This window comes from Actinoallomurus acanthiterrae, from assembly GCF_054775715.1.
Window position 1 is genome coordinate 7,765,436 of sequence record NZ_BAAHCO010000001.1, and the last position, 57,245, is coordinate 7,822,680.

The 57,245-nt window shown below is 70.4% G+C and carries 47 protein-coding genes and 1 riboswitch (2 of these 48 running past the window's edge); of the genes, 18 read left to right on the forward strand and 29 right to left on the reverse strand.

Annotated elements, in window-relative coordinates:
- A protein-coding gene (locus ACYVF7_RS36625; RefSeq protein WP_460349737.1) for a glycosyl hydrolase 53 family protein crosses the window boundary here: on the reverse strand, positions 1-965 show its 5' portion. Its footprint begins 58 nt before the window's first position; the window shows 965 of its 1,023 coding nt (coding positions 1-965); the start codon lies at positions 963-965; its stop codon lies beyond the left edge, outside the window.
- A 10-nt stretch (positions 966-975) separates the two neighbouring features.
- Entirely contained in the window at positions 976-2,847 is a 1,872-nt protein-coding gene (locus ACYVF7_RS36630; RefSeq protein WP_460349739.1) for a rhamnogalacturonan lyase, read from the reverse strand.
- 177 nt (positions 2,848-3,024) lie between these two features.
- On the opposite strand from ACYVF7_RS36630, the gene ACYVF7_RS36635 reads away from it, so the two are divergent.
- Positions 3,025-5,373, forward strand: a complete 2,349-nt coding sequence (locus ACYVF7_RS36635; RefSeq protein ID WP_460349741.1) for an ATP-binding protein — start codon at positions 3,025-3,027, stop codon at positions 5,371-5,373.
- Here ACYVF7_RS36635 and ACYVF7_RS36640 read toward each other — a convergent pair.
- Genes ACYVF7_RS36640 through ACYVF7_RS36650 form a run of 3 tightly spaced genes read right to left on the reverse strand, consistent with a single transcriptional unit; the run spans position 5,370 to position 8,086 of the window.
- Entirely contained in the window at positions 5,370-6,290 is a 921-nt protein-coding gene (locus ACYVF7_RS36640) for a leucine-rich repeat domain-containing protein (RefSeq protein WP_460349743.1), read from the reverse strand. The two genes, ACYVF7_RS36635 and ACYVF7_RS36640, sit on opposite strands and share 4 nt — an antisense overlap.
- A gap of 53 nt (positions 6,291-6,343) precedes the next feature.
- Positions 6,344-6,997 (reverse strand): PhzF family phenazine biosynthesis protein, encoded by a 654-nt coding sequence (locus tag ACYVF7_RS36645; RefSeq protein WP_460349745.1) that lies wholly within the window; start codon positions 6,995-6,997, stop codon positions 6,344-6,346.
- Between the two features lie 24 nt (positions 6,998-7,021).
- Entirely contained in the window at positions 7,022-8,086 is a 1,065-nt protein-coding gene (locus ACYVF7_RS36650) for a hypothetical protein (protein ID WP_460349746.1), read from the reverse strand.
- A gap of 310 nt (positions 8,087-8,396) precedes the next feature.
- Between ACYVF7_RS36650 and ACYVF7_RS36655 the strand changes: the two genes are divergently transcribed.
- Both ACYVF7_RS36655 and tenA read left to right on the forward strand, forming a co-directional pair.
- Positions 8,397-8,843 carry a GNAT family N-acetyltransferase gene (locus ACYVF7_RS36655; protein ID WP_460349748.1) on the forward strand — a complete coding sequence of 149 codons (447 nt, stop codon included), beginning with the start codon at positions 8,397-8,399 and terminating at the stop codon, positions 8,841-8,843.
- A 101-nt stretch (positions 8,844-8,944) separates the two neighbouring features.
- A riboswitch (TPP riboswitch) is annotated at positions 8,945-9,043 on the forward strand.
- 53 nt (positions 9,044-9,096) lie between these two features.
- The gene (gene tenA, locus ACYVF7_RS36660; protein ID WP_460349750.1) at positions 9,097-9,777 is read left to right on the forward strand and encodes a thiaminase II; all 681 of its coding nucleotides are present in this window, start codon (positions 9,097-9,099) and stop codon (positions 9,775-9,777) included.
- Between the two features lie 14 nt (positions 9,778-9,791).
- Here tenA and ACYVF7_RS36665 read toward each other — a convergent pair whose 3' ends face one another.
- Positions 9,792-11,555, reverse strand: coding sequence for a LamG domain-containing protein (locus ACYVF7_RS36665; RefSeq protein ID WP_460358329.1), 1,764 nt, complete (start codon positions 11,553-11,555; stop codon positions 9,792-9,794).
- Between the two features lie 451 nt (positions 11,556-12,006).
- Between ACYVF7_RS36665 and ACYVF7_RS36670 the strand changes: the two genes are divergently transcribed.
- On the forward strand, positions 12,007-14,925 hold the full coding sequence (locus ACYVF7_RS36670; RefSeq protein ID WP_460349752.1) for a hypothetical protein: 2,919 nt from the start codon (positions 12,007-12,009) through the stop codon (positions 14,923-14,925).
- Positions 14,926-14,950: 25 nt separating this feature from the next.
- Entirely contained in the window at positions 14,951-16,066 is a 1,116-nt protein-coding gene (locus tag ACYVF7_RS36675; protein ID WP_460349754.1) for a GDSL-type esterase/lipase family protein, read from the forward strand.
- A 6-nt stretch (positions 16,067-16,072) separates the two neighbouring features.
- Here ACYVF7_RS36675 and ACYVF7_RS36680 read toward each other — a convergent pair whose 3' ends face one another.
- From ACYVF7_RS36680 to ACYVF7_RS36710, 7 genes are read right to left on the reverse strand one after another with little or no spacing between them, the layout of a single operon-like run.
- Entirely contained in the window at positions 16,073-17,320 is a 1,248-nt protein-coding gene (locus tag ACYVF7_RS36680; RefSeq protein ID WP_460349756.1) for an acyltransferase family protein, read from the reverse strand.
- 6 nt (positions 17,321-17,326) lie between these two features.
- Positions 17,327-18,502 carry a sialidase family protein gene (locus ACYVF7_RS36685; protein ID WP_460349758.1) on the reverse strand — a complete coding sequence of 392 codons (1,176 nt, stop codon included), beginning with the start codon at positions 18,500-18,502 and terminating at the stop codon, positions 17,327-17,329.
- A 5-nt stretch (positions 18,503-18,507) separates the two neighbouring features.
- The gene (locus tag ACYVF7_RS36690; RefSeq protein ID WP_460349760.1) at positions 18,508-19,902 is read right to left on the reverse strand and encodes an ATP-binding cassette domain-containing protein; all 1,395 of its coding nucleotides are present in this window, start codon (positions 19,900-19,902) and stop codon (positions 18,508-18,510) included.
- A 2-nt stretch (positions 19,903-19,904) separates the two neighbouring features.
- The gene (locus tag ACYVF7_RS36695) at positions 19,905-20,801 is read right to left on the reverse strand and encodes an ABC transporter permease (RefSeq protein ID WP_460349762.1); all 897 of its coding nucleotides are present in this window, start codon (positions 20,799-20,801) and stop codon (positions 19,905-19,907) included.
- Positions 20,798-22,735, reverse strand: a complete 1,938-nt coding sequence (locus tag ACYVF7_RS36700; RefSeq protein WP_460349764.1) for a glycosyltransferase — start codon at positions 22,733-22,735, stop codon at positions 20,798-20,800. The genes ACYVF7_RS36695 and ACYVF7_RS36700 overlap by 4 nt, the downstream gene beginning before the upstream one ends.
- Positions 22,732-23,868, reverse strand: a complete 1,137-nt coding sequence (glf, locus tag ACYVF7_RS36705; protein ID WP_460349766.1) for a UDP-galactopyranose mutase — start codon at positions 23,866-23,868, stop codon at positions 22,732-22,734. The genes ACYVF7_RS36700 and glf overlap by 4 nt, the downstream gene beginning before the upstream one ends.
- Positions 23,858-24,760, reverse strand: coding sequence for a glycosyltransferase (locus ACYVF7_RS36710; protein ID WP_460349768.1), 903 nt, complete (start codon positions 24,758-24,760; stop codon positions 23,858-23,860). The genes glf and ACYVF7_RS36710 overlap by 11 nt, the downstream gene beginning before the upstream one ends.
- Positions 24,761-24,915: 155 nt before the next feature.
- Here ACYVF7_RS36710 and ACYVF7_RS36715 point away from each other — a divergent pair, with 155 nt between their 5' ends.
- Positions 24,916-25,809, forward strand: coding sequence for a glycosyltransferase (locus ACYVF7_RS36715; RefSeq protein ID WP_460349770.1), 894 nt, complete (start codon positions 24,916-24,918; stop codon positions 25,807-25,809).
- A gap of 85 nt (positions 25,810-25,894) precedes the next feature.
- Here ACYVF7_RS36715 and ACYVF7_RS36720 read toward each other — a convergent pair whose 3' ends face one another.
- Positions 25,895-27,487: an LCP family protein gene (locus ACYVF7_RS36720; protein ID WP_460349772.1), complete on the reverse strand. Its 1,593-nt coding sequence runs from the start codon at positions 27,485-27,487 to the stop codon at positions 25,895-25,897.
- A 250-nt stretch (positions 27,488-27,737) separates the two neighbouring features.
- Here ACYVF7_RS36720 and fdhA point away from each other — a divergent pair, with 250 nt between their 5' ends.
- On the forward strand, positions 27,738-28,955 hold the full coding sequence (gene fdhA / locus ACYVF7_RS36725; RefSeq protein ID WP_460349774.1) for a formaldehyde dehydrogenase, glutathione-independent: 1,218 nt from the start codon (positions 27,738-27,740) through the stop codon (positions 28,953-28,955).
- Between the two features lie 12 nt (positions 28,956-28,967).
- Here fdhA and ACYVF7_RS36730 read toward each other — a convergent pair whose 3' ends face one another.
- The 3 genes from ACYVF7_RS36730 to ACYVF7_RS36740 all read right to left on the reverse strand — a co-directional run bounded on the left by ACYVF7_RS36730 (position 28,968) and on the right by ACYVF7_RS36740 (position 31,441).
- The gene (locus tag ACYVF7_RS36730; RefSeq protein WP_460349776.1) at positions 28,968-29,897 is read right to left on the reverse strand and encodes a hypothetical protein; all 930 of its coding nucleotides are present in this window, start codon (positions 29,895-29,897) and stop codon (positions 28,968-28,970) included.
- Between the two features lie 138 nt (positions 29,898-30,035).
- Positions 30,036-30,965 (reverse strand): aldo/keto reductase, encoded by a 930-nt coding sequence (locus ACYVF7_RS36735; RefSeq protein WP_460349778.1) that lies wholly within the window; start codon positions 30,963-30,965, stop codon positions 30,036-30,038.
- Between the two features lie 38 nt (positions 30,966-31,003).
- A complete protein-coding gene (locus ACYVF7_RS36740; protein ID WP_460349779.1) occupies positions 31,004-31,441 on the reverse strand; it encodes a lanthionine synthetase LanC family protein in 438 nt (145 codons plus the stop codon).
- Between the two features lie 89 nt (positions 31,442-31,530).
- Between ACYVF7_RS36740 and ACYVF7_RS36745 the strand changes: the two genes are divergently transcribed.
- Together ACYVF7_RS36745 and ACYVF7_RS36750 are read left to right on the forward strand one after the other, a co-directional pair.
- Positions 31,531-33,129 carry an adenylate/guanylate cyclase domain-containing protein gene (locus ACYVF7_RS36745; RefSeq protein ID WP_460349780.1) on the forward strand — a complete coding sequence of 533 codons (1,599 nt, stop codon included), beginning with the start codon at positions 31,531-31,533 and terminating at the stop codon, positions 33,127-33,129.
- A gap of 302 nt (positions 33,130-33,431) precedes the next feature.
- On the forward strand, positions 33,432-34,235 hold the full coding sequence (locus ACYVF7_RS36750) for an HAD-IIA family hydrolase (protein WP_460349782.1): 804 nt from the start codon (positions 33,432-33,434) through the stop codon (positions 34,233-34,235).
- Here ACYVF7_RS36750 and ACYVF7_RS36755 read toward each other — a convergent pair.
- From ACYVF7_RS36755 to ACYVF7_RS36765, 3 genes are read right to left on the reverse strand one after another with little or no spacing between them, the layout of a single operon-like run.
- Positions 34,151-35,194: an FAD:protein FMN transferase gene (locus tag ACYVF7_RS36755; RefSeq protein ID WP_460349784.1), complete on the reverse strand. Its 1,044-nt coding sequence runs from the start codon at positions 35,192-35,194 to the stop codon at positions 34,151-34,153. The two genes, ACYVF7_RS36750 and ACYVF7_RS36755, sit on opposite strands and share 85 nt — an antisense overlap.
- Entirely contained in the window at positions 35,191-35,679 is a 489-nt protein-coding gene (locus ACYVF7_RS36760) for an FMN-binding protein (RefSeq protein ID WP_460349786.1), read from the reverse strand. The genes ACYVF7_RS36755 and ACYVF7_RS36760 overlap by 4 nt, the downstream gene beginning before the upstream one ends.
- A 15-nt stretch (positions 35,680-35,694) precedes the next feature.
- Complete coding sequence (locus ACYVF7_RS36765; protein ID WP_460349788.1) at positions 35,695-37,065, reverse strand: ferredoxin reductase family protein; 1,371 nt, start codon at positions 37,063-37,065, stop codon at positions 35,695-35,697.
- 187 nt (positions 37,066-37,252) lie between these two features.
- Here ACYVF7_RS36765 and ACYVF7_RS36770 point away from each other — a divergent pair, with 187 nt between their 5' ends.
- Together ACYVF7_RS36770 and ACYVF7_RS36775 are read left to right on the forward strand one after the other, a co-directional pair.
- Positions 37,253-38,008, forward strand: a complete 756-nt coding sequence (locus tag ACYVF7_RS36770) for a response regulator transcription factor (RefSeq protein ID WP_460349790.1) — start codon at positions 37,253-37,255, stop codon at positions 38,006-38,008.
- Entirely contained in the window at positions 38,005-39,501 is a 1,497-nt protein-coding gene (locus tag ACYVF7_RS36775; protein WP_460349792.1) for a HAMP domain-containing sensor histidine kinase, read from the forward strand. Before ACYVF7_RS36770 ends, ACYVF7_RS36775 begins: the two co-directional genes overlap by 4 nt.
- 5 nt (positions 39,502-39,506) lie before the next feature.
- Here the strand turns inward: ACYVF7_RS36775 and ACYVF7_RS36780 are convergent, their stop codons facing one another.
- Together ACYVF7_RS36780 and ACYVF7_RS36785 are read right to left on the reverse strand one after the other, a co-directional pair.
- Entirely contained in the window at positions 39,507-40,364 is an 858-nt protein-coding gene (locus ACYVF7_RS36780; protein WP_460349794.1) for a universal stress protein, read from the reverse strand.
- A gap of 348 nt (positions 40,365-40,712) precedes the next feature.
- Positions 40,713-42,308: a sensor histidine kinase gene (locus ACYVF7_RS36785; RefSeq protein ID WP_460349796.1), complete on the reverse strand. Its 1,596-nt coding sequence runs from the start codon at positions 42,306-42,308 to the stop codon at positions 40,713-40,715.
- 556 nt (positions 42,309-42,864) lie between these two features.
- Here ACYVF7_RS36785 and ACYVF7_RS36790 point away from each other — a divergent pair.
- Genes ACYVF7_RS36790 through ACYVF7_RS36800 form a run of 3 tightly spaced genes read left to right on the forward strand, consistent with a single transcriptional unit; the run spans position 42,865 to position 44,062 of the window.
- On the forward strand, positions 42,865-43,293 hold the full coding sequence (locus ACYVF7_RS36790) for a pyridoxamine 5'-phosphate oxidase family protein (RefSeq protein WP_460349798.1): 429 nt from the start codon (positions 42,865-42,867) through the stop codon (positions 43,291-43,293).
- On the forward strand, positions 43,290-43,796 hold the full coding sequence (locus ACYVF7_RS36795) for a CBS domain-containing protein (protein WP_460349800.1): 507 nt from the start codon (positions 43,290-43,292) through the stop codon (positions 43,794-43,796). Before ACYVF7_RS36790 ends, ACYVF7_RS36795 begins: the two co-directional genes overlap by 4 nt.
- Positions 43,797-43,852: 56 nt before the next feature.
- On the forward strand, positions 43,853-44,062 hold the full coding sequence (locus ACYVF7_RS36800) for a hypothetical protein (RefSeq protein WP_460349802.1): 210 nt from the start codon (positions 43,853-43,855) through the stop codon (positions 44,060-44,062).
- A 39-nt stretch (positions 44,063-44,101) separates the two neighbouring features.
- Here ACYVF7_RS36800 and ACYVF7_RS36805 read toward each other — a convergent pair whose 3' ends face one another.
- Both ACYVF7_RS36805 and ACYVF7_RS36810 read right to left on the reverse strand, forming a co-directional pair.
- Positions 44,102-44,932, reverse strand: a complete 831-nt coding sequence (locus ACYVF7_RS36805) for a DUF1206 domain-containing protein (RefSeq protein WP_460349804.1) — start codon at positions 44,930-44,932, stop codon at positions 44,102-44,104.
- A gap of 127 nt (positions 44,933-45,059) precedes the next feature.
- Positions 45,060-46,043, reverse strand: coding sequence for an alpha/beta hydrolase (locus ACYVF7_RS36810; protein WP_460349806.1), 984 nt, complete (start codon positions 46,041-46,043; stop codon positions 45,060-45,062).
- A 364-nt stretch (positions 46,044-46,407) separates the two neighbouring features.
- On the opposite strand from ACYVF7_RS36810, the gene ACYVF7_RS36815 reads away from it, so the two are divergent.
- A complete protein-coding gene (locus ACYVF7_RS36815) occupies positions 46,408-47,673 on the forward strand; it encodes a lactate racemase domain-containing protein (protein ID WP_460349808.1) in 1,266 nt (421 codons plus the stop codon).
- Between the two features lie 40 nt (positions 47,674-47,713).
- Here ACYVF7_RS36815 and ACYVF7_RS36820 read toward each other — a convergent pair whose 3' ends face one another.
- Positions 47,714-48,085 carry a hypothetical protein gene (locus ACYVF7_RS36820; RefSeq protein WP_460349810.1) on the reverse strand — a complete coding sequence of 124 codons (372 nt, stop codon included), beginning with the start codon at positions 48,083-48,085 and terminating at the stop codon, positions 47,714-47,716.
- A 320-nt stretch (positions 48,086-48,405) separates the two neighbouring features.
- Between ACYVF7_RS36820 and ACYVF7_RS36825 the strand changes: the two genes are divergently transcribed.
- Positions 48,406-49,638: a cytochrome P450 family protein gene (locus ACYVF7_RS36825; RefSeq protein ID WP_460349811.1), complete on the forward strand. Its 1,233-nt coding sequence runs from the start codon at positions 48,406-48,408 to the stop codon at positions 49,636-49,638.
- A 63-nt stretch (positions 49,639-49,701) separates the two neighbouring features.
- On the opposite strand, the gene ACYVF7_RS36830 is transcribed toward ACYVF7_RS36825, so the two are convergent.
- From ACYVF7_RS36830 to ACYVF7_RS36840, 3 genes are all read right to left on the reverse strand, one after another.
- Entirely contained in the window at positions 49,702-50,391 is a 690-nt protein-coding gene (locus ACYVF7_RS36830; RefSeq protein WP_460349813.1) for a polysaccharide deacetylase family protein, read from the reverse strand.
- A gap of 41 nt (positions 50,392-50,432) precedes the next feature.
- Positions 50,433-51,119 carry a glycoside hydrolase family 11 protein gene (locus tag ACYVF7_RS36835; RefSeq protein WP_460349815.1) on the reverse strand — a complete coding sequence of 229 codons (687 nt, stop codon included), beginning with the start codon at positions 51,117-51,119 and terminating at the stop codon, positions 50,433-50,435.
- Positions 51,120-51,389: 270 nt separating this feature from the next.
- The gene (locus tag ACYVF7_RS36840; protein WP_460349817.1) at positions 51,390-52,259 is read right to left on the reverse strand and encodes a helix-turn-helix domain-containing protein; all 870 of its coding nucleotides are present in this window, start codon (positions 52,257-52,259) and stop codon (positions 51,390-51,392) included.
- A gap of 301 nt (positions 52,260-52,560) precedes the next feature.
- Between ACYVF7_RS36840 and ACYVF7_RS36845 the strand changes: the two genes are divergently transcribed.
- Both ACYVF7_RS36845 and ACYVF7_RS36850 read left to right on the forward strand, forming a co-directional pair.
- Positions 52,561-54,330 (forward strand): GH25 family lysozyme, encoded by a 1,770-nt coding sequence (locus ACYVF7_RS36845; RefSeq protein WP_460349819.1) that lies wholly within the window; start codon positions 52,561-52,563, stop codon positions 54,328-54,330.
- A 64-nt stretch (positions 54,331-54,394) separates the two neighbouring features.
- On the forward strand, positions 54,395-55,957 hold the full coding sequence (locus ACYVF7_RS36850) for an FG-GAP-like repeat-containing protein (protein WP_460349821.1): 1,563 nt from the start codon (positions 54,395-54,397) through the stop codon (positions 55,955-55,957).
- An 84-nt stretch (positions 55,958-56,041) separates the two neighbouring features.
- On the opposite strand, the gene ACYVF7_RS36855 is transcribed toward ACYVF7_RS36850, so the two are convergent.
- Positions 56,042-57,245, reverse strand: the 3' portion of a protein-coding gene (locus tag ACYVF7_RS36855; RefSeq protein ID WP_460349823.1) for a polysaccharide lyase 6 family protein. The gene runs 218 nt beyond the window's last position; 1,204 of the gene's 1,422 nt are visible here — the last part of the coding sequence; its start codon lies beyond the right edge, outside the window — the gene reads right to left on this strand; the stop codon is at positions 56,042-56,044.

The following is a 57,245-nucleotide window of genomic DNA, read 5'->3' on the forward strand; positions in this document are numbered from 1 at the left end:
GCCCCCGACGCGTAGGAGTTGAACGGGGAGTACACCTCGGGCTCCCAGTAGAACAGCCCCAGCCCGCCGAAGTTCTTCAGGCCGGTGATGAAGGTCTGCATGTCGGTGCGGGTCCGGTCCGGCCGGTCGTAGCGCCCGCCGAACTCCACCTGCATCACCGGCTTCCCGTACTTCGACTGGATCGCCGCCATGTTGGACAGGACGCCCGTGATGTTCGAGCCACTGGCATACGAGGACAGCGCCGTGATGTCCCATTTGCCGCCGTTGCTCTTGTAGGCGTCGAGGAAGCCGTAGACGCTGTTCAGGTTCTGCGGCTGGGCCAGGTGGACGAGGACCGGAGTGCTCGGGAAGACCTCTTTCACCATGTCGTACGCCGCGTTGAGCAGCCCCGTCATCTGCGCGGGTTTGCTGACACTGCCCACCGGATGACAGATGCCGCTGTTGGTCTCGTTGCCGATCTGCACCCAGCCGGGCGTCACGCCGCCTGCCTTGATGACGTTCATCGAGTGGTAGACGTAGTCGTACATGGCCTGCAGCATCTGGCTGTACGACATGGACGCCCAGGCGGCGGGCGGGTTCTGCACTCCGGCGGAGTTCCACGTGTCGCCGAAGTGAAAGTCGATGTCGACCGGCAGGCCGGCGCTCTTGCACCGCTTGGCCATGGCGGCGGTCTCATCGATCGAGCAGTGGCCGTTGCTCGGATCGCTCGACGGGTTGACCCAGGTCCGAAGCCGGATCGCGTTGATCCCGTACCCCTTCAGGATCGTGAGCAGATCGCGCTGGACGCCGCTGCTGTCGTAGAAGGTGTAGCCGTTCGCCTCCATCTGCGGCAGCCAGCTGACGTCGGCGCCCTTGACGAACGTCGCCGCCGACGCGGGCGTGGCCGGGAGCAGGGACGGCAGTGCCAGCGCGGCCGCGCCGGCGCCGGCCGCCTTGAGCGCGGTTCTTCGGCTGATGTGGTCCATGGGAGCTCCGTCAGGGGGTGTAGACGTTCGGGCGGGCGGGCTCGGCCATGCCGTTCCCGATGAAGAAGCTCGGGTGCGGCGGCTGGTTGTAGGCGGTGTTCTGCCAGGCGATGGCCGTGCGGTACTGCGTGTCGTGCATGAGCGTGACGATGCGCCGGTCGGTGACCGCCGTCGTCGTGTAGATCCGCAGGGCGGTGCTGTCGGTGGTCCGCCAGATGACCTCCTCGCGCCAGTCGCCGAGGATGTCGCCGGACAGGGCGGGAGTGGCCTTCGTGCTGTTGTTGGACGCCACGCCGGAACCGGTCAGCAGGCGCGTGTCGGAGCTCGTCCCGTACTTGTCGATGTGAGTGCCGTCGAGCAGTTCCCGTACGGGGTCGGCGTCCCACCAGACGAGGAAGTTGATCGAGGACGGCTTGCGGCCGATGACGTTGCCGTGGGTGTCGCGCAGGCCGTCGGCGTGGGACGACCAGGACTCGGCGCCGGGACTGCCCGCCCAGACGTCGTCGGAGACGCCGCGGCCGTTGTCCCCGTTCGGATCGGTCTTCCAGATGACCTGGCCGGTACGGGCGTCGGCGAACCAGGAGCTCGGCGCGGACGAGTTCTCGTCGACCTTGAACTCCTCCAGGCCGGGACGGCTCGGGTCGAGGTCGCCGACGTGCATCGCGTCGCCGTGGCCGTTCTTGGTGGTCCACAGGCCGGCGCCGTTGTCGTCGACGCACATCGCGCCGTAGACGATCTCGTCCTTGCCGTCACCGTCCACGTCGGCCACTGCCAGCTGGTGGTTCCCCTGGCCGTCGTAGCCCTTGCCGGAGTTGGTGGAGCTGTTGGTGTCGAAGGTCCAGCGGCGCGTGAACGCGCCGTTCCGCCAGTCCCAGGCGCTGATCACCGTACGGGTGTAGTAGCCGCGCGCCTCGATCAGGCTCGGCCGCTGCCCGTCGACGTACGCGGTGCCGGCCAGGAACCGGTCGACCCGGTTGCCGTAACCGTCGCCCCAACTGGAGACGTCGCCACGCGCGGGGACGTAGTCGACGGTCTGCATCGCCGCGCCGGTCTGCCCGTTGAACATCGTGAGGTACTCCGGGCCGGACAGGACGTACCCGCTGGAGTTGCGGTGGTCGGCGGAGGCGTTGCCGATGACCTTGCCGGTGCCGTCCTTGGTGCCGTCGGCGGTCTTCATGGCGATCTCGGCCTTGCCGTCGCCGTCGTAGTCGTACACCTGGAACTGCGTGTAGTGCGCGCCCGCCCGGATGTTGCGCCCGAGGTCGATCCGCCACAGCCGGGTGCCGTTCAGCCGGTACGCGTCCACGTACACGTCGCCGGTGTAGCCGGACTGGGAGTTGTCCTTCGAGTTGGACGGATCCCACTTGAGAATGATCTCGTACTGCCCGTCGCCGTCGAGGTCGCCGACGCTCGCGTCGTTGGCGCTGTAGGTGTAGGAGACCCCGTCGGGGGTCGTGCCCCCGGCGGGCGCCTGGATCGGCACGTCGAGGTAGCCGTTGCCGAACCGCAGCGACGACTCCGACGGCGACTGCTCGGAGCCGTGCACCACCGGCCGCACCGTGTACGACGCCGTGGCGTCCGCCCCGGCGTCGAAGTAGTTCGTCGAGGTCGTGATCGGGCTGGAGTTCACCTTCGTCGAGCCGCGGTAGAGGTTGAACGCCACCCCCGACGGATCGGTGCCGAGAAGCCGCCAGCTGACGAAGTTGCCGCTGCCGGACCGTACGCTGACCAGGCCGCGGTTCAGTTTCTCCACCTGACGCGCGGTCGCCGCGACCGCGTCGTGCCGGGGCAGCTGCACACCGCCCGCGATCGCCGTCCCGGCGGCGAGGGCGATCGCGACCGCTCCGGCCCGCCGCCCTGGGCGTTGTCTTGGACGTCCCATCGGGGTTCTCCTCTTCCAACCGACGAGGAAAGCGTTTTCCGGGCAATCGACGAAGCTAACCCCTCGGTCAGGTCGGACCAAGGGGCTTTCACCGCCCTTTCACGGGGGCGGAACACCTGGCCGGCGCACCGCGGCCCCGGCCGGTATGGCGGCGTAGTGTGAGGTATGGCCGCCGGAATGCGGAAGACCGGAAAGCTGCCATGCGACCTGACCAGCTTCGTTGGCCGTCCGCGCGAGATGTCAGAGGTCGTACGGAGGCTCTCCGCGACTCGCCTGGTGACGCTGACCGGGCCTGGTGGCGTGGGGAAGACACGGCTGGCCCTCCAGATCGCGGACGAGAAGCGGCGAGCGTTCGCGGACGGCACGTGGCTCATCGATCTCGCGCCGCTCCAGGACGGCGGCCTGCTGGCGCGATCGGTCGCGACGGCTCTTGGGCTGCGGGAGGACTCAACGCGGTCTCCGATGGCCGTGCTGGAGGAGCATCTCGAAGACAAGCACCTTTGTCTGGTGCTGGATAATTGCGAGCATCTACTTCGCGACTGCGCCATCCTGGCCAAGAAGCTGCTCACGGCGGCTCCGCGGCTGCGGATCCTGGCGACCAGCCGGCAGACTCTTAACATCAAGGGCGAGTTCGTCTTCCCGGTGCCTCCCTTGTCAGTGCCGGAGGCGAATCACGGCCTTACGGTTGGGCAAGCCCGCGAATACGAGGCGGTTCAACTCTTTGTTGAGCGGGCGGCGACTGCTGCGCCGTCTTTTACGCTTACGTCCGATAACTGCGCTACCGTGGCTCGCCTGTGTCAACAGCTCGACGGTATTCCACTGGCGATCGAGTTGGCCGCGGTGCGATTGCGGTCGCTGCCCGTCGAGCAGATCCTCACGCGGCTGGAGGATCGCTTTCAGCTACTGGCCGGCAAACGCCGCGCGGCGCTGCCGCGGCACCAGACCTTGCGAGCCGCCATCGACTGGAGCCATGAGCAGTGCTCGCGAGAAGAGCAGATCTTGTGGGCCCGACTGTCGGTGTTCGCCGGATCGTGCGACCTCGAGGCAGCTCAGGAAGTGTGCGCCGGCGGCGAGATCGCGGAGGAGGACGTGCTCGATCTGCTCGCCGAACTGCTGGACAAGTCGATCCTCACGCGAGAAGAGTCCGCGGGCGTAGTGCGATACCGGATGCTGGAGACGATCCGCCAGTATGGGCATATACGCTTGACGGAATCCGGGCAGCTGAAGGCCACGCGCCTATCATTCCGTGATTACTATACGAGAAAAAGTCGGCACTTGGAGCGCGAGTGGCTCGGCCGGCACCAGAAGGAATGGATCGAGTGGGTCGAGCCGGAGTGGGATAATCTACGGCTCGTGTTGCACTCTTGCATGAGTGATCCCGATGGGGCGCACGCCGGAATGGAAATCATCACCACACTATGGGAGTGCTGGACGTTCTTCGGGCGCATCGGCGAGGGTCGAGACTGGCTTGACCAGGCCCTCGATGTTGAGGATCGGCGCGACGCCGCAAGAGTCAAGGCACTGGCGGTGAACGCCCATCTCGCCGTCATGCAGGGCGACATGCCGGCCGCACGGCGAGCTCTCGACGAAGGCTACGCCGTCGCGCTCGATGACATTGATGCGCTCGCACATCTTTGGCTCGCGCAAGGCGTGGCCGCCGTCTCCGGGGGCGACCCACAAGAGGGGATCGCACTACTGGAAAAGGTCCTGGCCACTTATCGCGGCGACACTGGCGCGCACCCCAGAAACATCTTGCTGATCACGTTCATGTCCATGTTCTTCTTGGCGTTGGCCGACATATTCGCCGACGATCATCGCACCGCCTCTTACGGTGCCAGATGCCAGGAGCTGGCCGAGAGCGTCGGCGCCGAGTGGTCGATGAGCTGGGGGATGTGGATCAGCGGCCTCGAACAATGGCGGAGCGGAGACATGCCGAGCGGCACCGCGATGCTTCAAGAGAGCCTTCGCCGGCAACGAGCACTCGATGATCGATGGGGGTCGACGTGGAATATCGAGGCACTCGCCTGGACTGCGGCGGCTTCCGGACAACACGAACGCGCGGTTCGCCTTCTTGGGATCGCGCAGAGGCTTCTGAAGACGAGTGGCGTGTCCCTCTTGGAGATGCTGCCGTTCGCCCAGGCACATGAGCGGTGCGAAGCGCAACTGCGATACGCGCTCGGAGACGACGATTTCGCGGCGGGCCTCCGATGCGGCATGGAATTCGACTTCGACTGCGCTTTCGCCTACGCGGTCGGCGAGGACGTGGTGGAGGCGGCGCCGACGGATGCCCCGCCGCCGAATCCGCTGACAGCCAGGGAGTGGCAGGTCGCCCAGTTGATCGGCAACGGCATGAGCAACAAAGAGATCGCCGACGTTCTCGTCATCGCTCAACGAACCGCCGAAGGTCACGTCGAACATATCTTGACGAAGCTCGACTTGACCTCTCGCGTGGGTATCGTGGCGTGGGTGGCGGACCAGGAGCCGGGCCCCGCTGATCAGAGCGCGAAGGGCTCCGACACGCACTAGAGCAGAACGACGCAGCCGCGCGACCGCAGCCGTTCGATCCAGCCGGGGAACCGGTCGAGCTTGGTCCAGCGCAGATCGAGCTTCTCCAGCCGGGGCAGGTCACCGAGCCCGTCCGGCAACTCCCGCAGCCGGGTGGCCCGCAGGTCCAGATGCGTGAGCCGCGTCAGCCGTACGATCGCCGCGGGCAGCCGGGTCAGCGGATTGTTCCGCAGGTCGAGGAGGCGCAGATCGCTCATTGCTCCGACCGACTCGGGCAGCTCGGTGATCCGGTTGTCGCGCAGGTGCAGCTCCCGCAACCGTACGAGCCGTCCGATCGAGCCCGGCAATCCGGTCAGCCGGTTGTCCTGGAGACGCAGCTCGTGCAGCGCGGCCATCCGGCCGATCGCGTCCGGAAGCGCGGTGAGACGGTTCCCGGCGAGGCTGAGGTAGCCGAGTCGGTCGAGCCGCCCCAGCGAGGCGGGCACGGACGTGAGCTCGTTGTCGCCGAGGTAGAGGTAGTCGGTGAGCCCGGTCAGGTCGCCGATGCTCTCTGGGATCCGGCGGAGCCGGTTGTGCGCGAGGTCGAGCATCCGCAGCGCGGTGAGCCGGCCGATGGCCTCGGGGATCTCGGCGATGGCGTTCTCGGCCAGGTTGAGCGAACGCAGCCCGGTGAGGCGCCACAGTGTCTCGGGAACCGAGGACAGCAGGTTGCCTCCGACGCTCAGGTGCCGCAGCGACGTCACATCGCCGAGCTCGGGCGGAAGCGCGGCGAGACGGTTCTTGTAGAGCAGCAGGGTCTCCAGCCGCGGGAACCGCGCGAGGTCCGCCGGAAGGCTCGTCAGGGCGTTCCCGTCGAGGTCGATGCGGCGCAGGGCGGTGAGCCCGCCGATCGACGACGGGAACGCGGCCAGGCCCGCTCCCGCCGTCACCAGCGCCACGGGAATTCCGTCCTCGTACCGCAGGTGATCGTCCTGGAGCGGATGTCCCGGACTCAACGGACCGGTTCGGCGGGGCGGACGCGGCCGCCGACCTCGATCAGTCCGTCTGGCTTCGGAACGGTCGAGATCTGCGAGCCACGCCCCTGGGTGACGGTGAGGGCCCGGCCGAGGCGGGCCGTCAGCAGCAGCGCCGCCGCACCCGTCGCCTCGTCCTCGGTGATGCCGTCATCACGTCCGGGAAAGGCCCGCGCCCGCACCCGCCCGGCCGCCTCGTCCTGCCACGCCCATGCGTAGATCCACTCCCCCTGCGGCGGCACCGGCAGCGCGTCGACCTCGGCGGCCGAACCGTACCGCCGCAGCGTGCGCGGCGGCACCCACTCCGCCGGCGCCTCGATCCAGGCCCACGCACCGTCCCGGCGGGCCCGGACCCGTCCGGCCGGGGTGATCAGCGCGGGTACGCCGAGCAGCCAGGCGGTGCCGACGCACGGATGCCCCGCGAACGGCATCCGCAGCGTCGGCGTGTAGATGTCGATGACGCCGCGCTCGGGGTCGTCGACGAACACCGTCTCGCTGAACCCCAGCTCTCGCGCGAAGGCCTGACGCTCGGCCTCCGAGGGGACGCCGGCCCCGTCGCGGACGACCCCGAGCTCGTTGCCGTGCCGGCCGTCAGGCCCGCAGAACACACGCAGTACGTCGTACTCGATCACCCGCGCAGTGAACCACACAGCCCCTCAGGACTCCGTCGGCCTCTGGACACCGACACCCGATGGCCGGCCCGTCAGCGACGATCCCGGGGCAGGAGCGCCGGACCTGAGGCGGCGGAGTTCCGTCGTGATGACCCAGGCGACGAGCAGGTCGATGGCCAGGTCGGACAGCGCCGCGAACTGGTTGATCGTGAACTTGAAGAACTGCCCGGCGAGGATGTCGAGCAGCACGGTGGCGTTGAACACCCGGAAGGCCGTCACGCGACCGCGGCGCAGCCGCCCCAGGCCGTACGCGCCCAGAGCGGTCGACACGACCGCGCAACAGGCAACGGCCGCGACCGCGCCTGTCTCCCGTTCTCCGGCGCTCGTCACAATGAAGTCGTCGGCGATCACTCCGGTGAGGGTCAGGGCCCCCTGTGCGACGAGGTAGCCGACGGCGACGCGGAGAACGACGCGGTGAGTGACCAGCCGCCCGACGACGGAACGGGCGCGGGCGACCGCCGTACGTACCGGGCGCGGGGCGGCAGGCCGCCGGTCGGGCGCCACCGCGAGGAGGTCTGACAGCGCGGCCCGAGCCTCATCGTCCACCTCCTCGATCAAACGCACCGCCGCGCGGCGTTCCTGCGGCGTCAGTCCCGAGGTGATCCCGGCCAGGGCAGCGGAGGCGGCGTTGGCCGTACGCTCGCGCGGGGTGAGCGATGTCCGTCCGCCGACCCACTGCGTGAGGATGACGAGCGCGGCGAAGGTGAGGTAGATGAGCCCGGCGGCCGGGCGGTAGAAGTAGCCGGTCTTGTTGACCAGCTTGCCGATCTCGTCGATGAACAGGCCGAAGCCCACGCCGCCCACCACCGTGGCCCACATCCGCGCCGACCGGCCGAGGAAGGCCACGGCGATGACCACGCCCGCCGCCATCAGCAGGCCGCCCCACAGGGCGTGGGCGATGTGCAGGTTCCCGCTGCCGACCTTGGGATAGCCGGCCTGCGCCAGACAGGCGCGGGTGACGAGCACGGTGGCGATCCCGGAGAGGACGAACCCCCGCAGATACGACGCCGCGTTCGCCGCCCGGACGAGCCCGAATCGGTGAATCGACACTCCGGTCTGTTCCCTCCGCATGGCCCGGTGATCGGAAGCGTGGACGCGGCGCCTCCCGATCTCTCCTCGACGGTTCACGCTACGGGCGCACCGGCACCCGAGACACTGCCGCCAGCCCCCGATCCGCACGTACGGACAGCCCCAGGTCCGACGCCGGGCCGTCACTGGTCCTTCGCTGCTGCCGTGAAGTGGCCGTGTCCCGGAGGATCGCAGCTCCCTACGCTCGGGCATGTGGGCCTGTCCTCGCCGACCAGGCCGTACGTAGGGAGCGTCCGTCGACGTTCGGCTTGCTCGACCCGGCAGGAGACCGATGATCACCATCCGCAAACTCGTTCCGTCCGACAGGGCCGCCTGGGAAGACCTGTTCCGCGGATACATCGACTTCTACGAGCGCGTGGAACCCGCCGAGATGTACGAGCAGGCGTGGCGCGAGTTCCTGGCGGACACGCGCATGCACGCCCTCGGCGCGACGCTGGACGGCCGGCTCGTCGGCATCGTGCACTTCCTCGCTCACGCCAGCACGTCGATTCCCAACGCCGACGTCTGCTACCTGCAGGACCTGTTCACCGCGCCGGAGGCCCGGGGCATGGGCGTGGGACGCGCCCTGATCGCGGCCGTGACCGACTGGGCCAAGACCCACGACTGCGCCCGGGTGTACTGGCACACCCACGAGTCGAACGCGACGGCGCGGCGCCTGTACGACCAGGTGGCCGAGAACCGTGGCTTCATCCAGTACCGGATCGACCTCCCACGCTAGGTGCGCGCGCTCAACGGGCGCCGACCGTCCGTACGTGAGCGCCACCGACCCGCAGGGCGGTGGCGGCGGGTGGTCATGACCGGCCGGTTGTTGTTACGGTCGGCGGTGACGCGGGGTGCCCGGGGCGTATCCGGGCTGAGATCACACCCGTCGAACCTGATCTAGTTCGGACTAGCGAAGGGACGTCACCGGTGACTCCTGGTGTTGCTCGAACGTCCTCGTCGCGCCGTCCGGTGACCGCTGAGAGGACCCGATGTTCTGCGACGACGTGTGGAAGCGCTCGGCCCGCCTGATCCGCGCGATCCACGAGCACCCGTTCAACACCGCCCTCAGCGCCGGCACGCTCGACCGTGAACGGTTCGCGTTCTACATCGTGCAGGACGCCCGCTACCTAGAGGCGTTCTCCCGGGCGCTCGCGGTCGCGTCCGCCCGGGCCACCGACACCGAGGACGCCGTCTTCTTCGCCGAGAGCGCGCACGCAGCGCTGGCGGCGGAGCGTACGCTGCACGCCGGCTACATCGAGGAGTTCGGACTGACCGCCGACGACCTGGCGGGCATCGACACCTCCCCCACTTGCCTCGGCTATTCGTCGTTCCTCCAGGCGACGGCCCTCGCCGACCCGTATCCGGTGCTCGCGGCGGCCGTGCTGCCGTGCTTCTGGGTGTATCAGGACGTCGGCAAGGCCCTGCTCGAGAACACGGCGGGCGTCGAGGACCACCCCTACCGCGCCTGGATCGCGACCTACTCCGACCCGGCCTTCGCCGAATCGACCGAACGCGCCAAGGACATCACCGACCGCCTGGCGGCGACGACCGACGCGGCCACACGAGAGAGCATGACCCGCGCCTTCTTCCGCGCTACCGAGTACGAGTGGATGTTCTGGGACAGCGCCTGGCGCCGCGAAACCTGGCCCACCTCACAGTGGCTCACCTGATTCGCGCTCCCCGTTCAGGAACCCATCGCGTTGATCTCGTCGTCCGTGAGGACGCCTGTGAACGCCTGAACGTCATCGATCCCACCTGGCCAGAAGTCGGTTGCGGCGCCTTTGGCCTTCGCCGCGCCGATGTCGAATCGGCCGCCCGCGTTCCAGGGCACTGCGATGGAGGTCTGCGCCGCACGATCGCCGTCCACGTACAGACGGATCTTTTTCGCCGCCGGGTCGTAGACGCCCACGAGGTGATGCCACTGCCCGTCGACCATGGCCGGATTCACGCTGTACGTGTCGGTGGACGTCGCGCCATCGGTGTCGGCCGCCGAGATTCCGAACGACCAGTAGCCGGTACCGTCGACCACCCGATAGCCGAGCCGGAAAGCGCTTCGGCGGGAACCGTTCTGCGCCAGCGCGGTCGCATCCCCACTGGGAGTCTTGGCGAGCCGAACCCACGCCGCGACCGTGAAACCGCTGTCCGTCCGAAGAACCGGGCCGGTCGTCACGGCGTGTTCCTTCTTCGCGTCGTCGAGGTCGAGCGCACCGCCGATCTTTCCGTCGGCGGTCCAGGCGTCGGCAGAGTTGAGCGTGGCATCGTGGGCGCGTCCGCTGGAGTCCGTGACGGTGGTTCCGGAACCACCGTCGCCGGGCCAGTACCCCTCCCGTACGACCGGCCGGTTCGCCAGATCCGCGATGCCACCGGTCGAGCCCTCGATGCCGTCGGGCTCGGTTCCGAACACGACACGGTCGTAGATTCGGACGTCGTCGAGATCGCCGTGGAAGGGGTTGCGGAAAGCGCTCTTCTCCAGGACCCTCCCGATCTGCAAGGCCCCCGTCGCGTCCCACGGCGAGGTGACCGACGCCCGGCCGGACTGCGGAGCGCCGTCGACGTAGAAAGTCAACTGTCGGCTCGGCGCGTCGTAAGCCCCTGCGAGGTGCGTCCACCTGTTCAGCCGGGCGGGCGCGTCCGCGACCACAGGCACCTCGACCGCGCCGTCGGCATCGGCCGAGTGCCGGCTGAACACCCAGGTCTTGTACGACGGCGAGTAATAGATCTGGAACCCACTGGCCCTACTGCCCGCCTGGCTCACCGCCGTCGAATAGTGGGTGGCATCGGCCAGTCGTGCCCATACGGATACGGTGAAGCTCTTGTCCGTGTGCACCGCGGACGACGCCGTGGCCGCGTGGTCACCGTTGCCGTTCAGACGGAGCGCCTGATCGACCCGGCCGGAGACTCCCGGCGTACCGCCGACCAACGTCGCGGTGTTGTGGCCCGCAGAATCGACCAGATCCGTGCCACGTGCCTCGTCGAGTTTCCACCGACTCACCGGGCCTGCGGGTGAAGCGAGGCGGAATTCGAAGATTCCGGGGTTGAGGCTACGGTTGTTCGCCTGGTCGTAGCTGAATACGTACAAGCGGTAGCTGATGTCCTGCGTGAAGGGCACGGTAAGGGTCACCTTCGCCGTGCCGTCGGCGTCGGCCGTCACGGACGGCGCGCCTCCGGCTCCGGCCTCCGTCTCGTCGTTCCACGCGTATTGGTACCTGGTCACGCCGGTGGCGCCGTTCGGGGCGAATGTGAACGTCGCCGTTCGCCCGATCGCGTCGTTGCTCTCTCCTGAGTCGAGATCCTTCAGGTCGGACGTGACACTGGGTGCCGACTCCGGCACGGACATGTGTACGCCGCTCGGCCTCGCGGTCACCGCCGCGTCGGCGGTGACGCCGTTCGCGACCGACAGCAGTGACATTGCCAGGACGACTCCGAGCACGCCCGTTGCCATCTTCATCACGCGCGAGACCCCCTGAAATGGAATGTAAATAAAACGCAAAGACCCGGACGGAACCTAACACCGGCAAGATCACACGAATAGCCGGCGCGATGTTACGTAAATCACACTCGGCTTCTCGCTATTCACTGGGACAACCGATGATCTGCCGTTATCCGCGCAGCCACTCCACAAGAAGGCCGTACGCGACCGAGTGTGGCCACATCGAGAGTTGCCGAAGCGGAACATAAAGCCCTCTTCCGACTACGAAGAGCAACGGCTTGGGAAACGAATCGCACAGCCGATTCGACCGAAGGACGCCCGCTCTACAACCCGTCCGGATGCCGGCGGAGGACGTCGGCGTCGAGTGCCCCCACATGACCGCTTTGCCCCGATAAGATTTGCGCAACGACGCTCTGGGTGGAGGTCGGGTTGGGGGTCGCCCTCGCGGCGATGGACGGGGAGGGTACGCGTGGCCGGGCAGAAGACGCCGGACGACGATCCGAACACAGAGACTCCGGCCGACGACGAGTGGTCTTCTCCTCCCCCGCCTCCGACCTGGGGGCCGGATCCGGCTCAGCCGCCACTGCCGCCCTGGGCCATGCCCGCCCCGCCGTCGTACGGCGCCGCGCCACCGGGCCTGCCCGGTTCGCCGCCGTACGAGCCGCCGCCGGAGAGCACTCCAGCACCACCGCCCTACGGCGCGCAGCAGGAGACCGAGGGGCCGACGCCGCGCGACGCGACGTGGCAGGAGCCGCCGGAAACCCAGGAATGGGCGCCGCAGCCGCAGGCCGACCCGTGGCGGATCCCGCCGCAGCCGGTCTGGGACCCTGCGGTGGACCCCTCCCCTACCGAGCCTCACCCCCCGTACGGCCCGGGTGAGCAGGAGCCGCCGCGCTTCCCCGCGTACGACGCGGGCGGAGGGGACCGGCCGGCCGCCCTGGACCTGCCGCCGTCCGCGACGGTGCCGCGGTCCACCCCGCGGCCGCCCGCCGTACCCGGACGCGACCCGTGGACCTCGGGTGAGAACACGACGGTCCGGTTCGACGAGCCGTGGCGCACGGAGACGCCTCGCCGGGCGGGGAGCCGGGTGCGTCTGCGACCGATCCTCATCGGCGTCGCGGGCGTCGTGGTGGCCGGTCTGGTCACCGGCGGGGTCTACGTTCTCACCGGTGACGGGAAGAGCTCGCCGAAGATGCCGGCCGCCCAGCTGGCGGCTCGGCTGTTCGCCCCCGATCCGCAGGCCAGGGCCGATGGGCGGGACCAGGAACTGCTCGGGGTCGCGTCGGCGGGCTCGGTCGTGGTCGCCATCGGCGGAGAGGCCGACACGGCGGACTATCGGGCGGAGTTCCTCGTCTCCACCGACGACGGGCGTACGTTCCGGCTCGGCGGCCTGAAGACGGCCGACGGAGCGGAGCCCGCGTACGGCGACGTCCCGCGGGTGGTCGCCGGTTCGGGCGGTGCCTGGGTCGCTCTCGGAAGCTCGCACACCGGGACGGCGGTATGGACCAGCCGGGACGGGAGCGCCTGGGTCCGGCAGCCCGACGTGGCGGGTGCGGCGTTCGGCCGCGATCGGATCGCCCGGGTCGCGAAGACGGCGAGTGGGTTCGTCGCCATCGGCGACACCTCGCAGAAGGGCGACTACAGCGACGCGGTGCCCGTCGTCTGGCTGTCTTCGGACGGCCGGAACTGGGAGCGGCTCGGCAACGACCAGCTCGGGATGTCCCTGTCCGGAGGGCCGCTGACCCTGGTCGACGTGGCCACAGTGGGCGACACCGCGCTCGTCTACGGCTGGACGACCGACGGCAAGGGCCAGGTCGTCAAGGACGCCGTGTGGCGGTCCGCCGACGGTGGCCGGTCCTGGACGCCGGTCGACGTGCCACACCCGAAGGGCACGGCCGGTCCGGGCGTCGCCATCACGGCCACCCCGTCCGGTTTCGTCGCCGGTCGTAACGCCAGTGGCAAGTCGGAGCGGTACGGCGTGATGATGACGTCCGCCGACGGCAAGCAGTGGCAGACCGCCGGCGAGATCCACCTGCCCGGCTACGGCGGTCTCCAGCGGCTGGCCGGATCCGACCGTGGCGTGGCCGCCCTCATCGGCGGCGACAAGAAGGTGCTGCTGGCGCGCAGTGCGGACGGACGATCCTGGCAGAACGCCGGTGAGGTGCCGGCGCTGGCGAGCGTCGCGATCCAAGGCATGGCCGTGACCGCCGGCGCGACGATCGTCGCCGGGCGCGAGAACGACGACGCCCAGGACGCCGACGCGGTGCTCGCGGTACGCGATCCCGTAGGGCAGGAGATCGCCGTCGATCCCACCCGGATCGCCGGAGCGGTCCAACCCGACCAGGCGTTGACGTCGGTCGCGACCGGGTCGCGGCTCAGCGTCGTCACGGGCAGCACGAACGGTGACGCCGCGGTCTGGACGTCGGCCGACGGCAGGCGATGGAGCCGCGCCCAGGGGCAGGCGTTCGCCCGGCCGGGCCGGCAGCGTCTCATCAGTGTCGTCTCCGGGAACGCGGGCTGGCTCGCCGTCGGATTCGACGCGGCCCGTCCGCTCGTCGTCGCCTCCGACGACGGCACGACCTGGCGGGCCGCCGATAGCGGAGGCGCGTTCGCGGTGAAGGACGTCGACCATGTGGCCACGTACGCGGCGACGGTCGGCCCGGCGGGTTACGTGGTCGTCGGCGAATCCGGTCTCTCCGCGGCGACGTGGCACTCGTCGGATCTGAAGGCATGGGATCGCGGCGGCGGCGCGGACCTTCAGGGCGGTCAGAACGCCAATCGCTGGATGCGCGGCGTGGTCGGCGGTTCGTTCGGGTACGTCGCGGTCGGCGGCCTCAGCGATCCGTCGGTCAAGGACGCCCCGTCGGGCAGGCCGGCCGCCTGGACCTCGACCGACGGCAAGAAGTGGACGCTCCACCGGATACCGCTTCCCTCCGGCTCGCTCGAGGGGTGGTTCGACAAGGTCGCCGCCGTCGGCAACGTGATCGTCGCCGCGGGATCCGCCGCGACCACCTCCGGCCGTGTCGCCTTCGCGTTCGTGTCGGCCGACGGCGGGTCATCGTGGCAGGAGGTCCGGCTGCCGGCCGCCGGCCCGGCGGGTCCCGACTCGAGCGACCGGAACTCCCTCGTCACCGCCGCGACCGCCACCCCCCGGGGGTTCGTCGTCACCGGCGCCGTCGGGCGGCTGGGGCGCTCCGACGTCGTGCTGTGGACGTCGCGGGACGGGCGCTCGTGGACCGCGGAGACACCGCAGGGAACCGGTCTGTCCGGGCGGGGCGACCAGTGGCTCACCGGAATGACTCCGCTGGGCGCCGACCTCCTCGCCGTCGGGGTGAGCGCGGATCACCGCGGTGAGGAGCCGACGCTGTGGCGGAGGCCGTTGCCATGAGGCTCCCGGACGAGGTCGCACGGTCGTGAGCGGCCGGCTCCAGGCCGCCCTGGCGGCCGTGACGAGCGCATGCCTGCTCGTCACGGCCACGGCGTGCGTGGAGGCGAAGTCCCGGGCCACGACGGATCCCCGGCGTTCCGTCACGATGGCGCCGCCCAAGCCGCCGCTCCGGGTGATGTCGCTCGGGGACTCCATCACCGATGGCCTGCAGACGCTCGGCGGCTACCGCAGCGACCTGTGGCAGTACATGACGGCCGACGGGATGTCCGTCGACTTCGTCGGGTCGCGGTCGAACGGTCCCGCGCAACTGGGCGACCGCGCCGAGGAGGGCCACCCCGGGTGGCGGATCCACCAACTCGCCGTGCACGTACGAGCCTGGCTGCGGACCTACCGCCCCGACGTCGTGCTGCTGCACATCGGCACGAACGACGTGATCCAGCGCAGTGCGCTGCCGCAGGCTCCGGCACGGCTCGCCGCGCTGGTCGACCTCATCACGGGGACACTGCCGAACGCACAGGTGTACGTAGCGACGATCGTCCCGCTGGCCGATCCGGCGGGTGACGATCTGGCCCGGCGGTACAACGCGGCGATTCCGGGGATCGTCGCCGCGCGGGTCGCGCACGGCCGGCACGTCCATCTTGTCGACATGCACGCGGCGCTCACGAAGACCGACCTGTCCGTCGACGGTGTTCATCCGAGCGACGGCGGCTACTCGAAGATGGCGGCGCGCTGGTACACGGCGCTGACCGGTACTCCGATGACGCGGTGGGAGGCGGAGACCCCGGCGTACGCGACGATCGTCAATGGAGAACGGCTGTCGACGTCGCGGGCGTCGGGCAACGGCAAGGCCGGCTATCTCGCCGCGCCGGGGAGCTATCTGGAGTTCGCCCTTCCGCTGCCGAGCGGTGGCCGGTACCGGATGTACGTACGCGCCGCCGACGGCATGAGCACCCCATGCGACCAGGCCCTCTCGGTCAACGGCCGGCCCCAGGGGCGGTTGGTCTACCGCCCGTACGGCTGGGACCAGTGGACCATCACCGCCGTCGACGTGTCGCTGAACGCCGGCCGCAACACGGTGCGGTTCAGCCGGCAGACGTGCAGCGCCGAGATCGACGCGATCGATCTGGCGCCCGTTCGATGACGCCGCTCAGGAGGACGTGAGCTCGGCGCCGTCCGCCGGAGGCCGCTCCGTCGGCGCCGGCTCGCCGTCGGGGTCGCGGCGCGTGCCGTCCGTTTCGGGAAGGCCGCCCCGCCGGATCTGCGCCAGCGCCGTCTTCAGCCGACGACGGAGCACGCGCTGCGCGGGCACTTCGACGAGGCGGTGGATCAGGTACGCAGACACGAGCGCGACGGCGATGAGCACGCCGAGCACGGCCCAGCGGCTCATGTGCGGGTAGAGCCGCGGCACGAGGGTCCGCGAGACCGTCTGGTGGACCAGGTACAGCGGGTAGGTCAGCATCCCCAGGAGCGTGAGACCGCGCCAGCGCAGCCACGCGAGCCGATGCGTGGCGACGAGCGCCATGATCACGAAGACCAGGGTGACGCCGGCCGGGATGACGTACTCCGAGACCCCGGGCACGATGAAGTCGGGGAAGTTGTACTTGACGTCGTAGTAGCAGCCGAGCGCCCAACTGGCCGCGATGAGCAGCCAGACGATGAGGTTTCCGCCGAACCGGTAGATGAGGAAGAACCCCATTCCGGCGACGAAGAACGGCGCGTACCGCCAGAGGAGCACGACCTTGAGGAATCCGAAGTCGGCCTCCATGGCGAACACGCTGAGCAGGAGCCAGCCGGTCATGAACGCGACGCACCGGCTGTAGGTGATGCCGCGCCAGACGAAGAGCGCGATGAGCGCGTAGAAGTGCAGTTCCACATAGAGGGTCCAGTAGACGACCTCCATGCGCTGTGACCCGATGCCTTCCTGCAGCATCGTCAGGTTGGGCAGGAACCGCCTGATCGGCCCGTCGGTACCCGGGCCGAAGGGAACGTAGGAGTGGAACGCGAGGTATGCGGCGAGCGAGAGCACGACGCTCACCCAGTAGGCCGGGAACAGCCGCACGACGCGGGACACGGCGAAATCACCGACGCGGCGGTCCCACGCGCTCATCAGGATGACGAACCCGCTGATCAGGAAGAACAGCTCGACTCCGAGGAAGCCGAACCGCGTCACCTGGCCGAGACCGGGGAAGATCGTGCGGGCGTTACCGCCGGGCCATTCCGGCGCGGGCACACCCGTGAAATGGTGCAGCATCACGGCGGCGGCGGCTACGAAACGCAGCAGGTCGAGCTCGCGGAGCCGCCCTGCCGGCCGTTTCCGCTCATGGCTCGCCGGGACCTCGGCGCCGTTCGCGGAGGACGTCGTTTCGTTCTTCGAGGAGCCGTTCGTCGATGGCATGGCGAGTCACCCGGTGGCTGCGGTGGCGAAGTAAGGGACGCAGAGTTTCCCGGCCTTGTCCGTGGCGATCTCCAGCACCGAGGTGCCCGTGGTCGCCGGGAGCAGCGCGGAGCTGTAGTTGGGGCAGTACTCGTTCTTCGCGTCGGGAACGGCGACCGGGGCCGTCACCGCACGCCAGGTGCCGGTGCCGCCCTTCGCGCCGACGAAGAGCGTGCGGCCGTTGCCGGGCGCTGCCTTTCCGCTCGCGTCGACCAGCATCTGCCCGACCAGGAGCAGCGACCCGTCCGGGCGGGCGGCGATCGTCGGGGCGTGCGCGAAGTGCCGGCCGCCGACCGCCGGGCGGGTGCCGAGGGCGGTCGCCTCGCCCCAGCTCCATCCGTTCGCCGACGTACGGAGCCGCACCTCGCACTTGTGGGAGCCGCAGAGCTCGTAGCTCATCGCGTAGTGGCCGTTCGGCAGGCGGCGTACGACGGGCATGCCGGGACGCTCGGCCTTGGCGGCGAGGGAGACGGTGTTCGTCGGGGCGCTCCACTTCCGGCCGTCGGAGGAGCGGGCGCGGACGATCTTCTGGCTGTGCCGGGAGTCGGTCTCGTCGGAGTAGAACGCGACGAGCCTGCCGTCCGAGGAGACGGTGAGCTCGGGCTCCCACAGGCCGCCCGTGTTCTTGGCCTTGGCGATCGTGGACAGGTACGACCAGGTCCGGCCGTGGTCGAGGCTGCGCCACAGCCGGATGGTCATGCGGCGGTCCGGCTTGACGTTCTTGCCGAAGGCGGCGGCCCACAGGAGGGTGCCGGCCGGGTTGGCGCCGACCTTCTTCGGCAGCTCGTACAGCGTGCCGCAACAGGTGCCCTTGCCGCCGGAGCCGGAGGGGTCGGCGACGGAGCCGATCTGGCGGAACGTCTTCCCCGCGTCGTCGCTCTCGTACACCGACCCGATTCCGGCGTTGCCGGAGAACGTGACGACGCTCGCGATGACGCGGCCGTTGGCGGATCCGCTGTGCGCGAGGCGGACGACGCGCGGGTACAGGCCGGTGCCGTTGCGCAGCGGCGTGACAGTGAGGGCGTTGCCCGCTCCGACGGCCCGCTGCTCACCGGAGCGGGTGGCGGCCACCGCCGCGCCCGCGCCGCCGAGGAGCAGCGCGCCGGCCACCGCGTACACCGGGATCCGTCGCCTCTTGTCCATGGGGGTCATTGCTCCGTTATCCGTACGATGACCTGCTCGTTGTCGCGCGTGTATCCCTCGAAGCGGAACCGCAGGCCGGTCTCCTCGACGTACTCGGTCCAGGCGCGGTACTCGTGCTCGCGCCAGCCGGGATAGCCGAAGAACTCGTCGAAGACGATGACGCTGCCAGGCCGCAGGCGGGGGCCGGCGTGGCGCAGGACGGTTCGTGTCGAGGAGTACAGGTCGGCGTCGACGTGGAGGAAGGCGACCGGTTCGGGGTGCTCGTCGAGGAAGCCGGGGAGCGTGTCCTCGAACAGCCCGACGACGAGTTCGGCCCCGAGCACCTCCGGCGGCTCGTCGACCGCGAAGGTGCCCGCCGGAAAGCCCTCCCGCCAGTCCTCGGGGAGTCCCTGGAAGGAGTCGAAGCCGAAGACGTTCTTGCCGTCACGGGCGGCGGTGATGGTCCGCAGCGTACGGCCGGAGAAGACGCCGAACTCCAGCGCCATGCCCTCCCGGCCCTCGGCGAGGGACAGGGCGTGCTCGAGCGTCGCCTGCGGGTCGGCGAAGGCCGGGGCGTCGGGCATGATCTCGTCGATCAGCTCGGCGGTCTCGGCGGCCGCGGCCTTCTCCTCCTTGAGCGTGGCGGCGGCGAGCTTCGCCTCCTCGCGGGCCCGCTGGCGACGGGCGGCGTCGAGCGGGCCGTCCGGCGGGGCGAGGAAGTCGACGGCGTCTGTGATGTCGCCCTCGAACGCCACCCGGCCCTCCCGCAGCACGACGCCCCGCCCGCTGACCTTCTCCAGAGTGCCCATGTCGTGGGAGACGATGACGAGCGTGCGTCCCTCGTCGTGGAGCTCCTCGATACGCTCCAGGCACTTCTTCTGGAAGGGTGGATCACCGACGGACAGGACCTCATCGACGAGGAAGATGTCCGGTTCGGTGTGCACGGCGACGGAGAAGCCGAGCCGCATGAACATGCCGGAGGAATAGAACTTCACCTGGGTGTCGAGAAACTTCTCGATCTCGGAGAACGCGACGATCGCGTCGTACTTCGCCTCGGTCTCCGCCTTGCTCATGCCGAGGATCGCGGCGTTGAGGAAGATGTTCTCCCTGCCGGTCAGGTCGGGGTGCAGACCGGCGCCGACCTCGATCAGACCGGCGACCCGGCCGCGTACGCCCACCGACCCGCCGTCGGGCTGCATCACGCCGGAGATGAGCTTGAGGAGCGTGCTCTTACCCGAGCCGTTGAGACCCATGAGGGCCAGCGACTCGCCCTGCTCGACGGTGAGGGACACCTCGTCGAGCGCCGTGAACCGCTCGGACAGGCTCTGGCGCCGCGCGGCCCGTACGGTCATCTCCTTGATCGAGTGCGCGTGGCGCAAGGTGAAGCGCTTGGTCACGCCGTCGACGACGATCGATTCCATCTCTAGAGCTCCTGGGCGAACCGCCGCTGCAGGCGGAAGAAGACCATCTGCGCCAGCCCCAGCAGCACGACGGCGGCCAGCAGGCTTCCCAGGCCCCGTACGGTCAGGTGGTCGGGGAAGGCGTGCCGGCCGTCGGGGAACGTCGGGGTGCCGTCGGGCAGGTGGGCCTGGCGGGGGTTGGCGGGCCACCAGAACGCTCGCTGGAACAGCAACGTGGCCGTTCCGAGCGGGTTGGCGAGGTAGATCTGCAGGCCGAGGCCGGTCCCGGTCGACTCCTGCACCGTCGTCCACGGGTAGATCATCGGGACGGTCCACGGGATGACGATGTTGAGGATGTCGACGACCTGGCCGAAGTCGCGGAAGAACACGTTGATCCCGGCGAACAATAGGCCGAACGCCAGGCCGAGCACGGCGACGATCGCGAAGCCGAGCGCCATCGACCCGAACCCGAGCGCGGACGGCGTCCAGCCGCCGAGCAGCGCGCCGCCCCACAGGATGGCAAGGCCGGGCAGCATGTGCACCATCGACACGAGCGCCGACGAGGCGGGGAACATCTCGCGCGGCAGATAGATCTTCTGGACGAGCGGTGCGTTCCCGATGACGGACCAGGTGCTGGTGATCAGCGTCTCGGTGAAGAAGCTGATCACCACCATCCCGGAGAACAGGAACACCGGGTAACCGGGGATCGCCTTGCTCATCTTCAGGAAGATGCCGACGACGAAGAAGTAGACCGCGAAGTTGACGGCGGGGCGGACGTACGACCAGCCCAGCCCGAGCAGGGATCCCTGGTAGCGGCTCCGCAACTCCCGGCGGACCAGGAGACGGAGCAGGTAGCGCCGCCGGGCGACCTCGAGCAAACCGCCACCGCGGCCCGGGGCGGTCAGCGGGGGTGCCGTCATCGCTCCCCCGGCCGTTCCGCCGCCTCGAACGTCTCGCGCCAGCGCTCGGGCGAGGCGAGCTCGGGAATGGCCGCGCGGTAGCGGCGGCTCAGCTCCGGCCACTCGTACGCGAGACGTGCGTGCAGCGCCGTGGCGCGCTGAAGCAACGCGCGGAACCGCGCCGGATCCCGCTGGTACCAGGCGGCCTTGGTGCCGTCGGCCGAGGTCACGAGTGCGCTGTCGAATCGCGACAGCAGCCACCAGGTCTGGTCGACGTGCGGCACGGTGACCTCGGGATGCCGCTGCGGGAAGGAGTCGACCGGCCGGACGTGCCTGAGCACGCCGCTGAGGGCGGTCTTGACCATCGCCTTCCGCCCCTCCGGAGCGACCGGCTCGCGCCCGCGCTTGGGCGGCCTGCGCCGCTTGACCGTCGGGAACTCGTCGATGTCGGGCTTGGCCAGCGCGTCGGGGAACTCGGCGCGCAGGGCCCGCAGCTCGGCCAGCTTCGTCGTCATCGACTCGTGCAGGTGCTCCGGGCCGAGCAGCACGTCCTCGATGGCGCGGAGCATCAGCTCGACGGTGGAGTACTGCATCGCCAGGGCGTGCTTGGTCGTGATGAACAGGCTCTCCTTGAGCATGTTGCCGCCGCGCTTGTAGGGCGAGTACATGAGCGCGGTGATGACGCGGTTCCGCTCGGTGAAGTAGGCCTGCCAGTCGAGCGTGTCGTCCTTGGAATGCCACGGCACGTGCCAGACCGCCGCCCCCGGGAGCGACACCGTGGGGAACCCCGCCTTCTGGGCGCGGATGCCGTATTCGATGTCGTCCCACTTGATGAAGAACGGCAGCGACAGGCCGACCTTGCGGACCACGTCGACCGGGATGAGGCACATCCACCAGGCGTTGTAGTCGACGTCGACTCTCCGGTGCAGCCAGGGAGTGCGGCGTAGCGGGTGCTCGGCCAGGTCGTGTCCCAGGAAGGTGTGCGCGGCGGGGGTCATCCACCAGCGGTAGCGGGCGATCGTCTCACCGAAGACGTGCAGCACCGACCGGTGGAAGATGTCCAGCATGTGGCCGCCGACGATCGTCGGGGTGCGGGCGAGGTCGGCGAAGGTCGCGGCGCGCAGGATGCCCTCCGGCTCGACGGTCACGTCGTCGTCGAGGAGCAGCACGTAGTCACTGCGCCCGGCGTCGAGGGTCTCGCTCATCGCCCGGGAGAACCCGCCGGAGCCGCCGATGTTGCCCTGGTCGATGAGGCGGAGCCGGGCGCCCAGCGACTTCGCGGCGGCCGGGAAGTCCGGGTGGTCCTCGACCCGGTCGGTGCCCTGGTCGACGACGAAGATCTCGTCCACGACCTCGAGCACGTCGCTCGCCTCGCCCATCGCGGCGAGTTGCTCGACGCAGAACTTCGGCCGGTTGAACGTGGTGATGCCGATGCTGACGCTGCCCTGCGGCCGGTCGACGTCGGCGCACCAGTCCGCGCCGTCCAGCACGGCGTCGCGGTCGCCGCCGACGACGTCGAACCAGTACCACCCGCCGTCGATGAAGGGCTCCAGCGGCAGGTCGATCTCGCGGACGACGGTGGTGCGGGTGTCCACGTCGAGTTGGGTGACGCGCTGGGTGAGGCCCTTGCCGGTGGAGCGGTGGACGCTGACGATGGCGTCGCCGCGCAGCCGCAGCCGCAGTGTGATGCGGTCGACCATGCTCCAGCGTCGCCAGTAGCTCGCCGGAAAGGCGTTGAAATAGGTGCAGAAGGACACGCGCCGCCCGGCGGGCACGACCATGCCTCGCCGCCCGGTGATCCTGGCCTCGGTCCCGGTCCGTGTGGTGGACCGCCGCGTGGCGGGGCCGTCCGCCTCGGTCCTGCCCCGGCCCCACACGACCGGCGCGTCGACGTACAGCCCGACCACGTCCGGATCGCGTTGGACGGGCAGCACGACGCGCTGCAGCACCCTCATTCCGTGCCTCCGGTGAAGTGCGGCCGAAGCCGGTTGTCGTACATGGTCAGCGCGGAGGCGATGGCCATGTGCATGTCCAGGTACTTGTACGTGCCGAGGCGGCCGCCGAACAGCACGCCCTTCTCCGCGCGGGCCAGTTCGCGGTACCGGTTCAGCCGCGCGCGGTCGGCGGGCGTGTCGATCGGGTAGTACGGCTCGTCGCCGGGTCCGGCGAAGCGAGAGTACTCACGCATGATCACGGTTTTGTCACCCGGGTAGTCCCGTTCGGGGTGGAAATGCCGGAATTCGTGGACGCGCGTGTACGGGACGTCCTCGTCGGCGTAGTTCATCACCGGGGTGCCCTGGAAGTCGCCGGTCGGCAGTACCTCCAGCTCGAAGTCCAGCGTGCGCCAGCCGAGTTCGCCCTCGCGGTGGCCGAAGTAGCGGTCGAGGGGGCCGGTGTAGACGACCGGGACGTTGCCGGCGGCGTCGAGGTCGAAGAAGTCCGTGCCGAGCCGGACCTCGATCCTCGGATGGTCGGCCATGCGCTCCAGCCAGGCCGTGTAGCCGTCCGCTGGCAGGCCCTCGTACCGGTCGGCGAAGTAGCGGTTGTCGAAGGTGTAACGCACCGGGAGCCGGGTGATGATCTCCGCGGGCAGCTCCCGTGGGTCGGTCTGCCACTGCTTGGCGGTGTAGCCCCGGATGAACGCCTCGTACAGCGGCCGCCCGATGAGGGAGATCGCCTTCTCTTCGAGGTTCGCCGGGTCGGTGATCTCGGCGGCCTGCCCGGCGATCAGGGCGCGGGCCTCGTCGGGGGACATGGCGCGGCCGAAGTACTCGCAGATCGTGGCCAGGTTGATCGGCATCGGGTAGACGCGGCCCTTGAAGATCGTGAAGACCCGGTGCCGGTAGTCGGTGAAGGCGGTGAACCGGTTGACGTACTCCCAGACGCGCTCGTTGGACGTGTGGAAGAGGTGCGCGCCGTACCGGTGGACCTCGATGCCGGTGGCCGGCTCGATCTTGCTGTAGGCGTTCCCGCCGACGTGGTCACGGCGCTCGACGATCAGCACCCGCAGGCCGAGGTCACGGGCGCAGCGCTCGGCGACGGTCAGCCCGAACAGCCCGGCGCCCGCGACGACCAGGTCAGCGTTCACTCGTCTCCTCCACGGGCGACGTCGGCCTCGCCACCGGCGACGTCGGCTCCTCCACGGGCGGCCGCCGTTCGCCGCGCGGGGCGACGAAGCGCCGGTACAGGGGGCGGCGGATCCAGGACGGCGTCAGCCGGTACCCGCCGCGGACGCTCACGTTGCGCAGGTACTGCGCGGGGGTGGTGAAGCCGCTGCGCAGCAACTCGCGCTGCAGGCGCAGTTCCGCGCGCAGCAGCACCAAGCCGCCGCGGCGTTCGTACGCGCCCTCGCCGACGCGGTAGTACACGAGCGGCTCGGGAAGGTTGACGACCGTGGCCCCGCTGGCGATCATGCGGGCGAACAGCCAGTAGTCCTCCATGAGCGGCATGTCGCCGTAGCCGCCCGCGGCCAGGACGGCGGTGCGCCGGTAGACGATCGTCGGGTGGTTGAACGGGTCGTGGAGCCGCGCGTACCGGGCGATGTGGTCCTGGTCGGAGACCGGCGTCCGGCTTCCCACGATGTCGTCGCGGCCCGTCCCGAACTCCAGCATTCCCGCGCCGACCAGGTCGGCCCCCCGTTCGATCACCGGTAGCTGGACCGCGAACCGGTGCGGCATCGCGATGTCGTCGGCGTCCATGCGAGCGACGACGTCGTACCGGCTGGCCGCCAGCCCGGCGTCGAGGGCCAGGCCCAGGCCGCCGTTGTGCTCCAGCGGCAGGAACGTCACGGGTACCGGGCTCTCCTTCGTGAGTTCGGCCAGGCAGTCCGCGAGGTCGGCCGAGACCGGCCCGTCCTGGACGAGGATCACCTGGTCGGGGCGGCGTGTCTGGGCGTCGACCGCGCTGCGGAACGCCTCTCGCACGTGGTCCGCCCGGTCCCCGCCGTAGACGGTGAGGAGGAGCGCGAAGGGTTCGGCCATGCGTCCGTCCTGTTCGCCACCCCCGTGGCTTCGCCCCAGCGCCCCCCGGTACGGAGGGGATGAGGCCAGCGGGGCGGAATGCATCTTATGCTGCCTTTGCGAACTTCATCCGCGCGTCTTACTCCTACTAACCCGGCGATAACGTGAGGTGTCAGGTGAAAGACGCCCAAATCGCCGCCGTGGTTGTCACGTACGACCGGCGGGATCTGCTGACCGAGGCGCTGACCGCCCTCGCGGGGCAGACCAGGCCGCCGGACACGGTCGTGGTCGTCGACAACGCCTCCACCGACGGCACCTCGCAGCTGGTACGCGAGCGCTTCCCCGCCGTCCGACTGCTGGAGCTTCCCCGCAACACCGGCGGAGCGGGCGGGTTCGCCGCGGGCATCGCCCGCGCCCTGGACCTCGGCCCGGACGCGCTCTGGCTGCTGGACGACGACACGGTGCCCGAGCCCGGCGCGCTGGCCGCCCTGCTGGCGGCTCGCGACCGGGGGCGGGACGGCGCCGGGCGGCCGCCCGCGCTCGTCGCGAGCCGCGTCGTGTGGACCGACGGCCGCGACCATCCGATGAACACCCCCCGGTCCAGGCCGTCGGCCGTCCCCGGGTGCGCCCGGATCCGGTCCGCGTCGTTCGTGTCGGTGCTGGTCGACGCCGACGCCGTACGGGAGCGGGGCCTGCCCATCGCCGACTACTTCCTGTGGAACGACGACTTCGAGTTCACGCTGCGGCTGCTGCGCGGGCGCACCGGCCTGCTGTGCGGGGACAGCGTCGCCGTGCACAAAACGGCCTCCCCCGGCTTCGACCCGGGCCGGCGGTTCTTCTACGAGGTCCGCAACAAGGTGTGGCTGTTCACCCGCAGCCGCTGCCTCGGCCCCGGCGAACGCCTGCTCTACGCCGGGGCGACGGCGCGCCGCTGGGCCCGTACGCTCGCGGGCTCGGCCGACCGGGCGGACCTGGCCCGCGCGCTGGGCCGGGGACTGTGGGCGGGCGTCCGCTCCGGTCCCCGGCCCAACGACGCCGTGCTCACCGACCGGGCTTCTGAGCCGTTTTGACCTCGCTGCTCACCTACCGGGCTTCTGAGCCGTGTTGACCGCGCCGCTCACTGACAGAGCTTCTGAGCCGTGTTGATCGTGCTGCTCACTTGCAGGGATTCTGGGCCGCGTTGATCTCGCCGTTGACCTTGGGGATGTCCGGGTTCTTCACCTGGACGCCCTCCGGGCCGACGGCCAGGGAGACGGTGCCCGGCGCGACGGTGTTGTCGGCGGCGATGACGACGCCCGGGACGGCGACCGCGAGCGCGTCGGCGAAGCGTTCCGCCCCGGGCCCGTACAGGATCCTGGTCTGCGGCTGCGCCGGGCCCTTCGCCGCCGTCACCTGGAAGCCCTGGGCCTTCAGGTCCTTCACGGCGCTCTTCGGCGCGTTGACCGCGCTGACCTTGACGTCCTGCGGCTTCGGCGCCGCCGGCATGGACGGCTCCGGCTTGGGTGCGGGCAGGCCGTCGTCCTTGCGGATCGCGTCGAACAGCGGACCGGCCTGGGCCATGTCCCACTGCACGCGGTTGGGATCCTTCGGGTAGGTCTGCGTCGGGACGGTGACGAACCGCACGGTGCCCGCGCTGATGCCCTTGAGGCTCGTGGCGAGCTTCTTCATCGCGGACACGCTGAACTCGTCGTCCGTGGAAATCGACTTGGTGGCGGCGTTCAGGAACTTGTACGCCCGGGTCGGGTCGGTCAGCATGTCCTGGCTCGTGGCCTTCTTCACCACCGAGGCCATGAACTTCTGCTGCCGCTGGATCCGCTCGAGGTCGGAGCCGTCGCCGAGGCCGTAGCGCGTACGGACGTACCCCAGCGCGTCGTTGCCCTTGACGACCTGGCGGCCCGCCTTCAGGGAGAGGTTCGCGCGTGGGTCGTTGACCGCCTGCGGCACGCAGATCTCCACCCCGCCGAGCGCATCGACGACCCGCTTGAACCCGGCGAAGTCGATCTTCACGTAGTGGTCGATGTGGATGTCGGTGTCCGCCTCGATCATCTTCCAGGTGCAGGTCGCCCCGGCGTAGGCGAAGGCGGCGTTGAGCATGCCGAAGAACGCGGGGACCGTCCCGCCGCGCTTCTTCTTGCAGTCGGGGACGTGGACCATCGAGTCGCGGGGGAAGCTGACCGCCACCGCGCGGTCCCGGTTCGGCGACAGGTGCAGCAGGATCGTCGTGTCCGAGCGCTCCCCGCTGATGTCGGGCGACCAGTACTCGTGGTTCTCCCCGTCCCGGGAGTCCGAGCCGAGCAGCAGGATGTTCATCGACTTGTTCAGCTTCGGCGGGCGGTTGGTGCCCAGTTGCCGCTGGTCGACGTGCTCCTTGTGGATGTTGCCCTGCAGCTTCTCGTACAGCCCGAAGGCCGTGCCGCCGGCCAGGACGAGCGCCACCGCGACGCCGGCGGCGACCCAGCGCACGACGCGCCGCCCGCGGCGGCGCCCGGCCCCGGGCGCGGGCCCGCCCTCACCACCGGAGTCGCCGGGCCCGTCCGGGCGGCCGGTCGCGTCGGACTCGCCGGCTCCGTCGGGAGCGTTCGCCCCGTCCGAGCCGCCGGTCTCTCCGGCCTTCTCCGTGCTCGTCGCCTCGTCGCCCGGCTCTTCCTTCTGGCCCGCGGTCTGCGTGTCGTCCGCCGGGTCTTCGGCGTCCGGCGCCTTCGGGGACGCGTTCTCCGGCGTCACGTCGTCAGCGTCGTTGTCGGCCATTCCACCTCATCGATCGGTCGCGCGGGCGTGCCGCGCGGGTCTCTGCCCCTTAGACGCACGCCGAAGTGCATCGGATGACAATCACGGCATTTGACGCGCAAAGTAAAGAACCAACCCACGTTAGCGCTCTACCTGGACGTTTACCGCGAATCGCCACAGGCGTAGACTTTGATCACAAGGCGCCGCAGGGGGACGGTGTCTTGCCGCGCCCCGGCGCCAAGCGAGGACATCCGCTTGGGGGGGATCAGTCGTGGCGGATACCAATCGAGGCGTCGTCTACGTCGAACCCGGCAGGGTATCGGTCGAGGACCTGCCTTATCCGACGCTCGTCCTGGAAGAACAGAACAACCGCAGGCTCCAGCACGGAGCCATCCTCAAGGTGCTGGCCACCAACATCTGCGGCTCCGACCAGCACATGGTGCGCGGACGCACCACCGCTCCCGCCGGTCTCACCCTCGGCCACGAGATCACCGGCGAAGTGATCGAGACCGGCGAGGACGTCGAGTTCGTCAAGGTGGGCGACATCGTCAGTGTCCCGTTCAACATCGCCTGCGGCCGCTGCCGCAACTGCAAGGAGGGTCATACCGGCGTCTGCGAGAACGTCAACCCCGCCCGGGCCGGCGCGGCGTACGGCTACGTCGACATGGGCGGCTGGCACGGCGGACAGGCGAGGTACGTCGTCGTCCCGTACGCCGACTGGAACCTGCTGAAGATCCCGGCGGACCGGGACACCGTGATGGCCAAGCTGCTCGACCTGGCCATGCTGTCGGACATCTTCCCCACCGGCTACCACGGCGCGTACACCGCGGGCGTCACCACCGGATCGACGGTGTACGTCGCGGGCGCCGGCCCCGTAGGGCTGGCCTGCGCCACGGCGTGCCACCTCCTGGGCGCCGCCGTCGTGATCGTCGGTGACATGAACAAGGACCGGCTCGCGCAGGCGAGCAGCTTCGGCTGCGAGATCGTCGACCTGTCGGCTCACGGCAACCTCGCCGAGGAGATCGAGCACGTCCTCGGCCGGCCCGAGGTCGACGCCGCGGTCGACTGCGTGGGCTTCGAGGCGCGGGGCCACGGACCGGAGGGCTCGACCAGCGAGCAGCCCGCCACGGTCCTGAACTCCCTGATGGACGCCACCCGTGCCGCCGGCCGGATCGGCATCCCGGGCCTGTACGTCACCGGCGACCCGGGGGCCGCCGACACGAAGGCCAAGGAGGGCACGCTCGGCATCCGCATCGGTCTCGGCTGGGCCAAGTCGCACGTCTTCACGACCGGGCAGTGCCCGGTCATGCGCTACAACCGGCAGCTGATGATGGCGATCCTGCACGACCGCGTCCAGATCGCGCGCAACGTCAACGCCCTCGTCATCCCGCTGGACCAGGCGCCGCACGGCTACGAGGAGTTCGACAGGGGCGCCGCCCACAAGTACGTCCTCGACCCGCACGGCGAGCTGGCGGGCGCGCGGTTCTAAAGGCGACGCGCGCTAGGCGCGCTCGCGCGCGGGTGAGGCCAGCGCGGCGCCGGAACGTTCTTCCACGGCCTCGTGCCGGGGGAACAGCACCAGCGCCGCGCCGGCCAGGACGAACGCGCCGATCCGCAGTGCGAGCAGCAGCCGGTCGGACGGCCACGGCTCCTTGTAGAGCACCGTGCCCAGGATCACCAACTGGGTCTTGGCGGTCACGGTGAGCACGGACACGACGATCGACATGCGGCAGCGCTGCAGGCCGATCTGCAGCTGGGCCAGGCCGAGCGCCGCCATCCCGACCGCGACGTACGGGTACGGCGTGCCGTAGGCCGCCGTCGCGAGCCCGTGCGCGTTGTAGATGGCGGCGACGCCCTTGAGCGCGAGCTCGGAGACGCCGAGGCTGACGCCGCACCCGATGCCGTACGCGACGCCGGCCAGGGGCCGGGCGTGCCGGCCGAACGTCCGGATGTCACCGCCGACCAGCACCGCCACGCCCACCAGGATGCCCGGGATCACCACGGCGAACAGGGTCACCGGTCCCGCGACCGCGCTGGTCATCACCTCGCGGCGGCCGTTGGACGCGCCGACCAGCGCGGTCGCCAGACCGAACAGGCCGACGCACGCCCACTCCCGGCCGGCGAGCCGCTCGCCGAAGAAGACGCCTGCGTAGAAGAGCACGAAGATGAGACTGGCGGCGAAGATCGGCTGGGCGAGGCTCAGCGGGAGCATCGTCAGCGCCTTGACCTGGGTGGTCACGCCGGCCAGCACGATCACCAGGCCGGACAGCCACAGCCAGTTGGTGTAGGTGTACCGGATCAGGCTGAACGGGCGGGTGCCGCGAAGCTCGGGCATGCGGTTCGCGGCGACCCGGAAGACGATGAAGCCCAGGTAGTAGATGAGGGTCGCCATCAGCGCCAGGATCGCACCTCTGATGTCGGATCCGCCCATGCACCGAGCCTCTCGTCCCGTCGTCCCGCTACGTGATCATCGCTCCAAGTGCCACGAGGGTCGCGGATAGCGATCATCGAGTCAAGTCATGTTCGCGGATATACGGGGATTTCGCACAGTGTTTCGATGATTACCGGATTAGTTCCACGGCAGGGCGGCGCGGCGGTCCCAGTACTCCCCCGGCGGCGTCGCCAGTGCGCCCAGCTCCTCCTCGCTCAGCACGACGGTCGTGGCCGCGAGATTGGACGTCAGCTGACCCGCGCTCGCCGCGCCGCTCAGCACCGTGTCCGCCCAGGGCTGCGCGAGCACGGCCGCCAGCGCCACCGCGTCCGGGCCGACGCCGTGCCGCTCCGCCGCCTTCCGCACCGCCGGAGGCGGGTCCACCGCCAGCCGGCCGTTGGCCAGTCCCTCCTTCACGAGGACCTGAGCGCCCCGCTCGTGGGCCTCGGCGAGCGCGCCGCCCGCCGAGGGCTCCAGGACGTTCCACGTCGACTGCACCACCGTGAACAACGGCCGCCCGTCCACCTCCACGTCGAGCGCGCGCCGTACCGTCTCGGCCTGGGCCGGCCCGGACGTGGAGAAGCCGACGCGCACGCCCTCGGCCGCCAGGTCGGCGAGGGCCCGCAGCAGCCCGGCGTCGGCGAACAGCGGGCCGTCCGCCATCAGGGAGTGGACCTGGTAGACCGCCAGACGGTCGCCGAGCAGCCTCCGCGTCTGCGCCAGCTGATCCCGGAACCTCGGCAGGGAGTGCTCCTTGACCTCGTGCACGTCCGCGTCCATGCGCCAGTCGCCGACGTAGGCGTATCCCCACTTGCTGGAGACGGTGACGTCACGGTGCCCGCGCTCGTCCAGCCAGCCGGCCAGGAACTCCTCGGCGAGGCCGTACGACCGGGCCGCGTCGACCCAGCGGATCCCCGCCGCGTACGCCGCGTCGAGGACCCGCCAGGCGGCCTCCCGCATCGCCTCGACGGTCCGGTCGGCGGGCAGCGCCCCGTCACGACCCAGGTTGATGTACGCCGGCCGCCCGAGAGCGGCCAGGCCCAGTCCCAGCCTCGCGATGACAGTCATCTCCCCACCGTGTCACGGAGGGCCCGCGGCATGGCGCCTCAGGCGACCAGCAGCGCCTCGTCCCAGCCGACGGCGGACCGGTCCTCCGCGTAGGCGTCCAGCGCGAGCGCGACGCCCCCGGAGCCTTCGAGGAAGCCCGGGCTGTCGGCGCCCGCGGTGAACCGCAGCCCGAAGGGGAGCTCGTCGTCGAATCGCGCCGTGATGACGTCCACGATCTCGTCTCGCGCGCCGGTCAGCCTCTCGTCGTCGATGTGCCGGTTGAGCAACCCCAGGAGGTGAAGAAGGCCGCTCCAGCCGTGGCACAGCGCGGTGTCACCGACGTTCCACCGGTCGCGGGGCGACGCCAGGAAGACCAGCACGGACGCGCGAGCGAGGTCGTGCCAGTCGTCCCGGCCCAGGGCCAGCGCGGCCAGCTGGACGGCTCTGGAGACCCCGGGCACGCCGTAGCACCACGACGGGCGCGGTCGCGCTCCCATGTCACGTACGGTTCCCTGACCTGCCCGTTCGGGTGATTCACCCGGATCCGTCACACTGGTTCTCCACGGACGCGCGGAGGGGGTGGGCGGTGACCGCCGGAACATCGGCGAAAGGGCTCCGCGGCTGGCTCGACGGGCCGCCCGGTGCCTCACGCGCCGTGCTGGTACGCCGGTCGCGGTGGCTGCTCATCGTCGCGGTCGGCGGCGCGAATCTCGCCGGCGCGCTGTTCGTCCTGATGTTCTCGACGTTCGTGATGCCGGATCCGCCGGGCATCGCCGACCCCTCCCACGTCCGGCTGGTCAACCTGATCGTCTTCTGCGCCTATCTGGGGCTCGGCGCGCCGATCGGCGTGGTGTGGGGGATGTGGCTGTTCCGTCCGGTGCGCACCCTCGCCGGCCACCAGCACGACCCGAGCGACAAGGAGCGCCGTGCCGTGCTGCGCGGGCCGCTGCGGCTCATGGCGATGCAGGGCACGCTGTGGGGCCTGGGCGCCGTGGGCTGGGCCGTCATCGACGTGTCCTACTCCGAGCTGCTCGCCCTGAAGGTCAGCATGATCACGGCGCTCGGCGGGATCACCACCTGCGCGATCGTCTACCTGCTCGCCGAGCGCCTGCTGCGGGCCATCGCGGCGATCGTGATGGCCTCCGGCCCGGCGGCGTACGACGACTGGTTCGGCATCACGCCGCGGACCATGCTCGCGTGGGCGCTCGGCAGCGCGGTGCCGCTCCTCGGTCTCATCTCGGCCGCGGTGGCCGCCCTGGTCGTCGACGGCATGTCCCTCACCCAGCTGGCCGTCACCATCCTGGCGCTGGGCGGCGTCGCCCTGTACGTGGGATTCCAGGTGACCTACATCGCCGCCCGGGCGATCGCCGACCCCGTCCGTTCCGTACGGGAGGGGCTGGCGCGGATCGAGCGCGGCGACCTCCAGGCGTCGGTCCCGGTCTACGACGCGAGCGAACTCGGCCGGCTGCAGGCCGGGTTCAACACCATGGCGACGGGGCTGCGGGAGAACGAGCGGCTGCGTGACCTGTTCGGCCTGCACGTCGGGGAGGACGTCGCCCGCCACGCCCTGGAACACGGGGTCGTCCTGGGCGGCGAGACCTGTGAGGCCGCGGTCGTCTTCGTCGACCTGAAGGGCTCGACCACCCTCGCCGCGACCCGGCCGCCCGGCGAGGTCGTCGCCCTGCTCAACGCGTACTTCGGGATCGTCGTCGACGTCGTCTCCCGCCACGGCGGCCTGATCAACAAGTTCCAGGGCGACGCGGCCCTGGCCATCTTCGGCGCGCCCGAGCCGCTCGACGACCCGGCAGGCCAGGCGCTCGCCGCCGCGCGGGAGCTGACCCGGCGGCTGCAGGAGGAGCTATCCGAGCTGATCGCCGGGATCGGCGTGTCGGCCGGCCAGGTCGTCGCCGGGCACATCGGCGCGGAACAGCGCCTCGAGTACACGGTGATCGGCGACCCGGTCAACGAGGCCGCCCGCCTCAGCGACCTCGCCAAGACGAGCCCCGACCGGCTGCTCGCGTCGGGCACGGTCGTCTCCGGCGCAGACCAGGCGGAGGCGGCACACTGGCGACTCGGCAGCGCCGTGACACTGCGCGGCCGTACGGCGCGGACGCAACTGGCCGCGCCGTTCCGGCGTCCGCCGCCGACCGGCCTCGACCGAGTGATCAACCGCCTCCGCCGATGACCGCACCCGGTGCGATCCGGTGACCAGGGAGGAATCGACCGCCTCCCCGCGACCACGGCGCCGGTGGGATCCGGTCACGACCGCTTTCCCGCGACCACGGCGCCGGTGCGGTCCGGTCACGACCGCCTTCCCGCGACCACGGCGCCGGTGCGGTCCGGTCACGACCGCCTTCCCGCGAGGACGGCGCGGGGTGCGGTCCGGCCATGATCGGCCCGTCCGGTCACCCGGGCGATGTCGGCGGCTCACACGCCGGGCGCATCCCGGCTGCATAAAGGTCACGGCAATGAGGGATATTTGGTCGCATGAGCGAGCGTAAGCCGATCGATTGCTGGTTGACCGATATGGACGGGGTACTGGTCCACGAGGGCCAGCCCGTGCCGGGGGCCGAGGAGTTCCTGGGCCGACTGAAACGGGCCGGCAAGCCGTTCCTGGTGCTGACCAACAACTCGATCTACACGCCGAGGGACCTGCACGTCCGGCTGCGGGCGGCCGGACTCGACGTACCGGTCGAGTCCATCTACACGTCCGCGCTGGCCACCGCGCAGTTCCTCGACGATCAGCGCCCGCACGGCTCGGCGTACGTCCTGGGCGAGGCGGGCCTGACGACCGCCCTGCACGAGATCGGGTACATCCTCACCGACCTCGACCCCGACTACGTCGTCCTGGGCGAGACCCGGACGTACAGCTTCACCGCGATCACGCGCGCCATCCGCCTGGTCAACAACGGGGCGCGGTTCATCGCCACCAACCCCGACCCGATCGGCCCGTCCACCGAGGGCGCGCTGCCGGCCACCGGCTCGGTCGCCGCGCTGATCACCAAGGCCACCGGGGTCGAGCCCTACTTCGTCGGCAAGCCGAACCCGCTGATGATGCGGAACGCCCTCAACACCGTCGGCGGGCACAGCGAGAGCACCGCGATGATCGGTGATCGCATGGACACCGACGTGGTCTCCGGCATGGAGGCGGGCCTGTACACGATCCTCGTGCTGACGGGCGTGACCACCGAGAAGGAGATCGAGCGCTACCCGTTCCGTCCCCAGCGGGTGGCCGCGTCCATCGCCGAGCTGGTGGACATGGTCGACCTGCCGGACCTGACCGACGGCTGACCCCGGCCTGCGGACCCGGCCGAGTACCGCGCCGGGTCGCTGGACCCGGTCGAAGGCTGAACCGAGCCCCTGGACCCGGCCAAGGATCCAGACGAACCGCTGGACCCGGTCGAAGGCTGACCCGGACCGCCGGACTCGACCGAGGACCGAGTCGGACCGCCGGACGCGGCCGAGGAGCGCGCCGGGCGGGCGGGTCCGGTCGAAGACCGAGCCGGGCCGTCGGCGCGCAGGCCCGCTGTGGTCCAGGTCCGCCCGTCGAGGCCGATCGCGTACGCCTCGTACCCCGGGAGGCCCTCGATCCAGTCGCGGGCGGCCTCCCCCATGACGAACGCCGCCGTCGCGTAGGCGTCGGCGAGCGTGAGGCTCGGCCCGACCACGGTGACGGAGGCGAGGCCGCTCGCCGCAGGCCGGCCGGTACGCGGGTCGAGGATGTGCGCTCCGCGCTCGGCGGTGCCCGAGGTCGCCACGGCCATGTCGCGTCCGGCGATGACCGTGGCCACCCCTCCGGGGCGCAGCGGGTCGGCGATGCCCACCCGCCAGGGGCGGCCCGGCTCAGGGCCGCCGGCCAGCCGGATGTCGCCGCCCCCGTTGATGTGGTGGTTGAGGGATCCGGCGGCGCGGAGGAGGCCGTCGGCGCGTTCGATCGCCCAGCCCTTGACGACGCCGGACGGGTCGAGGGTGCCGCCGGGGTAGGCGCTGAAGCAGCCGCCGGTCTCCTCGGTGAGCCGCTCGCACAGGGCGAGGATCTCCCCCACTTCGGGGGCGCAGTCGCCGGCCGTGACCTCGCCGCGCGCCAGGCGGCTGATGTCGCTGTCCGGCCGGTACGTCGAGAAGGTCGCGTCGACCCGGTGCAGCCCGCGGACGGCCTCCCCTAGGGCGCCGTCCTCGGGATACGGCTCCCGCAGGTCGAAGGAGAAGACGGTCCCCATGCAGTGCTCGACGTGCTTGCGCGCCGTCATTTGCCCGCCTTGTCGAGGGCGCTCTGCAGGGACCGAATGTAGCCGTCGCTGGTGACGGTCGCCCCGGAGACCGTGTCGATCTTCGCGTTCTGGGCGGCCAGGGTCTCCTGCTTCAGCTGCGGGACGGCGAAGCTGTTGATCTCCTGGTCACGGGGGTTGCCGTCCGGCACCTGGACGGTCTCGACCTTGGTGATCTTGCCGCTCGTGAGCGTGACGCGCACCTGGACCGGTCCCCAGCGGGTGTCGATGGTGTCGCCCGTCACGGTGCGCGTCGCGGAGCCGCTGCTCTTCCCGGAGCCCGAGCCGACGCCGGAGCTCTGGCTGGAACTCGCGCTCGGCGCCGGGGCGGCCGTGTCGCCGCCGGTGCTCGTGCCCGTACCGGTTCCCGCGGCGGTGCCGCTGCTGGACGCCGGGTGCGTCTTGAAGCTCAGCAGGAGGACCAGCCCGGCGGCGGTGCCGACGATGGCGAGGATCGCCCTCTTCATCAGGTGCTCTCTCTTCTAGAACTCGAAGGACTCGTGGTGAATGTGGCGGCGCGGCACGCCCGCCTGGCGGAGGGACGCCTTGGCGGCGTTCACCATGCCGTCGGGCCCGCAGAGGTAGACGTCGTGGCTGGTCAGGTCCGGGAGGATCCGCGTCAGGACCGCCGGGGACAGCGGGTCGCCGCCGAGGTCCCGGCGCGAGCCGACCAGGTAGTGCAGTGCCGCACCCCGGATCTCCGCGACCCGGCGGAGCTCCTCCTGGAAGACCACGTCGGACCAGTCGGTCGCCCGGTACACGAGCGTCAGGTCGCCGGGAGCCGCCGGAAGGGTCTCGAACAGCGCGCGGATCGGGGTGATGCCGACCCCGCCGGCCAGCAGCAGCACCTTGCGCCGCCGGCGGCGACCGGCGGTGAAGGCCCCGTACGGGCCCTCGGCGAAGACCCGGGTGCCGGGCCGCAGCCGTGACAGCGCGCCGCTGTGCTCCCCGAAGGTCTTGACCGTGATGCGGAGCATGTCCGACCGTGGCGGCGCCGACAGCGAGTACGGGTTGGAAGCCCACCCCAGGTCACGGGTAAGGAACCGCCAGCGGAAGAACTGGCCCGCCTCGGCGCGGAGCTCGTCCAGGTGCCGTCCGCGGACCCACACCGAGACGACGCCGGGCGCCTCCCGGTACACGCCCTCGACGCGCATCCGGTAGCGGAGCGCCGCCCGCACCGGCGTCACGAACCGGTACCAGACCAGCAGGGCGCCGACGACGATGTACAGCCCCGCCCACAGGACGCGGGCGGTCAGGTCGGTCATGAAGTCCGCGCCGGTCGCGAACTGGTGGGCGAACGCCAGCGCGATCGCCAGATAGGTGTAGAAGTGCAGGTAGTACCAGGTCTCGTAGCGCATGCGGCGGCGTGCGGCGCGGGCGGACACGATGCCGACGCCGACGAAGAGGAGGCCGGCGACGGTCGCCATCAGCACGTCCGGATAGCTCACCAGCAGCGTCCCCGTCTGGTGGACCACGTCGGTGTGCGCGGTGACCGCGTACCCCCAGATGATCAGCAGCGCGTGCGCCACGACGAGCCCGACCATGTACCGGCCGCCCATCGCGTGCCATCGGGCGAGCCGGTCCGTGCCGACGCCGCGTTCGAGCGCCGGGATCCGCGCCATCAGTGCCACCAGGACGACGGCGGCGAAACCCGCGAGCAGGCCGGTGATGCGTCCCGCGTTGGTCAGCCAGTCCCCGAAGCCGGTGACGGCCGGGGTGTCGTGCCACCAGAGGGCGAGCACCGCGATCGCTCCGAGGGCGATCGGGGTCAGCACGTGCGCGGGCCGGGCACGCACCGGTTGCCGGTGTGTCCGCGGCCGACGGACGGCGGCCCGTTCGTCCAAGGTCGTCACGTTTGTCCCCCCGTATGCTTTAGGTCGTTCCGATCCCCTACTTTGGGTCCGTAACCTGAAGGTTCCTTCTGAACGGCTTGTGCGTCCCTGCTTAGACCGCGCTGACCTGCACGGATACAAGCGTTCAGAGGCCATTCTCAGGAACTTCTCACCCAGCTCAGAGATGCGGCGAGCAGCGTAGGTGGCGATGAACGACCCTCGATCCCCCGATTCCCCGGCGGCCCGGCATCCCCTCATGACCCGCCCGGACGGCTCGTCCGTACGCGTGCTGGTCGTTGACGACGAGGCGAGCCTCGCGGAGGTCCTCGCCAGCGTTCTGCGCTTCGAGGGGTGGGAGGTGATGACCGCGGGCGGCGGTGCCGAGGCGGTCAAGGCGGGCCGGGAGTTCCGGCCCGACGCCGTCCTCCTCGACGTGATGCTCCCGGACTTCGACGGCCTGGAGGTGCTCCGCAGGCTGCGGGCGGACAACCCCGACGTGTGCGTGCTCTTCCTGACCGCGCGGGACGCCGTCGAGGACCGCATCGCCGGGATCACCGCAGGCGGCGACGACTACGTCACCAAGCCGTTCAGCCTGGAGGAGGTGCTGGCCCGGCTGCGCGGCCTGCTCCGGCGCTCCGGGCGGGCCCGCGCCCAGAGCGGCGAGGTCCTCGCCGTCGGCGATCTCACGATGGACGAGGAGGCCCGGGAGGTGCACCGGGACGGCGAGCTGATCGAGCTGACGGCCACCGAGTTCGAGCTGCTGCGCTACTTCATGCGCCACCCCCGCCGGGTGCTGTCCAAGCCGCAGATCCTCGACCGGGTCTGGAACTACGACTTCGGCGGGCAGGCGCACGTGGTCGAGCTCTACGTCAGCTACCTGCGCAAGAAGATCGACGCCGGGCGCGAGCCCATGATCCACACTGTCCGCGGCGTCGGTTACGCGCTGCGCCCGCCCGCCTCATGACCTGGCACCGCGCCCTCCGCAGACGGCTCCGCGTCCGTACGCTGCGCGGCAGGCTGATCGTCGGATCGCTCCTGCTGTTCACCCTCGCCTGCGGCATCGTCGGCGTCGCCACGACCGTCTCCCTGCAGCGCTTCTTCATCGGCCGGCTCGACCAGCAGCTCTACGACGCCAAGAACCGGTACGCCATCGGCCTCGAGCACGCCGTGGAGCGCGACGACTTCGACAAGGTCAACGGCCAGTCCGTCGGCACGTTCGGCGCCCGCCTGGCCGGCGGCCGGATCACGCAGTGCGGCGTCGTCCGGGACGTGCGGGACCCCCGCGGTCAGCTCGACCTGTCCGCGGCGGACCGGACGCGGCTGGCGGCGCTGCCCGCCGACGGCCGGGCGCGGACCGTCCGGCTCGAGGCCCTCGGCAAGTACCGGATCATGGCGAACCCGGGCGAGGACGGTGACGTCCTGATCACCGGGCTCCCCATGCACGGCGTCGACGAGGCGGTCGCCCGGCTCGAGATGGTCGAGGTCGCGGTGTTCGGCGTCGTCCTCGTCGCCGCCGGTGCCGCCGGCGCCATCCTGGTCGGGCTCGCCCTGCGCCCGCTGCGCCGCGTCGCCGCGACCGCCATGCACGTCTCCGAGTTGCCTCTGGCCAGCGGAGAGGTCGTGCTGCCCGCCCGGGTGCCGGACACCGACCCCGCCTCCGAGGTCGGTCAGGTCGGCACCGCGTTCAACCACATGCTCGAGCACGTCGAGTCGGCGCTCGCGCAGCGGCACGCGAGCGAGGACCGGCTGCGCCGGTTCATCGCCGACGCCAGCCACGAGCTGCGCACTCCCCTCGCCGGCATCCGCAGCCACGCCGAGCTGGCCCGCCGGAACCCCGGTGAGCCCGGCCCCCGGACCGATCACGCGCTGCGCCGCATCGAGGCGGAGGCGACGCGGATGGGCCACCTCGTGGACGATCTCCTGCTGCTGGCGCGGCTGGACGCCGGGCGGCCCCTCGCGCACGAACCGGTCGACCTGACCCGGCTGGCCATCGACATCACCAGCGACGCCCGGGCGGCCGGGCCCGACCATCGCTGGGCCCTCGACCTGCCGGAGGATCCGGTCGTGATCCACGGCGACGAGTTCCGGCTGCATCAGGTCATCGGGAATCTGCTGACCAACGCGCGCACCCACACCCCGCCCGGCACGAACGTCACCGTGCGCGTCACCGAGGCCGACGCCGCCGGGACGGTCGCCCTCGAGGTGATCGACGACGGCCCGGGCGTCCCCGCCGACCTGCGCGACGACGTCTTCGAACGGTTCGTACGCGGTGACGGCTCCCGCTCGCGCAAGGCCGGCAGCAGCGGCCTGGGCCTGGCGATCGTGTCCGCCGTCGTCCAGGCCCACGGCGGGTCCGCCGACCTCACCAGCGAGCCGGCACGTACGTGCGTCCGGATCCGTCTCCCCGTCGGGGCAGCGGAATCGAGGCCACGGGAGCCGGAACCCCGGTCACGGTGATCCGGTCAGGGCCGGGCGCGTACGACGGCGACGGGGCAGTGCGAATGGTGGATCACGCCGTGGCTCACCGAACCCAGGTGCAGGCCGTACCGGCCGTTGCAGTTGGCCCGCGCGCCGACGACCAGCAGGTCCGCGGCGGCGGAGCGGGCGACGAGCTCGCCGACCAGGTGCCCGGACGGCGCCTGCTCGATGACCCTGACGTCGGGGTACCGCTGCCGCCAGGGAGCGACCACGCCGGCCAGGCGTTCCGCGGCCGCCGCGGCACCCTCGCGGATGGCCTCCCGGTAGGCCCCGGTGACCGTGGGCGCCGCCATCTCCCACACGTGAACGGCGCGGACCCACGCACCGCGGATCGCCGCCGCCTCGAACGCGTACCGAAGGGCGAGAGCGGACTCCCCGGACCGGTCCACGCCGACGACGACCTCGCCACGGGTCTCCTCCGTTCCGCCGCGCACGATGATCACCGGTCCGGGCGCGTGACCGGCGACCTTCAGGACCGTGGACCCGAGCAGCAGTGCCGCGAGGCCGCCGAGGCCTCGGTGGCCGAGGACGATCTCGTAGGCGCGTACGGCCGCCACCCGGAGCGCCTCGGCCGGGCTCTCGTGGACGAGTTCGGCGGTGACATCGAGACCGGGCCGGGTCTTCAACGCCCGCTCGACGGCCGCGGTGAGGATCCGATCGCCGGTCTCGGTGAGGGACTCCGACAGGCCGGGTGCCGGGTGGAAGGGCATGTCACAGGACCAGTGTTCGGTCGCATTGAGAACATGCAGGGGCCGTCCCGTACGCCCCGCCTCCTCCGCGGCCCACTCGACCGCGACGTCCGCGCGCGGCGAGCCGTCGGTCCCGACGACGATCGGCTCCATCACTATCTCCTCTGCTCGGGGAGACCACGCGCAGTGCCGGGCCAGGGAGGTTGACGGGATCCACGCGGGGGCTCGTACGTCCCCTCCAGGGTCATCACCCGGACCGAGGACCGTAAGGGACGAAGGTCCCCCGGTCACCGGCCGCTCGTCCCTCGCTGACCGGCGAAGACGTTCATCATGGCGGGGCAGCCTCGACGCACCGACCGACCGATCGCTGATCACCGGCCGCTCAGACCGACGGACGGCCGCTCACCGCCGGCGGGGCAGCCCCACGCATCCGTACGACCGACCACTGATCGCCGGCCGCTCGGGACGGCGGAGGGCCGCTCGCCGTCGGAGGCGGGAGCGTCAGCGTCCGTCCTGCTCCGGGTGGTGGGCGGGGACCCGCCATTCCAGCACCGTGCCGCCGCTCTCCCCGGGCCGGATCCGGAACGACCCGCCGAGCCGCTCGGCGCGGTCGGCCATGTTGCGCAGGCCGCTCCGACGTCCGCCCGGCCGGATTCCGATCCCGTCGTCGGTGACCCGCACCATCACTTCGTCCCCCGCGCTCACCGCGACGCTCACCTGGCTCGCTCGCGCGTGCCGTGCGACGTTGGACAGGGCCTCCGCGAGTACGGCCGGCAAATTCAGGGCCACCTCGTCGTCGACCGTCATGTCCATGGTGCCGTCCAGCCGCGTCTCTGGCACGAAGCCGAGGATCTCCGCCGCCTTGTCGATCACGGGCTGGATGCACGCTCGCAGGCCCTGATCGCCGGGCGACATCTGCAACGCGAAGATCGTCGAGCGAATCTGCCGGATCGTGTCGTCGAGGTCGTCGACCGCCCGCCGCACGCGCACCGCGACGTCGGGCTTCTCGGTGGTCTTGATCGCGCTCATCAGCGTGATGGCCGTCGCGAACAGCTGCTGGATCACGGTGTCGTGCAGGTCCTTGGCGATCCGGCCCCGCTCCTCCAGCAACGAGAGGCGCTCCGTGTCCTGTCGCCGGTCCGCCAGTTCGAGCGCCACCGCGGCCTGTGCGGCGAACGCCTCCAGCAGGCGGCGGGTGGGTTCCCCGAAGGCCGCCCCGCCCGGCGGGTTCGACACGGCCAGGACACCGCGGGCGGCTCCTGCCCTGCCGAGGGAGACGATCAGCGCCGGTCCGACCGGGACCGGCAGGGAGATGCCGGAACGGCGGAGATCTGCCGTCACATCGGGCGTCTCGAGAGATCGGCCGCCCCGGTAGACCTCCCCCGCGATCACCTCGTCGACGCGGAACCGCATGCCCCGGATGGCGTCGGCGTGCAGGCCGTCGGTGGCCTCGAGGACGAGTTCGTCCCCGTCGCCGAGCAGGACGCCGGCGGTCGCGGCACCACAGATCTCCCGGGCGCGTTCGGCGACCAGCACCAGTTCCTCGTACGGGTCGGTGCCGGACAGCAGGGACGCCGACACCTCGGCCGACGCCTTGAGCCACCGCTCCCGCCGCCTGACCTCCTCGTACAGCCGGGCGTTCTCGATGGCCACACCGGCCGCGACGGCAAGGGCGGCGACGACGTTCTCATCGTTCTCGTCGAACTCTCCGCCGCCTTCCTTGTCGGCCAGGTAGAGGGTGCCGAACGCCTCCTCCCGGACGCACACCGGCACTTCGAGACAATCACGTCGCGGCGGTTCGTCACCGAAGCCGCCGACCGTCACGAGCCGCTCGTACCCGTCCTCCCCCGCGAGCACGCGCAACGCGCCGCTGCGGGCGTCCACCAGGGTCGCCGACGCCTCCACGATCCGCCGCAGCACGCTGTCGAGGTCGAGGTCGGCCTCGATCGTCACCACCGCCTCCAGCAGGGCGTGCACCCGGTCACGTGTGGTGAGCACGGCGCCCAGCCGCGTCTGCAGCTCGGCGAGCAGATCGTCGAACCGCAACTGCGGCAGAAGACCGGACCGATCCTGGCCCGGCCGGCTGTCTGGAGGCATGGGCAGCTCGGACCTCCCCCTCAGGCTGCCGCCTGCGCCCGATGATTACAGTATGAGACACCCCGTGACCCGGCGTCGTCATCCGGCTCGGCGCTGCGGACACGCGGCCCTCAGCACCCGCCGGGTCGCCGCCGCGATCTCGAGGTCCCCCGGTGCCGTCACGACCAGCGTACGGACCGCCACGCCCGGCGGTGCCGCGCGGCCGCGTTCTGAGGTCCTCCGGTACCGTCATGACCCAGCGTACGGACGCCGCGCCCGGCGCCCCACCACGGTGCCGGGCGGCCGCGATCTCGAGGCCCCCGTGCCGTCACGACCAGCGTACGAACCACACGCTCGGCACCCCGCCACAGTGCCCGACGGCCGCGTTGGGGTCCGGGTCGGGCCGCACGCCCGGGAACCCGGCCCCCGTCGGCCACCTCCCGCCGAACAGGCGGTGGCCCCCGGCACGTGCCGGGTACGAAGGTCCCTCATCGAGGCCGCTCCGGCCGGAGAAGGGCCATCGGACGTGGGACGTTCGCCCCTGCCCTGGCCGCGTGAGACGGAACAACATCGAAATATGCGGTTCGACGCGAACGGGCTGGAGATTCTCGATCGTGAGGAGTGTCTCGCCCTTGTGCGATCGGTGCCGGTCGGCCGGGTGGTCTTCACCGACCGGGCGCTGCCGGCGATACAGCCGGTCAGCTTCCTCCTGGACGGCGACGATGTGATCATCGCGACGGCGCGGGGGTCGAAGCTGGCCGCGGCCACGCGCAGCACGATCGTCGCGTTCGAGGTGGACGCCTTTGACACTGGCGACAAGGCCGGCTGGTCCGTGACGATCATCGGCGAGGCGCGTGCGGTGCACGACTCCCTGGAGATCGACGGACTGTCCCGGTTGCCGCTGCGGCCCTGGACTCCGGGCCGGCACGACCACTTCATCCGAATCCGGAGCGACGTCGTCAGCGGACGGCGGATCCATCCGACCATGCTGGAGGCGAGACCATGACGGGGACCCTCGAGGAGCGGCCGGTGGGCGAGGCGATGTCGACCGACCTGCTCACCGTCACGGACACCGAGTCCGCCCTGCTGGCCTGGGAGCTGATGCGGCAGGGCGGCTACCACCACGTACCGGTGCTCAGCGCCGACGGATGCTTCATCGACGTCCTGGACGCCGAGACCCTGGCCGCCGCCTGGGACAGCGGAGGCCCCGACCGGATGCGCAAACCGGTCGGCGCCCTCGTCGGCCACCGCCCCCTGCCCCACGTCCGCCCCGCCGACTCCGTCGCGACCGCCGCGCGGGCGATGCTCGCGGCGGAGACGGACTTCCTCCCGGTGCTCGAGGAGGACGGGCGGCTGGCGGGTCTGTTCACCGCACGGGACCTGATCGCCCTGGCCGCCGGCGTCCGCCGGCCCGCCCGAGCCGGGCACATCCCGGCCCCGGCGCTCTACCGCATCGAGCCCGTGCTGCCGGCCCGTCATCCACGGGGCAGCGCGATCCCGCCGAGCTGACCGGCGCCGCCGTCGTCACCACAGCACGTTCATGGGGGGTGGGGAAAGGAGAGCCGATGCCACGGCAGATCGCCACCGGGTTGTCGGACCCGTCGATCTCCCTGCTCGAGGACCGCATCCGCCGGCTGGAGACCGAGGTCGCCCTACTCACCCATGCCGTCCGGGCGCTCACGCGGGAACTGACGGAGCACCGGGAACAGGAGGCGGGCGACGTCGCGACCGCCTCCGAGTCGAGCCGCCGGCGGAATCAGGGGCAGGTGACGTGAACCGGCCGCCGACGGCGCCGCAAGCCGGAGGCGGCCCGCCTACACGCGGCGCCAGCGGGATTCGCAGAAGCAGTACAGGCCGAAGACGACCAGGCCCAGCGCGACCAGGACCAGCAGCCACGGGCCGATCGACGTGGCGGCGAACTCGCGCAGCGTCCCATCGACGCCGCGGGCCTTCCCCGGGTCGAACGTGACCGCGGCGTAGCCGAGGAACACCCCCGCGGCGGCGAACACGAGCGCCCGGGTCGTTAGGCCCACCATCCCGAGCGCCTCGACGATCCGCCTGACCCGCGGGCTCATCTGCTCGGTCTTGAGGGGGTCCGCGAAGTGCCGCCGCAGGGCGAACACGGCCATGCCGACGCCGCCGGCGACGAAGCCGATCCCCACGAGCAGGACCAGCCAGCGGCCCACCGGGAGGTCGTGCATGGCGCGTCCGGTGAGGTCCTTGGACTTCTGGTCGCTGGGCCCCGGGCCTCCGGCACCCACGACGAACGCCACCGTGGTGGCGCAGACGACGGCGTAGAACACCGTGCGGGCGAGGGAGGCCAGCCGCTTGCGCGCCTTGCGGCCGTCCGGCCCTGGCTGGCCCAGGAGCGTCTCGCTGAGACTCAAGAGGGCCAGGCCGGCGAAGCCGGCCGCGAGCAGCCACAGGATCAGCGTGCCGCCGGTGGTGTGGGCGACCGTCTGGAGGGCGCCCTGCCGGTCCGCCGCCTGGCCGCTCCTGCCGAAGGCGATCTTGACCGCGAGGTATCCGATGAGGATGTAGAGGAGTCCGCGCGCGACGATGCCGCCACGGGCCAGCAGCTGGAACGGCGGGCTGTTGGACGCGCGGCGGCCGGCCGCCCGAACATGTGCGCCCTGCGCGGTCATGAGGCACCTCCTGCGATCGGCGGCGAGATGCCCTCTCTATTCAAGATCAAACCTGGCCGCGGATCGGCGCGGAACTCACCGTCCCCGGTAGAACGTCCAGGTCGAGGCGACGATCCTCGGCGTGAGTTCAGGCGGCCTCTCCGGTCGCGTCGTCCGGGATGACGGCGCGGATGAAGTCGGCCGCTTCCCGTACGGCCGCCCGCGCTTCGGGGAACAGTCGGTTGAACAGCTGGAAGACGTGGATCTGGCCCGGCCAGACCTGCAGCTCGCAGCGGTTCCCGGACTCGGTGAGGGCCTCGGCGAGCCGCTCGGCCTCGCCGCGTAGGACCTCCTGCTCCGCGACCTGGATGAGGAAGGGCGGCAGGTCGAGCCCGGCGCAGTCCAGCAGGGACAGGCGCGGGTCGGACCAGTCGTCATGGTCGCCGACGTACAGCCGTCCGAAGTGACGCGCCAGGGCCGGGCTGATGAAGGGGTCGTGGTACTCGCGGTCGCTGAGCACGGACAGTTCGCAGCTCAGGTCGACCCACGGCGAGAACAGCACGACGCCTCCGGGGGACGGAAGGCCGGCCCGGCAGGCCTCGCCGACGAGGGCTGCGGCGAGGTGTCCTCCGGAGGAGTCTCCGGCGATCACGATCCGGGAGGCGGGCAGGTCGGCGAGCAGCCACCGGTACGCCTCCAGGGCGTCCTCGAGCGCCGCGGGGAACGGATGCTCGGGGGCCAGGCGGTAGCCCGGTACCAGGACGGGCAGTCCGGTGTCCGCCGCCAGCCGGCTCGTCAGCGTCCGGTGCGTGCGCGGCGAGCAGAACGCGTAGCCTCCGCCGTGCAGGTAGAGGATCGCCCCGTCGCGGGGCTCGGGGGGACGGACCCATTCGCCGGCGATCGGGGCATCCGCGCCGGTCAGCTCCTCGACGCGCACCCCGGGGTCGGGCCGCAACAGGCGGGTGCCGTGCTCCAGGGCCGTACGGAGGACCGTGAGGGAGACGAATCGTCCGTTCAGCCGGTCGGCCATGGGCCGCCATCCGAGCCGGAGCGCCCTTGCCAGGGCTCTGGCCTGGCGGCTGGGGGCGACGATGTCGCCGAATCCGGCCGTGAGGTCGTCATAGGCGGTCACGCGGCACCACCACCGGGGGACGTCGCACCGCCCATCCGTGGATGGCGGTGAGGGGGGAATTGTGGGGTCATGATGTGCCTTGGTCGTGCTTCGTCAGGGGGAATTTCGACGAGCCTGCCTCCGCGCCCCCGATTCCCGGAACGGGGGAATCCCCCGTTCCGGTACCTGCTTCGCGTCCACGTACCCCCGAACGGGGCCGCCCAGAGCGGTCCTCGAAAGCACGGCCGACACCCCCGGCACCGACGGTCAGAGTCGTGATCGTTCCGCTGTGTGCAACCGGGTTCTTTGATCCGGGACGCGGTGGTGAGATGGTGTCCTGAGGAAACCGGGAGCCGACGTCGACCGACGAGAGGGAGATCGCGCCGTGGTACTAGGGACGGGCAGCCCGGAACGCACGCTCACCGAGGACGAGATCCAGAGGATCGTCGCGGACTCGCTGACCGGGCACGATCTCGACGGCCGGCGCGTCCTGGTGATCATCCCGGACGGCACCCGCTCCGCGCCGATGCCGCTGATGCTGCGCCTCCTGCACGACGCGCTGGCCGGGCGGGCCCGCCGGATCGACGTCCTGGTCGCGCTCGGCACCCATCAGCCGATGGACGACGCCGCGCTCGACGCTCTCGTCGGCGCCACCGGGGTCGGCCGGGACCGCCTGCTCCCGGAGATGACCGTGGTCAACCACGCCTGGTCGGATCCGGCGACGTACGCGACCCTCGGCACGATCACCGCGGAGGAGGTCCGCGAGCTGAGCGGCGGACGGCTCGACAGCCCCGTCGACGTACGGATCAACCGCCTCGTCGTGGACGCCGACCTCGTGATCGTCTGCGGGCCGGTGTTCCCGCACGAGGTCGTCGGCTTCTCCGGCGGCAACAAGTACTTCTTCCCGGGAGTGAGCGGCCCGGAGGTCATCGATCTCTCCCACTGGCTCGGCGCCCTGATCACCAGCCACGACATCATCGGCACCCGCGGGATCACGCCGGTCCGGGCGATCATCAACCGCGCCGCGTCGATGATCCCCACGCCCAGGCTGTGCCTGGCCATGGTGGTGCGGCCGGGCGGCACCGACCTGAACGGCCTGTACGCCGCGGTCCCCGAGGAGGCGTGGGCCGCGGCCGCCGACCTGTCCGCCCAGGTGCACGTCCGCTACGTCGACCGGCCGTACAAGACCGTGCTGTCGATCATGCCCCGGCGGTACGCCGACATGTGGACGGCGGCCAAGGGGATGTACAAGGTCGAGCCGGTGGTCGCGGACGGCGGCGAGGTGATCCTCTACGCGCCCCACATCGACCGCTTCAGCGTGACCCACGGAGCCGTCCTCGCCGAGATCGGCTACCACACCCGCGACTACTTCCTGGCCCAGTGGGACAGGTTCCGCGACCACCCGCTCGGCGTCCTGGCGCACAGCACGCACCTGCGCGGGAACGGCACGTACGAGGAGGGCATGGAACGGCCGCGGATCGGCGTCACGCTCGCCACCGGCATCCCCGAGGACGTCTGCGCGGCCCACGGCCTCGGTTACCGCGACCCGGCCACCATCGACGTCGGCCGCTGGACCGACGACCCCGACCCCGACGTCCTGGTCGTCCCGGACGCCGGCGAGATCCTCTACCGCCTGAACCAGAAGAACTGATCCGGCGGATCAGCGGACGGGCCGAGGCTGGGCTACCGGCTCATTTGTCATTGATGGTCATGTCGCGGCCGGACTGGTATATCCGGCTGTTCCCCGACGCCTTCGCCTGCTGCCTCACGTTGATCGCGCCGTCCCCGGTCGAGGCGATCCCGGTGTTGTCACCGCCGATCGCGATCGATCTCTCGCCCGACGCGGTGGCCCGTCCGGCCGTCTGGCCGCCATCGGCCGCCCGCCGGTCGGCGACCATCCCGTAAACCGATACGGCCAGGCCGACCAGCGCGACGAACGCCCCGATCACGCTGGCCAGTTTGTCGGCCTTGTCCAGACCTACCGCCGCGAAATAAGCACCCAGCGCCACCAGGGCCGCTACCGCGATCAGACCGCCGGCCCATTTCAGCACACGCCCCGTCATGAAAGACATCATCGGTCACCGACCCGCTCCGCGCCCAGTGACCGAAGCGGTACCGGCATGAGACCGCGGCCGGATGTGGACACGCCGTTTGGATAAGCGCCCGTCCGAACATTCCGTAAAAACGACGGTCAGACTCGAACGGTATGGCCGTTGTGACCGATTCGGGCTTATGATCCCCGTCCTACGGGCGGCGGTCCCGCCTCGAGTCGATCGGTATCACGGGTGGTGGCACATGCTGCAGCGGAAAGCGTCGGTCATGCGATTCTCCGAGCGCACGCGATGACGACTTCACCGTCGTCCGCGGCTGAGAGGAACGCCTCGTGACCGCGCTGGATCCGCAGATCGACGGCGCGCATTCCGAGGCGGTGCCGCTGTACGGCCCGCGTTTCGCCGGGAACACCGAGGAGCTGTTCGGCGAGATGCGGCGCGACCACGGACCGGTCGTGCCGGTGCTGCTCGAGGGCGGCGACCCCGCGTGGCTGGTCATCGGCTACCGCGAGGCGCACCGCGTCCTCTCCGACGGGCAACTGTTCGCCCGCGACCCGTACCGCTGCCACGGCCCGGACTACGTGCCGCCGCAGGCCGTGGGCTACACGCCGGGCATGCTGATGTTCCTGGACGGGGACGTGCACACGCATCGCGTCGGCGCGGTCGGCGCGGCGCTCGGCGAGGTGGACCAGTTCCAGCTGCGAGCCGACTGCGAGGGGTTCGCCGACCGGCTGATCGACGGGTTCGTCACCGCCGGCGAGGTCGAGCTCATGGAGCGGTACGCGTACCGGATTCCGGTTCTCGTCATGGGCGGCATGTTCGGGCTGCCCGACTCCGAGCTGGTGGCCGTCGCCCAGGACATGAAGACGATGAGCGACGGCCGGGAGGACGCCATCGACGCGTACGGCCGGTTCGTCGCGACGATGAGGGGGCTCGTCGAGAGCAAGCGCGAGTGGCCCGGACCGGACGTCACGTCCCGCATGCTCACGTACGGGACCGGCGTCACCGACGACGAGCTGATCCACGACATCCTCGTCGTGATCTCCGGCAGCCAGGAGAACACCGCCAACTGGATCGGCAACGCGCTGCGGCTCATGCTGACCGACGACCGCTTCGCGGTGACCCTCTCGGGCGGCCGCCGCAGCGTCGGCGAGGCGCTGAACGAGGTGCTGTGGAAGGACACGCCGGTGAAGGCCGTCCCGGGCCGCTGGGCGACCCGGGACACCCAGCTCGGCGGCCGGACCATCCGCGCCGGTGACGTGATCGTCGTCGGGCTGGCCGGCGCCAACGCCGACCCTCAGGTAAGGCCCGCCGTCGACGGCTACTCGGGCGGCAACCACGCCCACCTGGCGTTCGGCACCGGCGACCACGGATGCCCGCACCCGGCGCCGGAGCTCGCCGAGGTCATGGCGCGAACGGCCATCGAGGTGCTGCTCGACCGCCTCCCGGACCTGCGGCTCGCGGTTCCGGAGGACGAGCTCGAGTGGCGCCCGGCGTTCCACCTGCGCGGCCTGTCGGCGCTCCCGGTGCGCTTCACGCCCGCGTACGGCGTCCCGGGCGGCTGACCGGCGGCAGCGCAGCGCGGCGGCCATGGACCGCCGCGCCACGGCGGTGGTGTTCTCCGCGGGTCAGCCGGGCGCCACGGCGCGGCCCGTCTGCGGGGAGATCATGCCGGCGCACAGATGGCGGCCGGCCAGCCCCTGCGCGATGCGCGGGATCGCGGCGAGCGTGTTGGCGGGCCACTCGTGCATGAGGATGATCTGGCCGTTGGTGAGCCGGGCGTTGGCCTGCACGATCGCGTCCGTGCTGGCGCCGTTCCAGTCCTGGGAGTCGACGTCCCAGATGATCTGCTTCAGGCCGTACTTCGCCTCGACCGACTGCACCGTCGCGTTGGTCTCACCGTAGGGCGGGCGGAACAGCTTCGGCGTGCCGCCGCCCGCGCCGGCGATGGCCTGCTGCGTCCGGGAGATCTCCGAGTCGATCTGCGCCTGGCTCTCCTGGGTCAGGTGCGGGTGGGTGTAGCTGTGATTGCCGATCCACATGCCCGCGGCGGCCTCGGCCCGGACCTGGGCCGGGTAGGCGGCGGCGTACTGGCCCTCGTTGAACATCGTGGCCCGCAGCCCGTTCTGCCGGAGCGCGCCCAGCAGACTCGGGGTGTGGGCGTTGGACGGGCCGTCGTCGAAGGTGAGCCCGACGTATCCGTTGCAGGTGGCGGCGTGTGACGGGGTGGCGTTGACCGTGACGGCGACGGTGCTCGCCACGGCCAGCGCGGCGACGGCCAGGCCCGTGGCCGGGGAGCGTTTCGGTGTGGTCCGCATGCGGGGTGGATCCTTCTCGTCTCTCGGGGGAAGGGGCGTTGTCAGCTCACGGTGATGTTGGAGTTTCCGCTGCTCTGATATCCCTCGGTCGCGAGGATCATGTAGTACTTGAAGCTGCCGAGATTCATCCCGTAACGGGCCCACGCGTCGAAGTGGTTGCCGGTGGTGATGGTGCCGCCCGTTCGCTTCGTCCGGCGGACGCTCCAGTACTGGTTGAAGGTTCGGGTGCCTTCGACGGACGGGGCGTTGTAGCGCGTCGTCTCGTAGACGTCATAGGTGCCGCCATCGCTGGTGACCGCGCCCTTGTACGTGCCCGTGGGCCGGTACGAGCCCCAGTTGTCGACGATGTAGTACTCGACGAGCGGGTTCGACGTCCACCCGTAGAGTGACAGATATCCGTTGCCGGACGGGTTGAAGCTGCCCGAGTAGTTCACGCTTCTGCGTCCGCCGTTACTCCAGCCCTTGCCGGCGACGAAATTCCCGCAGTTGGTCCATGACGTACGGTAATTTCCGCCGGACGACAGGGTCATGGAGACCGATCCGCCGCCGTTGGTCCAGAACGAATAGTAGTAGCCGTTGTTGGTGCCGGTCTGACTCGTGGTGATGGTCGTGTCGGCGTTGGCCGTGCCGGGCAGCATCATCGCGGACGCGACCAGCGCCACCGCGCCGGCCCGGCCGATGAGGCCTCTGCGGCCGATCGGGGTGGCGGGGGCGTCGTTCCTGTGCATGCTTCCTCCTCCTGGACGCCTGCGGGGACCAGACCGGCGAGAGGCGCCGATCGATGGAGCGAGCATGCGCCCGACGCGGGACGGCGTCAACGATATGTATCGAAACTTTTCGAAGGTCTCAGCGACCGTCCGCCATTGCATCTTCCATCTGACATGGCGTGATGCGATATCTACCGATCAAGCACACGCTTGAAAACCGATGAAAGCGCTAACCGGGTCGGTCGAGATGTGAAATATTTCGAAATTGATCGGTGCCCGAAGCTCTCGTCGTCACCAGAAGCCGGTGCAGGCGTCCCGGGGAGCGTTCACGGCAGCGCGGGGGGTGTCGCCGCACGCCCGGAATCGCCACCCCGTGCCGATCTCGTGGGCTCGGCTCGCGAAGGTCGCCGTGGTCGTCGTGAACGGCCCGCACTGGATCCAGGTCTGGCCGTTGTTCCGACTCCAGTCCAGCCAGACCCGATCTCCGTAGCGGCCGCCGGTGATCTGTGCCCAGGCCATCTGCCGGCCGCCGACGCTACCGGTGAGCAGCCGCACGACGGGCGCGTGCGCCTGGCCGTGCACGGTCGCCGGCGGGATGGCGGCCTGGCCCGCCGTCCTGGTGGGCCAAGGCCAGTTCGTGCAGGCGTCGTCCTGCGCCGCGGCCGGGACGACGCGCGGCCCGGGCGCCAGTTCCAGGCCGGTCACGAGGCCGAGCCCGCCGAAGACGACAGCCGTCATCGCGGTCAGCGCCGCGACGGCCGTACGAGGGCGGCGCCGATGCCACCGCAGCGGTTCGGCCGCCTTCTCCGGAACGCCGAGCGCGGCTGGTAAGGCGGCGACGGTCTCCGCCGGCTCGGGCGCGCATCGGCCCTGCCGGTGACGATCGCCGTCGAGGTGCTCCCAGAGCGGCCGGAGACTGTACGGGTCCTCGCCCGCCAGCCGGGAGAGCCGCTCGATGACCGGCCACGGCGGGACGATGCGGCCGGACAGGTAGCGGGACATCGATGAGTCGCTGACATGCACCAGCTCTTCGAGATTCTTGAGACTCTTGCCGGTGCGCCTCCGCAGGGCCCGCAACTCGATACCGAGCCGCGCGGCGGCGGTACACCCGTCCGCGTCCGACCGTTCCGGGCCGACCGAGTCCTCCGACGCGCGTCCCATCCCAGGCTGTCCCACCTATGACCGCCCCCGACTTTCCCGCCATAAGTGTACGACGTGGTCCAACGGCCATCCCGATATCTCAGGCATCCCAGGTTCATCCCACCGAGTACCGAAACACCGTCCGACCTGGCGATATTGAGATCCGCGCCAAAACCACGGGGGCTTCACGAAGGCGCATCCCACCTCGCGGTCGGACTTCGCATTCGCATGCCGAGGACCGGTCTGCTCACCGATCGCGAGGCCGTGACGGCGGCGCCGGCCGCCGGGAAATCCCCCACCGATGCGACAAAGGAGTGAGTCGTTGTTCTGGCGAAAACATCAAGGCCGCAACGGAATTCGCGTCGCGGTGGCGACGGCGAGCATTCTCGCCGGACTCGCCGGGCCGTACGCGGGGGCGGCGCACGCGTCGTCGGCCAGTCCGCCTGCCGGGAAGTATCCGGTCAAGGGCGTGGACATCACCGAGTACCAGCACCCTGGCGGCGCCGCCGTCAACTGGTCGCAGGTGCGTTCCTCGGGCGTACGGTTCGCGACGCTGAAGGCCACCCGCGGCACCAACATCGTCAACCCGTACTTCAAGAGCGACCTCGCCGCCTCTCTCGCTCAAGGCATCGCCACCGCTCCGTACCACTTCCTCATCGGCTACGACCCGAACACCGCGAGCGCCCAGGCCGACTACTTCATCAGCGCGCTGAAGTCGGCCGGCTACACCGGTCACCGGCGGGGCGAACTGCCGCCGATCCTCGACCTGGAATGGACCGACGACGGCAACAGTTCCTGCCCGCCCTACACGACGGTCGCCCAGGTGCAGACGTGGCTGAACAAGGTCCAGGCGGCCTTCGGCGTCAAGCCGATGATCTACACGGCCCGAGGGTTCATGACGGGCTGCCTCGGCAGCACCACCGCGTTCGGCTCGTACCTGCTCCAGGTCGCCGACTACACCAGCGGCCATACCGCCCCGGCGGTGCCGCCCGGCTGGTCCGACTGGCTGATGTGGCAGTACGCCGACGTGGGCTCGGTCCCCGGAGTACCGACGCAGAACGTGACCCTCGACGTCTTCAACGGCGGCGAGGCCAAGCTCGACCAACTCGCCGGCCTCGGCTCCTCGTGGGTGAGCTCACCGGTCGACGTGAACGGTGACGGCAAGGCCGACATCGTGACGCTCGACTCCTCGGGACAGCTGTGGCTGTACCCGTCCACGGGGCAGGCCGTGACCGACCACGTGCTCAGCGGCTCGGTGCGAATCGGCACCGGGTGGGGCGGATTCAGCCGGCTGTACCTCGCCGACATCACCGGCGACGGCAAGGCCGACATCGTCGCCCTCGACTCCTCGGGACAGCTCTGGCTCTACCCCTCCACCGGCCAGACCGTCGCCGACCACGTCGTCGGCGGCGCGGTGCGAATCGGCACCGGCTGGGGCGCCTTCAACCGGCTCATCACCGCTGATGTGACCGGCGACGGCAAAGCCGACATCGTCACGCTCGACTCCTCGGGACAGCTGTGGCTGTACCCGTCCACCGGGCAGGCGGTAACCGATCACGTCCTCAGCGGCTCGGTCCGCATCGGCACCGGCTGGGGCGCCTTCAACCGGCTCATCACCGGTGACGTGACCGGCGACGGCAAAGCCGACATCGTCACGCTCGACTCCTCGGGACAGCTGTGGCTGTATCCGTCCACCGGGCAGGCCGTGACCGACCACGTCGTGAGCGGCAAGGTGCGTGTCGGCACCGGGTGGGGCGCCTTCAGTCAGATGTACGTCTCCGACATCACCGGCGACGGCAAGGCCGACATCGTCACGCTCGACTCCTCGGGACAGCTGTGGCTCTACCCGTCCACCGGCCAGGCCGTGACCGACCACGTCGTCAGCGGCGACGTACGGATCGGCACCGGCTGGGCCTTCCCCCTTCTCCTGACGAACGGCGACGTCAACGGCGACAAGAAGGTCGACATCGTCGCCGAGGACGGCGACGGCCGGCTGTGGCTCTACCCCTCCACCGGCCAGGCCGTGACCGACCACGTCCTCAGCGGCTCGGTCCGCATCGGCACCGGATGGAACGCCTTCTCCATCATCTAGCGGCTCCGAAGAGATGACCGCAGATCTCCCGTCGGGCGGATGCCGCCCCAGAAACAGAGGAAACATGACTTCGACTCTTTCCCGGATCGTGAGCCTGGGCCGTACGATCGCGCTCGCCGTATGCGTCGGGCTCGCGGCCGCGCTGATGACCCTCATCACGCCGCATCCCGCACATGCCGCGTCCACCGCCGGAGGTGCGATCTCCCGCTCGGAGGTCCTCGCCCGGGCCCGTGACTGGTTCAACCGAAGGCCGGAGCTCGTCTACGACTCGTCGCGCGCTTCGGACACGCTGGTCGCGGACGTCGACGGAGCGCACCGATACGGTCCTGACTGCTCCGGCTATGTGTCCATGGCGTGGCACCTCGTGCCGGGCTCCTCAGGCGGCCTGAACACCTGGACCTTGCCCAACGTCTCGGTCGCGATCAGCCGAAGCGATCTCAAACCCGGCGACATGCTGGACTACACCGACGAGCACGCGATCCTGTTCGAGGCGTGGGAATCCGACCACGTGCACTTCTCCTACTACAGCTTCGGCGCCACTCCCATCGAGCACGTCACCCACGCGTCCTTCAACGACGGCACGCTGGCGGGCTGGCCGACCGGCGACTACCAGGCGTACCGCTACAAGAACATCGTCGACGACGCGCCCGCGCCCACGAGATGGGTGAGCTCACCGGCGGACGTGAACGGCGACGGCAAGGCCGACATCGTCGCCCTCGACTCCTCGGGCCGGCTATGGCTCTACCCCTCCAGCGGCCAGGCGGTGAACGACCATGTCCTCAGCGGCTCGGTCCGCGTCGGCACCGGGTGGGGCGGCTTCGGCCAGCTGTACGTCTCCGACATCACCGGCGATGGCAAGGCCGACATCGTCGCCCTCGACGGCAAGGGCCAGCTATGGCTGTACCCCTCCACCGGCCAGACCGTCGCCGACCACGTCGTCGGCGGCGCGGTGCGAATCGGCACCGGCTGGGGCGCCTTCAACCGGCTCATCACCGCTGATGTGACCGGCGACGGCAAGGCCGACATCGTCACGCTCGACAACAAGGGCCAGCTATGGCTCTACCCGTCGACCGGGCAGGCCGTGACCGACCACGTCCTCAGCGGCGCGGTGCGAATCGGCACCGGGTGGGGCGGCTTCGGCCAGCTGTACGTCTCCGACATCACGGGCGACGGCAAGGCCGACATCGTCGCCCTCGATGGCAAGGGCCAGCTATGGCTGTACCCGTCCACGGGGCAGGCCGTGACCGACCACGTGCTCAGCGGCTCGGTCCGCATCGGCACCGGGTGGGGCGGCTTCGGCCAGCTGTACGTCTCCGACATCACCGGTGACCACAAAGCGGACATCGTCGCCCTCGACGGCAAGGGCCAGCTATGGCTGTACCCGTCGACCGGGCAGGCCGTGACCGACCACGTCCTCAGCGGCTCGGTCCGCATCGGCACAGGTTGGGGCGGCTTCTCCGCGCTCCTGACGAACGACGTCACCGGCGACGGCACGAGCGACGTCGTCGCGCTGGACACCTCGGGTCAGTTGTGGCTGTACCCCTCGTCCGGGCAGGCCACCGCGGACCACGTCCTCAGCGGCAAGGCCCGGATCGGCACCGGCTGGAACGCCTTCACCATCGTCTGACGCGGAGCATCGCACCGTTGACACGGAGCATCGCACCGGCCTCCTCGCCCGCGGGGCGAGGAGGCCGTCATGCGCCCGGCGGGCTCAGGGAGCGGAGGGACCCACGTCCGTGGTGGTCAGCGCGCGACGCTGAGTGCCGCCGGCGACGTACTCGTCGGCGCCGACGTCCTTGGCGCCCGACCGGGCCTGCAGGTCCATGTCCTGGGTCACCTGGGCGTACGTGCCGGTCGCGGCGTCGATGGCCGGGCTGCCCGCAGCGAGCCGGTCCAGGCCGCCGGAGTCCACGACCAGGCCCGGGTTGACCGACCGGCCGCCGTCGGCGGGCATGTCGCCGCGCGACCCGCCCCAGACGATGTTGCCCTCCCACTTCGTGTTCGTGGCCCCGTCGACCGTCACGAGATCTCCGGAGCCGCCGACGAGGATGTTGTCGGCCACGGTCGTGTGGTCCGGCTTGTACTGGTGGTCCTCCGTGCCGATGCCGATGAGGTTCGTCTTCGTGCTCACGATCGTGTTGAACGCCACGAGTCCCCGGTCGGCCGCCTCGTGGTCCGTCGTGCTGTTCGTGTCGTCCCGGATGTTCCCGGCGCCGACGTCGATCGGCATGCCGCCGATGTTCTGGATCAGGTTGTTGATGATGACGTGGTCGTTGCCGAAGAAGCGGATCCCGGACGTACCGCCGAGGATGATGTTGCCCTCGACGAGGGTCCGGCTTCCGTGGCGCAGGCAGATCTGGCCCCGGGAGTTGCGCAGCGTGTTGTAGCGGACGGTGTTGTCCGAGGACTTCACCGAGATCGCCTCGGAGTCGCCGTTGGCCTTCTCGAAGAGGTTGTACTCGACGGTCGCGTGGGCCGACGCGTGCTGCCGGGAGCTGAGGCCGAGGCGGATGGACTCCCCGCCGTTCGAGCCGCTGTAGGAGTGGTCGTAGAAGTAGTTGTGGTGAATCCAGACCCGCTGCGCCATTCCCGAGCTCCCGGGCCCGGAGATCTGCAGGAACACGCCGAGCGAGCTCTTGTGCTGGAAGGTGTTGTGGTCGACCTCGCAGTCGTCGCAGGCGACCGTGACCCAGTTCTTGGTCGAGCTGTCCGACAGCTGGATCACGTTGCGCGTCAGCCGTACGTGGTCGGCGCCGGTCGGGAGGCTGATGGCGCTCCCGTGCGTGAGCCGGAAGCCCTCCACGGTCACGTAGTGGATCGAGCCGAACGAGAACCCGTCCGTGCCCTTGATCTCCGCCTTGCCGGTGTGCTGCGCGGCGATCGTGATCGGCGCCGACGCCGTACCCGACCGGGTC

What these genes read in the sequence shown, in the direction of transcription:
- ACYVF7_RS36630 (WP_460349739.1), bottom strand. Translation starts at nt 2,847, where the DNA reads ATGGGACGTCCAAGACAACGCCCAGGGCGGCGGGCCGGAGCGGTCGCG.
- ACYVF7_RS36635 (WP_460349741.1), top strand. Translation starts at nt 3,025, where the DNA reads ATGCGGAAGACCGGAAAGCTGCCATGCGACCTGACCAGCTTCGTTGGC.
- ACYVF7_RS36655 (WP_460349748.1), top strand. Translation starts at nt 8,397, where the DNA reads ATGATCACCATCCGCAAACTCGTTCCGTCCGACAGGGCCGCCTGGGAA.
- tenA (WP_460349750.1), top strand. Translation starts at nt 9,097, where the DNA reads ATGTTCTGCGACGACGTGTGGAAGCGCTCGGCCCGCCTGATCCGCGCG.
- ACYVF7_RS36665 (WP_460358329.1), bottom strand. Translation starts at nt 11,555, where the DNA reads ATGAAGATGGCAACGGGCGTGCTCGGAGTCGTCCTGGCAATGTCACTG.
- ACYVF7_RS36680 (WP_460349756.1), bottom strand. Translation starts at nt 17,320, where the DNA reads ATGCCATCGACGAACGGCTCCTCGAAGAACGAAACGACGTCCTCCGCG.
- ACYVF7_RS36685 (WP_460349758.1), bottom strand. Translation starts at nt 18,502, where the DNA reads ATGGACAAGAGGCGACGGATCCCGGTGTACGCGGTGGCCGGCGCGCTG.
- ACYVF7_RS36690 (WP_460349760.1), bottom strand. Translation starts at nt 19,902, where the DNA reads ATGGAATCGATCGTCGTCGACGGCGTGACCAAGCGCTTCACCTTGCGC.
- ACYVF7_RS36695 (WP_460349762.1), bottom strand. Translation starts at nt 20,801, where the DNA reads ATGACGGCACCCCCGCTGACCGCCCCGGGCCGCGGTGGCGGTTTGCTC.
- ACYVF7_RS36700 (WP_460349764.1), bottom strand. Translation starts at nt 22,735, where the DNA reads ATGAGGGTGCTGCAGCGCGTCGTGCTGCCCGTCCAACGCGATCCGGAC.
- ACYVF7_RS36710 (WP_460349768.1), bottom strand. Translation starts at nt 24,760, where the DNA reads ATGGCCGAACCCTTCGCGCTCCTCCTCACCGTCTACGGCGGGGACCGG.
- ACYVF7_RS36720 (WP_460349772.1), bottom strand. Translation starts at nt 27,487, where the DNA reads ATGGCCGACAACGACGCTGACGACGTGACGCCGGAGAACGCGTCCCCG.
- ACYVF7_RS36730 (WP_460349776.1), bottom strand. Translation starts at nt 29,897, where the DNA reads ATGGGCGGATCCGACATCAGAGGTGCGATCCTGGCGCTGATGGCGACC.
- ACYVF7_RS36735 (WP_460349778.1), bottom strand. Translation starts at nt 30,965, where the DNA reads ATGACTGTCATCGCGAGGCTGGGACTGGGCCTGGCCGCTCTCGGGCGG.
- ACYVF7_RS36740 (WP_460349779.1), bottom strand. Translation starts at nt 31,441, where the DNA reads ATGGGAGCGCGACCGCGCCCGTCGTGGTGCTACGGCGTGCCCGGGGTC.
- ACYVF7_RS36750 (WP_460349782.1), top strand. Translation starts at nt 33,432, where the DNA reads ATGAGCGAGCGTAAGCCGATCGATTGCTGGTTGACCGATATGGACGGG.
- ACYVF7_RS36755 (WP_460349784.1), bottom strand. Translation starts at nt 35,194, where the DNA reads ATGACGGCGCGCAAGCACGTCGAGCACTGCATGGGGACCGTCTTCTCC.
- ACYVF7_RS36760 (WP_460349786.1), bottom strand. Translation starts at nt 35,679, where the DNA reads ATGAAGAGGGCGATCCTCGCCATCGTCGGCACCGCCGCCGGGCTGGTC.
- ACYVF7_RS36770 (WP_460349790.1), top strand. Translation starts at nt 37,253, where the DNA reads ATGAACGACCCTCGATCCCCCGATTCCCCGGCGGCCCGGCATCCCCTC.
- ACYVF7_RS36775 (WP_460349792.1), top strand. Translation starts at nt 38,005, where the DNA reads ATGACCTGGCACCGCGCCCTCCGCAGACGGCTCCGCGTCCGTACGCTG.
- ACYVF7_RS36780 (WP_460349794.1), bottom strand. Translation starts at nt 40,364, where the DNA reads ATGGAGCCGATCGTCGTCGGGACCGACGGCTCGCCGCGCGCGGACGTC.
- ACYVF7_RS36785 (WP_460349796.1), bottom strand. Translation starts at nt 42,308, where the DNA reads ATGCCTCCAGACAGCCGGCCGGGCCAGGATCGGTCCGGTCTTCTGCCG.
- ACYVF7_RS36790 (WP_460349798.1), top strand. Translation starts at nt 42,865, where the DNA reads ATGCGGTTCGACGCGAACGGGCTGGAGATTCTCGATCGTGAGGAGTGT.
- ACYVF7_RS36795 (WP_460349800.1), top strand. Translation starts at nt 43,290, where the DNA reads ATGACGGGGACCCTCGAGGAGCGGCCGGTGGGCGAGGCGATGTCGACC.
- ACYVF7_RS36800 (WP_460349802.1), top strand. Translation starts at nt 43,853, where the DNA reads ATGCCACGGCAGATCGCCACCGGGTTGTCGGACCCGTCGATCTCCCTG.
- ACYVF7_RS36805 (WP_460349804.1), bottom strand. Translation starts at nt 44,932, where the DNA reads ATGACCGCGCAGGGCGCACATGTTCGGGCGGCCGGCCGCCGCGCGTCC.
- ACYVF7_RS36820 (WP_460349810.1), bottom strand. Translation starts at nt 48,085, where the DNA reads ATGACGGGGCGTGTGCTGAAATGGGCCGGCGGTCTGATCGCGGTAGCG.
- ACYVF7_RS36830 (WP_460349813.1), bottom strand. Translation starts at nt 50,391, where the DNA reads ATGCGGACCACACCGAAACGCTCCCCGGCCACGGGCCTGGCCGTCGCC.
- ACYVF7_RS36835 (WP_460349815.1), bottom strand. Translation starts at nt 51,119, where the DNA reads ATGCACAGGAACGACGCCCCCGCCACCCCGATCGGCCGCAGAGGCCTC.
- ACYVF7_RS36840 (WP_460349817.1), bottom strand. Translation starts at nt 52,259, where the DNA reads ATGGGACGCGCGTCGGAGGACTCGGTCGGCCCGGAACGGTCGGACGCG.
- ACYVF7_RS36850 (WP_460349821.1), top strand. Translation starts at nt 54,395, where the DNA reads ATGACTTCGACTCTTTCCCGGATCGTGAGCCTGGGCCGTACGATCGCG.